Source organism: Blastomonas sp. (genome assembly GCF_030373265.1).
GTDB lineage: Bacteria > Pseudomonadota > Alphaproteobacteria > Sphingomonadales > Sphingomonadaceae > Blastomonas.
Map to the genome: position 1 here is coordinate 1 of NZ_JAUCZC010000019.1, position 54447 is coordinate 54447.

At 64.0% G+C, this 54447-nt stretch carries 57 protein-coding genes, 1 tRNA gene, 1 other RNA gene, 1 pseudogene and 1 other annotated feature (1 of these 61 only partly in view); of the genes and pseudogenes, 36 read left to right on the top strand and 24 right to left on the bottom strand.

The genetic code is table 11. The features are described 5' to 3' along the window. Nucleotides 1-1465 (bottom strand): Rne/Rng family ribonuclease (locus QUV11_RS11940; RefSeq protein WP_300882985.1); only part of this gene is annotated, 1465 nt, incomplete at its 3' end. Between the two features lie 592 nt (nt 1466-2057). On the opposite strand from QUV11_RS11940, the gene QUV11_RS11945 reads away from it, so the two are divergent. The 3 genes from QUV11_RS11945 (at nt 2058) to QUV11_RS11955 (ending at nt 6604) form a co-directional block, all read left to right on the top strand. Beyond that, a complete protein-coding gene (locus tag QUV11_RS11945) occupies nt 2058-3269 on the top strand; it encodes an N-acetylmuramoyl-L-alanine amidase (protein ID WP_300882987.1) in 1212 nt (403 codons plus the stop codon). 316 nt (nt 3270-3585) lie between these two features. Continuing rightward, nucleotides 3586-6042 carry a penicillin-binding protein 1A gene (locus tag QUV11_RS11950; RefSeq protein WP_300883118.1) on the top strand — a complete coding sequence of 819 codons (2457 nt, stop codon included), beginning with the start codon at nt 3586-3588 and terminating at the stop codon, nt 6040-6042. A gap of 118 nt (nt 6043-6160) precedes the next feature. Continuing rightward, nucleotides 6161-6604: an Rrf2 family transcriptional regulator gene (locus QUV11_RS11955; protein ID WP_300882989.1), complete on the top strand. Its 444-nt coding sequence runs from the start codon at nt 6161-6163 to the stop codon at nt 6602-6604. A gap of 3 nt (nt 6605-6607) precedes the next feature. Here QUV11_RS11955 and QUV11_RS11960 read toward each other — a convergent pair whose 3' ends face one another. Beyond that, nucleotides 6608-7609, bottom strand: a complete 1002-nt coding sequence (locus QUV11_RS11960; protein WP_300882990.1) for a histidine kinase dimerization/phosphoacceptor domain -containing protein — start codon at nt 7607-7609, stop codon at nt 6608-6610. Between the two features lie 273 nt (nt 7610-7882). Here QUV11_RS11960 and QUV11_RS11965 point away from each other — a divergent pair, with 273 nt between their 5' ends. Continuing rightward, entirely contained in the window at nt 7883-9070 is a 1188-nt protein-coding gene (locus QUV11_RS11965) for a diguanylate cyclase (protein WP_300882991.1), read from the top strand. A gap of 46 nt (nt 9071-9116) precedes the next feature. Here the strand turns inward: QUV11_RS11965 and QUV11_RS11970 are convergent, their stop codons facing one another. From QUV11_RS11970 to QUV11_RS11980, 3 genes are all read right to left on the bottom strand, one after another. Continuing rightward, nucleotides 9117-9917, bottom strand: coding sequence for a methyltransferase domain-containing protein (locus QUV11_RS11970; RefSeq protein WP_300882992.1), 801 nt, complete (start codon nt 9915-9917; stop codon nt 9117-9119). A 77-nt stretch (nt 9918-9994) separates the two neighbouring features. Beyond that, a complete protein-coding gene (locus QUV11_RS11975; protein ID WP_300882993.1) occupies nt 9995-10720 on the bottom strand; it encodes a superoxide dismutase in 726 nt (241 codons plus the stop codon). Nucleotides 10721-11105: 385 nt separating this feature from the next. Further along, entirely contained in the window at nt 11106-11480 is a 375-nt protein-coding gene (locus QUV11_RS11980; RefSeq protein ID WP_300882994.1) for a winged helix-turn-helix domain-containing protein, read from the bottom strand. 113 nt (nt 11481-11593) lie between these two features. On the opposite strand from QUV11_RS11980, the gene modA reads away from it, so the two are divergent. Genes modA through QUV11_RS11995 form a run of 3 tightly spaced genes read left to right on the top strand, consistent with a single transcriptional unit; the run spans nt 11594 to nt 13753 of the window. Next, nucleotides 11594-12379, top strand: coding sequence for a molybdate ABC transporter substrate-binding protein (modA, locus tag QUV11_RS11985; protein ID WP_300882996.1), 786 nt, complete (start codon nt 11594-11596; stop codon nt 12377-12379). Between the two features lie 5 nt (nt 12380-12384). After that, nucleotides 12385-13050 (top strand): molybdate ABC transporter permease subunit, encoded by a 666-nt coding sequence (gene modB, locus QUV11_RS11990; RefSeq protein WP_300882998.1) that lies wholly within the window; start codon nt 12385-12387, stop codon nt 13048-13050. Then, nucleotides 13043-13753, top strand: a complete 711-nt coding sequence (locus QUV11_RS11995; protein WP_300883000.1) for an ABC transporter ATP-binding protein — start codon at nt 13043-13045, stop codon at nt 13751-13753. Before modB ends, QUV11_RS11995 begins: the two co-directional genes overlap by 8 nt. Nucleotides 13754-13838: 85 nt before the next feature. Here the strand turns inward: QUV11_RS11995 and QUV11_RS12000 are convergent, their stop codons facing one another. Then, nucleotides 13839-15323: a SulP family inorganic anion transporter gene (locus QUV11_RS12000; RefSeq protein ID WP_300883002.1), complete on the bottom strand. Its 1485-nt coding sequence runs from the start codon at nt 15321-15323 to the stop codon at nt 13839-13841. Nucleotides 15324-15418: 95 nt separating this feature from the next. Continuing rightward, nucleotides 15419-15473, bottom strand: a sequence feature (sul1 is cis-regulatory element that is thought to sense ions involved in sulfur or methionine metabolism; They are found in Alphaproteobacteria). Between the two features lie 230 nt (nt 15474-15703). On the opposite strand from QUV11_RS12000, the gene QUV11_RS12005 reads away from it, so the two are divergent. Genes QUV11_RS12005 through QUV11_RS12030 form a run of 6 tightly spaced genes read left to right on the top strand, consistent with a single transcriptional unit; the run spans nt 15704 to nt 21613 of the window. Further along, nucleotides 15704-18544 carry a monovalent cation/H+ antiporter subunit A gene (locus tag QUV11_RS12005; RefSeq protein WP_300883004.1) on the top strand — a complete coding sequence of 947 codons (2841 nt, stop codon included), beginning with the start codon at nt 15704-15706 and terminating at the stop codon, nt 18542-18544. Beyond that, entirely contained in the window at nt 18541-18927 is a 387-nt protein-coding gene (locus QUV11_RS12010) for a Na+/H+ antiporter subunit C (protein ID WP_300883006.1), read from the top strand. Before QUV11_RS12005 ends, QUV11_RS12010 begins: the two co-directional genes overlap by 4 nt. Next, entirely contained in the window at nt 18924-20441 is a 1518-nt protein-coding gene (locus QUV11_RS12015) for a monovalent cation/H+ antiporter subunit D (protein ID WP_300883008.1), read from the top strand. The genes QUV11_RS12010 and QUV11_RS12015 overlap by 4 nt, the downstream gene beginning before the upstream one ends. 1 nt (nt 20442) lies before the next feature. After that, nucleotides 20443-20928 (top strand): Na+/H+ antiporter subunit E, encoded by a 486-nt coding sequence (locus QUV11_RS12020; RefSeq protein WP_300883010.1) that lies wholly within the window; start codon nt 20443-20445, stop codon nt 20926-20928. Then, nucleotides 20925-21194, top strand: a complete 270-nt coding sequence (locus tag QUV11_RS12025; RefSeq protein ID WP_300883012.1) for a K+/H+ antiporter subunit F — start codon at nt 20925-20927, stop codon at nt 21192-21194. Before QUV11_RS12020 ends, QUV11_RS12025 begins: the two co-directional genes overlap by 4 nt. Continuing rightward, nucleotides 21191-21613, top strand: coding sequence for a Na+/H+ antiporter subunit G (locus tag QUV11_RS12030; RefSeq protein WP_300883014.1), 423 nt, complete (start codon nt 21191-21193; stop codon nt 21611-21613). The genes QUV11_RS12025 and QUV11_RS12030 overlap by 4 nt, the downstream gene beginning before the upstream one ends. 180 nt (nt 21614-21793) lie before the next feature. On the opposite strand, the gene QUV11_RS12035 is transcribed toward QUV11_RS12030, so the two are convergent. Beyond that, nucleotides 21794-21868, bottom strand: a tRNA-Gln gene (locus QUV11_RS12035). Between the two features lie 127 nt (nt 21869-21995). Beyond that, nucleotides 21996-23081, bottom strand: a complete 1086-nt coding sequence (locus QUV11_RS12040) for a branched-chain amino acid aminotransferase (RefSeq protein ID WP_300883016.1) — start codon at nt 23079-23081, stop codon at nt 21996-21998. A gap of 109 nt (nt 23082-23190) precedes the next feature. Here QUV11_RS12040 and QUV11_RS12045 point away from each other — a divergent pair, with 109 nt between their 5' ends. From QUV11_RS12045 to QUV11_RS12065, 5 genes are all read left to right on the top strand, one after another. Beyond that, on the top strand, nt 23191-23697 hold the full coding sequence (locus QUV11_RS12045) for a MarR family transcriptional regulator (protein WP_300883120.1): 507 nt from the start codon (nt 23191-23193) through the stop codon (nt 23695-23697). A 144-nt stretch (nt 23698-23841) separates the two neighbouring features. Continuing rightward, nucleotides 23842-24864, top strand: a complete 1023-nt coding sequence (locus QUV11_RS12050; RefSeq protein ID WP_300883017.1) for an NADP-dependent oxidoreductase — start codon at nt 23842-23844, stop codon at nt 24862-24864. Beyond that, nucleotides 24864-25676: an enoyl-CoA hydratase/isomerase family protein gene (locus tag QUV11_RS12055; protein ID WP_300883020.1), complete on the top strand. Its 813-nt coding sequence runs from the start codon at nt 24864-24866 to the stop codon at nt 25674-25676. The genes QUV11_RS12050 and QUV11_RS12055 overlap by 1 nt, the downstream gene beginning before the upstream one ends. A gap of 123 nt (nt 25677-25799) precedes the next feature. Continuing rightward, entirely contained in the window at nt 25800-26966 is a 1167-nt protein-coding gene (locus QUV11_RS12060) for an acyl-CoA dehydrogenase family protein (protein ID WP_300883022.1), read from the top strand. 120 nt (nt 26967-27086) lie between these two features. Further along, nucleotides 27087-28256 carry an acyl-CoA dehydrogenase family protein gene (locus tag QUV11_RS12065; RefSeq protein WP_300883024.1) on the top strand — a complete coding sequence of 390 codons (1170 nt, stop codon included), beginning with the start codon at nt 27087-27089 and terminating at the stop codon, nt 28254-28256. 167 nt (nt 28257-28423) lie between these two features. Here QUV11_RS12065 and QUV11_RS12070 read toward each other — a convergent pair whose 3' ends face one another. Next, a complete protein-coding gene (locus QUV11_RS12070; RefSeq protein ID WP_300883026.1) occupies nt 28424-28927 on the bottom strand; it encodes a sterol desaturase family protein in 504 nt (167 codons plus the stop codon). A 143-nt stretch (nt 28928-29070) separates the two neighbouring features. Between QUV11_RS12070 and leuC the strand changes: the two genes are divergently transcribed. From leuC to grxD, 8 genes are all read left to right on the top strand, one after another. Further along, nucleotides 29071-30498 carry a 3-isopropylmalate dehydratase large subunit gene (leuC, locus tag QUV11_RS12075; RefSeq protein WP_300883028.1) on the top strand — a complete coding sequence of 476 codons (1428 nt, stop codon included), beginning with the start codon at nt 29071-29073 and terminating at the stop codon, nt 30496-30498. Nucleotides 30499-30578: 80 nt separating this feature from the next. Continuing rightward, nucleotides 30579-31418 (top strand): N-acyl homoserine lactonase family protein, encoded by an 840-nt coding sequence (locus tag QUV11_RS12080; protein WP_300883030.1) that lies wholly within the window; start codon nt 30579-30581, stop codon nt 31416-31418. A 5-nt stretch (nt 31419-31423) separates the two neighbouring features. Continuing rightward, nucleotides 31424-31609, top strand: a complete 186-nt coding sequence (locus QUV11_RS12085) for a hypothetical protein (protein WP_300883032.1) — start codon at nt 31424-31426, stop codon at nt 31607-31609. After that, on the top strand, nt 31596-32189 hold the full coding sequence (gene leuD / locus QUV11_RS12090) for a 3-isopropylmalate dehydratase small subunit (protein ID WP_300883034.1): 594 nt from the start codon (nt 31596-31598) through the stop codon (nt 32187-32189). The genes QUV11_RS12085 and leuD overlap by 14 nt, the downstream gene beginning before the upstream one ends. Before the next feature lie 114 nt (nt 32190-32303). Further along, nucleotides 32304-33299, top strand: a complete 996-nt coding sequence (locus QUV11_RS12095) for an NADPH:quinone oxidoreductase family protein (protein ID WP_300883036.1) — start codon at nt 32304-32306, stop codon at nt 33297-33299. Nucleotides 33300-33394: 95 nt separating this feature from the next. After that, on the top strand, nt 33395-33721 hold the full coding sequence (locus QUV11_RS12100; protein ID WP_300883038.1) for a DUF1476 domain-containing protein: 327 nt from the start codon (nt 33395-33397) through the stop codon (nt 33719-33721). A 3-nt stretch (nt 33722-33724) separates the two neighbouring features. Then, on the top strand, nt 33725-33958 hold the full coding sequence (locus tag QUV11_RS12105) for a BolA/IbaG family iron-sulfur metabolism protein (protein ID WP_300883040.1): 234 nt from the start codon (nt 33725-33727) through the stop codon (nt 33956-33958). A gap of 47 nt (nt 33959-34005) precedes the next feature. After that, the gene (grxD, locus tag QUV11_RS12110) at nt 34006-34338 is read left to right on the top strand and encodes a Grx4 family monothiol glutaredoxin (protein WP_300883042.1); all 333 of its coding nucleotides are present in this window, start codon (nt 34006-34008) and stop codon (nt 34336-34338) included. Between the two features lie 162 nt (nt 34339-34500). Here grxD and rarD read toward each other — a convergent pair whose 3' ends face one another. Both rarD and QUV11_RS12120 read right to left on the bottom strand, forming a co-directional pair. Continuing rightward, nucleotides 34501-35403, bottom strand: a complete 903-nt coding sequence (gene rarD / locus QUV11_RS12115) for an EamA family transporter RarD (RefSeq protein ID WP_300883044.1) — start codon at nt 35401-35403, stop codon at nt 34501-34503. 10 nt (nt 35404-35413) lie between these two features. Continuing rightward, on the bottom strand, nt 35414-35635 hold the full coding sequence (locus tag QUV11_RS12120; RefSeq protein ID WP_300883046.1) for a hypothetical protein: 222 nt from the start codon (nt 35633-35635) through the stop codon (nt 35414-35416). Nucleotides 35636-35825: 190 nt separating this feature from the next. Between QUV11_RS12120 and QUV11_RS12125 the strand changes: the two genes are divergently transcribed. After that, a complete protein-coding gene (locus QUV11_RS12125; RefSeq protein ID WP_300883048.1) occupies nt 35826-36212 on the top strand; it encodes a glycine zipper 2TM domain-containing protein in 387 nt (128 codons plus the stop codon). A 70-nt stretch (nt 36213-36282) separates the two neighbouring features. On the opposite strand, the gene QUV11_RS12130 is transcribed toward QUV11_RS12125, so the two are convergent. Further along, on the bottom strand, nt 36283-36582 hold the full coding sequence (locus tag QUV11_RS12130) for a (2Fe-2S) ferredoxin domain-containing protein (RefSeq protein ID WP_300883049.1): 300 nt from the start codon (nt 36580-36582) through the stop codon (nt 36283-36285). Between the two features lie 29 nt (nt 36583-36611). After that, a complete protein-coding gene (locus QUV11_RS12135) occupies nt 36612-37145 on the bottom strand; it encodes a J domain-containing protein (protein ID WP_300883051.1) in 534 nt (177 codons plus the stop codon). Nucleotides 37146-37369: 224 nt separating this feature from the next. Here QUV11_RS12135 and QUV11_RS12140 point away from each other — a divergent pair, with 224 nt between their 5' ends. Together QUV11_RS12140 and QUV11_RS12145 are read left to right on the top strand one after the other, a co-directional pair. Next, complete coding sequence (locus tag QUV11_RS12140) at nt 37370-38296, top strand: acyl-CoA thioester hydrolase/BAAT C-terminal domain-containing protein (protein WP_300883053.1); 927 nt, start codon at nt 37370-37372, stop codon at nt 38294-38296. Nucleotides 38297-38464: 168 nt separating this feature from the next. After that, nucleotides 38465-38638 carry a hypothetical protein gene (locus QUV11_RS12145; RefSeq protein ID WP_300883055.1) on the top strand — a complete coding sequence of 58 codons (174 nt, stop codon included), beginning with the start codon at nt 38465-38467 and terminating at the stop codon, nt 38636-38638. A 36-nt stretch (nt 38639-38674) separates the two neighbouring features. Here the strand turns inward: QUV11_RS12145 and rnpB are convergent. The 10 genes from rnpB to QUV11_RS12195 all read right to left on the bottom strand — a co-directional run bounded on the left by rnpB (nt 38675) and on the right by QUV11_RS12195 (nt 47424). Continuing rightward, nucleotides 38675-39077, bottom strand: an RNA gene (gene rnpB / locus QUV11_RS12150) — RNase P RNA component class A. Nucleotides 39078-39114: 37 nt separating this feature from the next. Continuing rightward, a complete protein-coding gene (locus QUV11_RS12155; protein ID WP_300883122.1) occupies nt 39115-39750 on the bottom strand; it encodes an N-acetylmuramoyl-L-alanine amidase in 636 nt (211 codons plus the stop codon). Between the two features lie 47 nt (nt 39751-39797). Then, a complete protein-coding gene (locus QUV11_RS12160; RefSeq protein ID WP_300883057.1) occupies nt 39798-40742 on the bottom strand; it encodes a DMT family transporter in 945 nt (314 codons plus the stop codon). Between the two features lie 73 nt (nt 40743-40815). Then, a complete protein-coding gene (locus QUV11_RS12165; RefSeq protein ID WP_300883058.1) occupies nt 40816-41685 on the bottom strand; it encodes a protein-glutamate O-methyltransferase CheR in 870 nt (289 codons plus the stop codon). Beyond that, nucleotides 41682-42776, bottom strand: coding sequence for a chemotaxis protein CheB (locus QUV11_RS12170; RefSeq protein ID WP_300883060.1), 1095 nt, complete (start codon nt 42774-42776; stop codon nt 41682-41684). The genes QUV11_RS12165 and QUV11_RS12170 overlap by 4 nt, the downstream gene beginning before the upstream one ends. Nucleotides 42777-42801: 25 nt before the next feature. Then, nucleotides 42802-43167, bottom strand: coding sequence for a response regulator (locus QUV11_RS12175; RefSeq protein WP_300883062.1), 366 nt, complete (start codon nt 43165-43167; stop codon nt 42802-42804). A gap of 123 nt (nt 43168-43290) precedes the next feature. Then, nucleotides 43291-43725, bottom strand: a complete 435-nt coding sequence (locus QUV11_RS12180; protein WP_300883064.1) for a chemotaxis protein CheW — start codon at nt 43723-43725, stop codon at nt 43291-43293. Continuing rightward, the gene (locus tag QUV11_RS12185; RefSeq protein WP_300883065.1) at nt 43722-46103 is read right to left on the bottom strand and encodes a chemotaxis protein CheA; all 2382 of its coding nucleotides are present in this window, start codon (nt 46101-46103) and stop codon (nt 43722-43724) included. The genes QUV11_RS12180 and QUV11_RS12185 overlap by 4 nt, the downstream gene beginning before the upstream one ends. A gap of 84 nt (nt 46104-46187) precedes the next feature. Further along, nucleotides 46188-46838, bottom strand: coding sequence for a histidine phosphotransferase family protein (locus tag QUV11_RS12190; RefSeq protein WP_300883066.1), 651 nt, complete (start codon nt 46836-46838; stop codon nt 46188-46190). 160 nt (nt 46839-46998) lie between these two features. Next, nucleotides 46999-47424, bottom strand: coding sequence for a M67 family metallopeptidase (locus QUV11_RS12195; protein WP_300883068.1), 426 nt, complete (start codon nt 47422-47424; stop codon nt 46999-47001). Between QUV11_RS12195 and QUV11_RS12200 the strand changes: the two genes are divergently transcribed. From QUV11_RS12200 to QUV11_RS12215, 4 genes and pseudogenes are all read left to right on the top strand, one after another. Beyond that, nucleotides 47423-48391: an RluA family pseudouridine synthase gene (locus QUV11_RS12200; RefSeq protein WP_300883070.1), complete on the top strand. Its 969-nt coding sequence runs from the start codon at nt 47423-47425 to the stop codon at nt 48389-48391. The two genes, QUV11_RS12195 and QUV11_RS12200, sit on opposite strands and share 2 nt — an antisense overlap. Nucleotides 48392-48467: 76 nt before the next feature. Continuing rightward, nucleotides 48468-49373: an RNA polymerase sigma factor RpoH gene (gene rpoH, locus QUV11_RS12205; RefSeq protein ID WP_289619494.1), complete on the top strand. Its 906-nt coding sequence runs from the start codon at nt 48468-48470 to the stop codon at nt 49371-49373. Between the two features lie 203 nt (nt 49374-49576). After that, nucleotides 49577-49972 (top strand): NADH:ubiquinone oxidoreductase subunit NDUFA12, encoded by a 396-nt coding sequence (locus QUV11_RS12210; RefSeq protein ID WP_300883071.1) that lies wholly within the window; start codon nt 49577-49579, stop codon nt 49970-49972. A gap of 248 nt (nt 49973-50220) precedes the next feature. Beyond that, nucleotides 50221-50403, top strand: a pseudogene (locus tag QUV11_RS12215) (DUF2155 domain-containing protein); the annotation flags it as partial. Between the two features lie 35 nt (nt 50404-50438). On the opposite strand, the gene aat reads toward QUV11_RS12215, so the two are convergent. Beyond that, nucleotides 50439-51263, bottom strand: a complete 825-nt coding sequence (gene aat, locus QUV11_RS12220; RefSeq protein ID WP_300883073.1) for a leucyl/phenylalanyl-tRNA--protein transferase — start codon at nt 51261-51263, stop codon at nt 50439-50441. A 112-nt stretch (nt 51264-51375) separates the two neighbouring features. Between aat and prfB the strand changes: the two genes are divergently transcribed. The 3 genes from prfB to QUV11_RS12235 all read left to right on the top strand — a co-directional run. Next, nucleotides 51376-52503 carry a peptide chain release factor 2 gene (gene prfB, locus QUV11_RS12225; RefSeq protein ID WP_300883075.1) on the top strand — a complete coding sequence of 376 codons (1128 nt, stop codon included), beginning with the start codon at nt 51376-51378 and terminating at the stop codon, nt 52501-52503. Beyond that, nucleotides 52493-53224, top strand: coding sequence for a class I SAM-dependent methyltransferase (locus tag QUV11_RS12230; protein ID WP_300883077.1), 732 nt, complete (start codon nt 52493-52495; stop codon nt 53222-53224). Before prfB ends, QUV11_RS12230 begins: the two co-directional genes overlap by 11 nt. A 94-nt stretch (nt 53225-53318) precedes the next feature. Further along, nucleotides 53319-54447, top strand: the 5' portion of a protein-coding gene (locus QUV11_RS12235; protein ID WP_300883079.1) for a nitronate monooxygenase. It continues 275 nt past the right edge of the window; only the first 1129 of its 1404 coding nucleotides appear in the window; its start codon is at nt 53319-53321; its stop codon lies beyond the right edge, outside the window.

A 54447-nucleotide genomic window follows, 5' to 3' on the forward strand; every position in this document is an offset into this window, starting at 1 on the left:
CGCGCATGGCCTTCTCGACCTTGCGGACGTTGTTGCCATATTCCATGTCGATGAAGTCGATCACGACCAGGCCAGCCATGTCGCGCAGGCGCAACTGGCGGGCGATTTCGCGCGCGGCTTCAAGGTTGGTGCTGAGCGCGGTCTGCTCGATGCCGTGTTCCTTGGTGGAACGGCCCGAGTTGATGTCGATCGAGACCAGCGCCTCGGTTGGGTTGATCACCAGATACCCGCCCGACTTGAGCTGGACGACCGGCTCGTACATCGCCGAAAGCTGGTCTTCGGTGCCGTAACGCTGGAACAGCGGCACGGGGTCCGAATAGCTCTTCACCCGGCGCGCATGGCTGGGCATCAGCAGCTTCATGAAGTCCTTGGCGGCGCGATAACCCGCTTCGCCCTCGACCAGCACTTCCTCGATATCGCGGTTGTAGATGTCGCGGATCGCGCGCTTGATCAGATCGCTGTCCGAATGGATGATTTCGGGCGCGGAAGCCTTGAGCGTCTTTTCGCGGATCTCGTCCCATAGACGGGCGAGATAATCGAAGTCGCGCTTGATCTCTGGCTTGGTGCGCGAAAGGCCTGCGGTGCGCACGATGCAGCCCATGGTGGCGGGCAGCTTCATCTCGGCGATGATCGTCTTCAGACGCTTGCGGTCCGACGCGTTGCTGATCTTGCGGCTGATGCCACCACCGTGCGCGCTGTTGGGCATGAGCACGCAATAGCGGCCTGCGAGCGACAGATAGGTGGTGAGCGCGGCGCCCTTGTTGCCGCGTTCTTCCTTGACGACCTGCACCAGCATCACCTGGCGGCGCTGGATGACGTCCTGGATCTTGTAGCGGCGACGCAGCGCCATGCGGTTGGTGCGCGCTTCATCGCTGGCCTTGGCCTTGCCGCCGCGGCCATCGCGGCGCTTGCGGCGACCCGAATTGCGGCCGTTGCCGTTGTTGTCGCCATCGGCGTCGCGTGCTTCGTCGGCGTTGTCGTTGGCGGATTCGCCTTCACCGTCGGAATCGCTGTCGCCATCGCCGTCACCCGACAGGGTCTCGGCGACGATCGGCTCGTCATCCGCCTCGATCAGTCCGTCGTCGGACAGACCATCGTTATAATCGGTGTCATCGCCATGGCCGGCGGCATCGTCAGCCTCTTCCTCGGCGGCCAGTGCGTCGGCCTCTTCCTTGGCATGACGCGCCTCTTCAGCGAGCAGCGCAATCTTGTCCTCACGCGGGATCTGGTAGTAATCGGGATGGATTTCCGAAAAGGCCAGGAACCCGTGACGGTTGCCGCCATAGTCGACAAACGCTGCCTGCAGCGAAGGTTCGACGCGTGTTACTTTGGCGAGGTAGATATTGCCCTTGATCTGCTTGTGTTCAGCAGACTCGAAATCGAATTCTTCAATCCGGTTTCCTTTGAGCACCGCCACCCGGGTTTCTTCCTGGTGGCGCGCATCGATCAACATGCGCGTTGTCATTCAATATTCTCCGTGCGCGCGCACCGGGCGGAACCGGCCGGGTCGCTGCGCTTCTGTGTGTTGTGGCGCTGCCGCTCCGAAATGCCGGAGCGACGCGCAAACTGTGGTTTACGATAAGGATTGTGTCTGCTGTACAGGTTCGCAGGGCGTCAAGCGCACTGGCCGCGTCGCTTTTCCGCAGCCAACCGCCCGAAAGCGGGGTCGCGGAAAAGGCGGTATTCGAACCCATAAAGCGTCAACCTGATGATACGGCACCGGGGGCGAAATGCGTCCGCAATGCTGTCATTGAATGCGAAGAATGGCGTGTTCAGCCAATGGTCCGCAGAGCTTTGCTAGCATTGCTTTGGGAATACAGCAACAAAAAGCTATTCGCAGCGTGCGGACCGATAATATTGCAACGCACAATAGACCGGCGCATCGCTTAGTTGCGAGGCCGACCGGGCGATCATACTGAAAGTCCCGTTAACCAGATCGTTTCACATGGTTTTTCCGCCTTAACCCTAATCCTGCCTTTATCAAGGACACAGGCAGGATTCCGGGGATTATGAAATTGCACTGGACCGGGCAAACGCCCCGGGGGCATAAGGGGCCCATGCTATGGCTCACCTCCATCTGCGCGTCGATGGCATGTGCCTTTCCTGCGCAGGCGGGTGAGGTGGCCGATGTCGAGGTGCGCGCCAATCAGGTCGTGCTGCATTTCAACGATGTCATCGAAAGCGCGAGCAGCTTCGTGCTGAGCGGCCCCGATCGCATTGCGATCGATGTGAGGGGTGCCACGTCCGGATCACGGGCGCAGAACCACACCGGCCTGTTCCGCAATGTGCGCATGGCGCAATATGACAGCGATACCGCACGCATCGTGCTCGACCTCGATCGTCCGGCGATGGTCAGCTCGGGCAGTTTTTCGGAGGACGGACGCAGCCTGACGCTATCGGTGACCGAGCTTGGGTCATCCGAATTGCGCGGTGCGCTGTCGGCCCCGCGCCAGTCGTTCGTGCCGCCCGTGCAGTTTCGCGCCGAACCGCCGCCGCGCCGCTACAGTGTGCGCATCCCGCTGCCCAAGCCCGCCAAGGCCCCACCGCTGCCCAGGGTCGAGGGGCCAAGTGACAGATCGCGCCCATTGGTGGTGATCGACGCCGGTCATGGTGGGCATGATCCCGGCGCGGTAAGCCCGCATGACGGCACACACGAGAGCAAGGTAACGCTGCAGATTGCACGCGCGATCCGCGACGAACTGCTCAAGACCGGTCGGGTGCGGGTTGCGCTGACCCGCGACAGCGACACGTTCCTGGTTCTGCAGGAGCGTTACGGCATCGCCCGCCGGCTGGGGGCGGACCTGTTCATCTCGGTGCACGCCGACGCTGCGGCCTCGCAGACCGCCCGCGGCGCGACGATCTATACCTTGTCCGAAGTTGCCTCCGATCGTGAGGCCGCCCGGCTGGCAGCGCGCGAGAACAAGGCGGATATATTGAACGGGGTAAACCTGTCCGATGCGCCCTCGGATGTATCCTCGATCCTGATCGACCTCACCCAGCGCGAGACCATGAACCTTTCGGCGGATTTCGCTCGGCTGCTGCGGCGCGAGGGTGATGCCAAGATGAACTTCCGCACCGACTCGCACCGCTTCGCCTCGCTGATGGTGCTCAAGGCACCCGATGTGCCCTCGGTGCTGCTCGAGACGGGTTATGTCAGCAACGCCGACGATGTCGCGCTGCTCAATTCTTCCGCCTATCGCCGCCGCATCGCGGAATCGGTCAGCCAGGCGGTCACGGTGTTCTTCGCCCGCAAGCTGGCGTCGCGGTGAATGCCGACTAAATCCTCCCCGAGCTTGCTGGGGGAGGGGGACCGCCCGCGCAGCGGGTGGTCGAGGGGCAGCGGGTGTGTGCCGCCTCCAATCGATGCACTATCCCGCTTCCCCTCCACCACCGACCTGCGGTCGGCGGTCCCCCTCCCCGAGGCAAGCTCGGGGAGGATTTAGTTTGCCAATCCGCTCTGGCCCAATCCGCTCTGGCCCAATCCGCTCTGGCAATGTTCAGGATTGATGTGCTAACCGCGCACCCATGAGCGAGGGTGACAACGGCGATATCGCCTATAGCGTGCGGCGCGGCGGAGATGGGGCGATGGCCGCGCTACGCGAGGCATGGAGCAACCGCTGGGTCCGCTGGGCGGCCTATCTGCTGGGCGTGGCGCTGTTGGGCGTAGTGCTGATCTGGCTCATTTTCGCACGCGACCTGCCGTCCGCCGAGACCCTTGTCGATTACGAGCCCGACCTGCCCACCATGGTGCGCGGTGTCGATGGCGAGATCATCAACAGCTATGCGCGCGAGCGCCGGGTGCAGTTGCAGTACAAGGACTATCCGGTCCCGCTGATCCGCGCCTTCCTGTCGGCCGAGGACAAGAACTTCTTTTCGCACAACGGGCTGGATTATCCCGGGCTCGCATCGGCGGTGTTCGACTACGTCACCAAGATCGGTTCGGGCCAGCGCGCGCGCGGCGGTTCGACGATCACCCAGCAGGTCGCCAAGAACCTGCTGCTGGGCGACGAATATTCGATCACCCGCAAGATCCGCGAGGCGATCCTCGCCTACCGGATCGAGGATGTGCTGACCAAGCAGGAAATCCTGGAGCTCTACCTCAACGAAATTTACCTGGGTCGCAATGCCTATGGCGTGCAGGCGGCAGCCCGCGCCTATTTCGGCAAGGATGTCGGCGAACTGGCACTGCACGAAGCAGCGTATCTCGCGATCCTGCCCAAGGCGCCCTCCAATTATCGTCCAGAAGTGCACATGGAACGTGCGCTCGAGCGGCGCAACTGGGTGCTGCGCGCGATGCAGTCCAACGGCTGGATCAGCCCGGCGCAACTTGCTTCAGCCCAGGCCGAACCGCTTGGCGCCATTGCGCGCACCGGTGACGGTTTCGACAAGATCGGCGGCTATTTCGTCGAGGAGGTCCGCCGCCAGTTGGTCGAGAAGTTCGGCGAAAAGGCCGAGGACGGCAAGAACAGCGTCTATGCCGGCGGGCTGTGGGTCCGCACCTCGCTCAATCCCGATATGCAGCGCGCGACGACCGAAGCGCTGCGCGATGCGCTGTTGCGCTATGATCGCGGCAGCGGCTGGGCCGGCCCGATCAACACCATCGAGATCGACGACCAATGGGCCTCGCGCCTGGCATCGACCTATATCGACATCGATTACGAGAACTGGCGGATCGCAGTGGTGATCGACAAGGCCGGCAGCGCTGCCGAAATCGGTTTTGCCAATGGCGACAAGGGCGTGCTGCCGCGCTCGACCGCAACCATGCCGCGCAAACGGGTTGGCGGGACCGCGTTCGATTCGATGAAGCCGGGCGACATCATCGCCGTCTCGCCGATGGACGGCGACACTTATGCGCTGCGCAACGTGCCCGAGATATCCGGCGGCATGGTGGTGCAGAACCCGCGCTCGGGCCGCGTTTATGCGATGCAGGGCGGGTTCGATTCGCAGATCAGCCCGTTCAACCGCGCAACGCAAGCCGATCGCCAGCCGGGCTCGACGATCAAGCCGTTCGTCTATGCGACCGCGCTCGACAACGGCATGACGCCGGCGACGCAGATCGTCGACGGCACCTTTTGCGTCTATCAGTCGGCGAGCCTTGGCAACAAATGCTTCCGCAACTTCGGCGGGTCGCGCGGTGCAGGTCCGCAGACGATGCGGTGGGGGCTCGAACAGTCGCGCAACCTGATGACGGTGCGTGCCGCCAACGATGCGGGCATGACCAATGTCGTCAAGACGATCAAGCAGGTCGGCATCGGCGACTACAAGCCGTATCTCTCCATCGCGCTGGGCGCAGGCGACACCACGGTGATGAAGATCACCAACGCCTATTCGATGCTGGTCAACCATGGTCGCGAACTCAAGCCGACGGTGATCGATTATGTCCAGGACCGGCGCGGCAAGGTGATCTTCCGCTCCGATCCGCGCACCTGCGAAGGCTGCAACATGGCCAAATGGGATGGCAAGCCGATGCCGCGCTTCACGCCGCGCGGCCGCCAGATCGTCGATCCGATCACATCGTATCAGGTGGTGCACATGCTTGAAGGCGTGATCACGCGCGGCACCGCGACCAATCTTGCCGATCTCGATCGGCCGATGTTCGGCAAGACCGGTACGTCCAGCGGCCCGACCAATGTGTGGTTCGTGGGCGGTACGCCGGACATGGTTGCCGGCATTTATCTGGGCTTCGACCAGCCGCGCAGCATGGGCGGATATGCCCAGGGCGGGCGCTTGGCGGCACCGGTGTTCAAGCAGTTCGCGAAGCAGATCCTGCCGTCGATGCCGATTACCGAATTCCGTGCTCCTGCCGGGACCCGCATGGTGCGGATTGATCGCCGCTCGGGGCGCCGGGTCTATGGCGCATGGCCGGGTGACGAGGCCAAGGCCGGAATCATCTGGGAAGCGTTCAAGCCCGAGACCGAGCCTCGCCGGTCGATCCGCGAGGAAGAGATCGCTGCAGCCAGGGCGGTACAAAAGCGCACGGGTCCTGCTGCGCGTCCGCGCAGCGACAGCGAATTCCTGCAGCAGCAGGGCGGAATTTACTGACGTGCGCGGGTTTTCGGGGGCGGACTGGTATGGCAGTCAGTCGGCCCGCCAGGGAATATGACGGCACTCTACCAAAAGCATTGATAAAGCCTCAAGCTCCGCCTAACCCCAAAGGGTCATGCTGAGCCAGAAAGTCCGATACACCATCCGTGCTCTGCAGCACCTCGCCGACCATTATGGCGAGGGGCTGGTGCATCTCGACGATATTGCCCAGGCGCAGAACATACCCCCCAAATTTCTCACGGTCATTCTGTCGGAAATGGCCCGCGCGGGGCTGGTGCACTCGCAACGCGGAAAGGACGGCGGCTATACGCTCGGCCTTGCCCCGGTCGATATCCGCTATGGCGACATCGTCCGGATCACCAGCGGGTCGCTGGCGCTGGTGCCGTGCGCCAGCCGCTATGCCTATGAAAAATGCAAGAATTGCCTGTCAGAGGACGAATGCCGACTGCGCGCGCTGATGCTGAAGGTGCGCGATGAAACCGCGGTAATTCTCGATCAGATTACTCTGGCGGATCCGATCCCGCCGGTGGCTGCGCTGGATCCGGCGCTGGGCGCCTGATGCTCAGGCGGCAAACACCACCCGCCACGCCACGCCGGCCGCTGTGCCCGGCACCGACTTGATCTCCCCCCCGAGCTGGGTCGCAAGCGACTGCACGATCCGTGTTCCGAGCCCCTTATTGGTGGCCAGCGACTCGCCCTTCGGCAACCCGCGCCCGTTATCGCTCACCGTCAAAGCGAGATGACCCGGGTCCAGCCGTTCAAGCTTGAGCGTGATCGTCCCCCCGTTGTCGGCAAAGGCGTGCTTGAGGCTGTTGGTGACCAGCTCTGTCACCAGCAGCGACAGCGTCGTCAGCCGCGCAATATCCAGCCGGATCGTGGGCATATCGACCATGCACACGATGTTCTTCGCGCCGGTGGCCTGCAGCAGATCGGTGCAGATCTCCTGGAAGTACTGCGCGACGGGCAGATCCACCGAAGCCGGGTCATACAGACGTCTGTGGATGCGCGACATCGTTTCGATCCGGCTTTGCGCTTCGTCCAGCGCGCTGCTGGCGCTGGCCGGGTCGGCGGCAACCTTCTTCTTCTGGAGGTGCAGCAATGCCGACACGAAGGCCATGTTGTTGGCCACGCGGTGCTGGAGTTCCTGAAACATCGTGCGTTGCTGGTCGTACAGCGATTCGGTTACCCGTTTTTCGCCGCGCAGATCATCGGCGGCGCGGTGCATCAGGTGAATGAGCGTGATATCGACCGTGACGATGAAGATGTAGAAGCCAAGGGCAAGCGCGCTCGCGCCATCCAGCCCGAAGCTGTCGGTGGGCGGGATGAAGAAATACCATGACGCCAGCCCGGACAGCAGCGCGCAGACAAGCCCTGGCCGCAGCCCTGCCAGAAAGGCGGTGACGATGACGGCAGGAAAAAAGGTGAGAAACGGAAAGCCGGGCGGGAGGGTGTCCCGAAAATAAAAGCGCAGCAGCAGCGCCGCGGCAAAGCTGACGATAGCCAGGCCATAGCCCAAAATGGGATCGCGCCTGAAAACAGCTCCTGCGCTGACAAATCTGTTCATGCTCGTATCGATCCGCAGGCACCGGGCCGGGTATCGCGCCGGCAAGATTGACCCGCGTTCTACGGGGTGTTGTCATCGTCGGCAAGCGCCGTGTTGCACCGCCCCCGCGGCGTCCCCAGCCCAGCCGAGCAAGGTGGTGCGCAGGCCCTAAGCACCAATACTGCAAGGAAAATTTGCAACCATTAACCCGGATTTTACCTTGGCCTACGATTGTCGCCAGGCAGCGGCAATTGCAGCGTCCTAAGGGGGTAGACCATCGTTGATCGGCTGACCATGCTCTTCCGCGCCATCTGGCAGCGGGCCAAGGTTGCCACCAATGGCGGCGACCTGCCGCTGTCTATTCGAGACGAACTTGCCCATCTTCAGTTTCACCGGATCGGCTCGATCGTTCCTATCCTGTATTTTTCGATCGCTCTGGTGGCTGTCATCGCGGGCACCGCATCGAACGGTGGGTTCGATGTCATGTATCACACCGTTTTGCCCGGCGGCTTTATCCTGCTCGGCAGCTATCGATGCTATGTCTGGTATCGGCGTCGCGGGCTGAAAGTCTCCACCGCGAAGGTCCGCCGGTATCTGCGATCCACCACGATGATCGCACTGGCCATGGGAGTGGTCGGTGGGCTCTGGACAGTCGATGCCTATAACGAGACCGTCGAGACCCGCCGCGTGCTCGCGCCAGTGTTCATCTTCATGATCACCTTTGCTGGAGCCATCTGCCTGACCATCATGCCGCGCGTCGCTGCGGGCGTGATGTGCGTGAGCTTGACGCCGACGCTGACGATCATGGTGCAGTCGGACGATATCGGGATCCAGGCGATGGGAATATGCTTCACGATCGTGTCGCTGCTGACCCTGTTGCTGATCGTCAACAGCTTCAACGAGATTGTCAGTGGGCTGGTGCTGCGGCACGAGTTGAAGGCCTTGTCCGAAACCGATCCGTTGACCGGGCTGGCCAATCGCAGGGCCTTCAGGGCGCGGTTTTCGTCTGCATCGGGCAGTGCTGAGGCGCCTTTGGGCGTTACGCTGGTGATGATCGATCTCGACGGCTTCAAGGAAGCCAACGACCGATATGGGCATGCTGCCGGCGATGCCATTCTGATCCAGGCTGGCGAGCGGCTCACCTCGCTGTGCCAGGATGCAAACTGCGTGGCCCGGCTGGGAGGCGACGAATTTGCGGTGCTTATCTTCGATGACGGCGATTGCGAGGCCTTGAAGCGCGCGGTGCAAACGGTGCTGTCTTTGCCATACCACTATCGCGATCAGCAGATCTTGATCTCCGCAAGTGTGGGTATGGCGCACGGCCCGCACGGTGCCATCAGCCTGGAAACGCTGATGCGCGAAGCTGACAGCGAGTTGTACCGCGCCAAGCAGTGGGTATCTGCCCGCCGGCAGGCCAGCAGAAGCGCCAGCCGTGACGCCCGGTCCGATGCCGCGCTGCGCGGCGTGCACGGCTATCGCTAGAATGCGCCGAGACCGGCCCCGCCGAAGTCCGCTGTCGACCTGAACCTCACCTCTTGGATGCCACCGCCAGATGGGCCACGCCCGGAAGGGAGATAATATCGCCCTGACGCAGGCTGCTGGCCATCTCCAGCGCCCGAGCGATGACTTGGTCGCGATCGCGCGGGGGCAAAGCGCTCACCAACGGGTTCTGCAGGATCATCGGATGATCAGTGGCCATCAGGTCGAAGGGCATGATGAAGTCGTGCTGCCGCTGGTGAACCGTCACGTCACAGAACCCTGCGTCCTCCATTTCAGCCTGCAGCCGCCCGGCATCGCACAGGATCTCCATGGCAGCGATGTCAATCTCGGCGCGATGATCGGGCAGGACTTCGCTGCGGGCCCGGGCCAGCAGGACATTGGGGCCGAACCCGAACGGGTTTGCAGCCACGCCGAGCACGGCCCGGCCTGCCGGTTTGAGCACCCGTGCCATCTCGGCCAAACCTGCGCGCCAATCCGGAAACAGCGGGACGCCGAACACCGAACAGACGCGGTCGTAGCTGTCTGGCGGCAGGTCGAGCGCCTCGCCGTTCATGCGCAGGGCGGTGATCGGGCTATCGGCCGCGCGCTCGCGCAAGCGGTCGATCATTGCCTGGCTGAAATCGATCGCGGTGACCGTTGCGCCAGCGCGCGCAGCTGCCAGCGCCAGCGCACCGGGGCCCGTTGCGATATCGAGCAGCGTCATGCCCGGAGCGATGTCGGCGAGTCCGACAGCATCCTTGCAGAACAATCCGGTAAACGGTTCGGCAGAGGCGATATAGCCATCGACCGATTGATCCCAGAAGGCGTCGGTCTGGATTGCCAGGTTCATTGCAATATCCTGTATGCGCAGCGCCGCGACGGAATGGCAAAGGCTGCCGATTCTGTCGTGGGCCGGGTGGTGTAGCCTCAGCCCTTGGCGGCTGCCGCATGGCGCCGGGAGACTTCATCCCAGTTGACGACCTGCCACCAGCCATCGAGATAATCGGCGCGGCGGTTCTGGTATTTCAGATAGTAAGCGTGCTCCCACACATCGTTGCCCAGGATCGGCGTTCCCTTGTCGTCGGCCACATCCATCAACGGATTGTCCTGATTGGGGGTCGACGTGATCGCAAGGCCGCCGTCGGGCTTGACGATCAGCCACACCCAGCCTGACCCGAACCGCGCCGTGCCGGCCGCCTTGAACGCCGCCTTGAACGCGTCCATCGATCCGAACTGCTGGGTTATCGCGCTGGCAAGCTCGGGCGAGGGCGATCCGGTCTTCGCTGCCGGAGCCATCGTCTGCCAGAAGAAGGTGTGGTTCCAATGGCCGCCGGCGTTGTTGCGGATCGCTGCGGGCAGGGTGCCTGCCTTGGCCACCAGCTGCTCGAGGGGCATATCTTTCAGCGCTGCGTCTGCGGCCACCGCCTTGTTGAGATTGTCGACATAGGCCTGGTGGTGCTTGCCATGGTGGATGGTCATGGTCTGGGCATCGATGGCGGGATCGAGCGCATCGGGGGCGTAGGGCAAGGCGGGGAGCGTGAAGGCGGCGGCTGTCGGCGCAGCAGCAGGCGCAGCCGGACCGGCCACCTGCGCCGCAAGTGGTGCAGCAAGACTGAGCGCCAGAACCGAAAGCAAGGGTTTGAAGACAGACATAAGGCGACTCCTGGGGGTTAGGCTGCGGCGCTGAGGCCCAGACGAATATCCCGCCCTGCCAGCGGTGCAAAGTTTTTCAGGATGCTCGGCGTCCTGCGGGCGCGCGCCTGCGGGCAACACCAGCGCGTTGCTCGAGCCGGCGCCAGATGCGCGCCCGCCGCGCGCCAGCGGCTCGCCGTTCAGATCGCTGTTCGGGGACCTGCCGTCGCATGGCCCACGGTTGAATGAACCGATGATGTGATAGTATATCATTGACGGGCCGTAGCAGGATGATATCCACTCTGTCCAGCCAGGCCGAGGAGAAAAGTTCGCGCGCCCGCTTTCAGCCGTCAGGGTATCGACCGGATGCCTTGCCCGTCGCCCGGGAAGCTTGCGGCTGGTGCGGTCAGTCGTGCTGCTCGGCCGGGCCCAGCAAATCCAGCAGGGCAGGGGCGTGCCGATCCGCGGTCTGCTGCAGTGCCTGCTCCAGCGCGCGATAGGCGTCGAGCACCTCGTGACCCCGGTCGGTCAGGCGCGATCCGCCGCCGCTCTTGCCGCCTTTTTCGGTGATGACCACGGCCGCGCCCCAACACTGATTGAGCGTGTCGATCATGTCGCGGGTGCGGCGATAGCTGATGCCAAGGCTGCGTCCGGCCGCGGCGATCGAGCCTTCGCGCTCGACTGCGGCGAGCAGGTCCGCCTTGCCAGGGCCGATCGCGATCCGATCCTCCAGACACACCTGAGCCTTGATCTTGAGCCGGGATGGGGGTGCGCTGGTCATCGGCAGGCACGCTAGCAGCGCACGGCGTGCAATTCCAACGCCAACGCGCCGATCCCCGCTTGTCAGGAAGCGATGTATGCCGCAAAGCATATCGCACGGAGTGACGTGCAACGATGCCAGCAGCTGTCTATCGAATCGGGTTGCTCGTGCTCGCCTCTCTGGCGTTGTGGGCGTGTATCAAATCCACGGATGTGCCCCGGATCGCCGCTGCGGCCGATCTGCGTCTGGCGCTGACCGATGTGGCCAGGGCGTTCAAGCGCGACACCGGGCAGGATGTCGAATTGGTCTTCGGATCGTCGGGCAACTTTCACCAGCAGCTTCGCCAGGGCGCCCCTTTCGATGTGTTCCTGTCCGCTGACGAGGCCTACGCGCTCGATCTCGCCAAGACAGGGATCACCGTAGATACGGGGCGCCTCTACGCGGTGGGACGGCTTGCGCTCGTCGCTCCAACAGGGTCGCCGCTGAAGGTCGACGAGGGGCTAGCCGGGCTGCGACGGGCGCTGGCGAGCGGTCAGGTCCGGCGCTTTGCGATCGCCAATCCCGATCACGCGCCCTATGGCCAGCGCGCGCGCGAGGCGCTTGAACAGGCCGGTCTCTGGGCGTCGTTGCAGCCACGCTTGATCATGGGCGAGAATGTGGCGCAAGCGCTGCAGTTCGCGATCGAAGGCGGGGCCGAGGGGGGAATCGTGGCGTGGTCGCTGATGCTCGACCCGGCGCTCGCAGGCCGCGCCGATTACGTCCTGATCCCGGCCGAGGCACACCAGCCGCTGCGCCAGCGCATGGTGCTGATGCGAACCGCCCGCGAGCCTGCACGCGCGTTCTATGACTATCTTGCGCAGCCTGCGGCGCGGGCGATCCTGCTGCGCCATGGCTTTGCCTTGCCGCCTGGGCAGGGCTGACTGGCATGGACTGGCAGGCGCTCCATCTCTCGCTGCTTTTGGGCGGGCTTACCGTCATCATCCTGCTGCCGATCGCGCTGATTCTGGGGCGCTGGCTGGCGTTCGCTCGGTTTCGCGGGCGGGCGGTGGTCGAAGCGCTGGTGACCTTGCCGCTCATCCTTCCACCCACCGTGATCGGCTTCTACTTGCTCTCGGGCATGGGGCCCGATTCAGTGGTGGGCAGCGCGTGGGCGGCCGTGTTCGGCGAAGGCCTGGTGTTCACCTTCGAGGCGGTGCTGATCGCCTCTGTCTTCGTCAACCTGCCGTTTGCGGTCCAGCCGGCGCAGCGGGCGTTCGAGGCGATCGGGCAGGATCTGCGCGATGCGGCGGCCACCTGCGGGCATTCGCGCTGGCAGAGCCTGTGGCGGATCGAGCTGCCGCTGGCCTGGCCGGGCCTGGTCACCGGCGCGGTGCTGGCGTTTGCCCACACATTGGGAGAGTTCGGCGTGGTACTGATGGTGGGGGGATCGATCCCTGGCGAAACGCGCACCTTGGCGCTGTCGATCTACGACCGGGTGCAGGGCTTCGACATGCAGGGGGCCAACACGATGGCGCTGGTGCTGATGGCGATCGCGCTGGCGACGGTGACGCTGACCTTCCTGCTGGCGCGGCGGATGCGCGCGCATGGCTGAGGGGCTGGCGATCGCCCTGCGGCAGGATTCACCGATCCCGCTCGATTTCGATCTGACCCTTGGCCGAGGCGAGACCGTGGCGCTGGTCGGGCCGTCTGGGGCGGGCAAGACGACCGTGTTGCGCTGCATCGCGGGGCTGCACCGCCCCGCAGAGGCCAGCGTCATATGCGACGGGGAAGTCTGGGCTGACAGCGCCAGCGCCATCGATCTTCCCGCGCACGCGCGCCGCGTTGGCTTCGTCTTTCAGTCCTATGCGCTGTTTCCGCACATGAGCGCGCGTGCCAATGTGTTGGAGGCGATGCGCGATCTGCCGCGCGCCGACCGGGAGCGCGAGGCGAACCGGCTGCTTGAGCAGATGCAGCTTGAGGGACTGGACGGCAGGCGCCCCGCGCAGCTGTCCGGGGGGCAGCAGCAGCGCGTGGCGCTGGCCCGCGCATTGGCCCGCAAGCCGCATGTGCTGCTGCTGGACGAGCCGTTTTCGGCGGTGGATCACCCCACACGGCGCCAACTGCACCGCTCGCTGCAATCCGTGCGCGCGGCGTCCGACATCCCGATCGTGCTGGTCACGCATGACATTGCCGATGCGGCCCGCATCGCCGACCGACTGTGCCTGGTCATCGCCGGGCGCGCTGTCGAGACGATCGCTGCGCAGGCGCTACAGACGAGTCCGCATTCTCACCTGGCGCAGTGGATGGCGCAATAGGGCGGGCCAGTGCCTGTGTTCAGCGCACCGTCAATAGCTCGATGCATCAATGCCGGCGAGGACGCGTTCCATGGCGATGATCCTCTCAATGGCCGCCAAGGTACGATTCAGTACCCGGTTTGTCGTGGATAGCGTAGCGGTCGACCATCGATGCGCTGGCGGCGTTCAGGCCCAAAATCTCGACCGCTGCACCGCTGCGCCGGAACTTGAGGATCGCCTTGTCGAGCGTGCCGACCGCCGAGATATCCCAGAAATGGGCTTGCGATACGTCGATCACCACCCGGTCGAGCACCTCCTTGAAGTCGAACGCGTCGACGAAGCTCTCGGACGAGGCGAAGAACACTTGGCCCGACACGCTGTAGCGGCGGCTCAGCCCATCCGCCGACAGCTCCGAGGTCACCGTGAACATCCGCTTGACCTTGCTGGCGAAGAACAGTCCCGACAGGATCACGCCCGCGAGCACGCCCTGCGCCAGATCGTGCGTCCACACGACGATCACCACGGTGACCAGCATCACCACCGAAGACTGCCAGGGATTATGACGGATGTCGCGGATCGACGCCCAGGAGAAGGTGCCGATCGACACCATGATCATCACCGCGACCAAGGCCGCCATCGGGATGATCGCGACCAGCGAGCCGAGCACCAGGATAAGGAACAGCAGGAATGTGCCCGCCACAAAGGTCGACAGCCGCGTCAGGCCGCCCGATTTCACGTTGATCACCGACTGGCCGATCATCGCGCAGCCGCCCATGCCGCCGAGGAACCCGGTGAAGAAGTTGGCGATGCCCTGGCCCTTCATCTCGCGCTGCTTGTCCGACGGCGTGTCGGTGAGGTCATCGACGATCTGCGCGGTCATCATCGATTCGAGCAGGCCGACCGCCGCCATGGTCAGCGAATAGGGCAGGATGATCTGCAGCGTTTCCAGCGTGAACGGCACATTGGGGATCAGCCAGGCTGGCAAGGATGACGGCAGTTCGCCCATATCGCCCACCGTGCGCACATCGAAGCCGGTGTAGACCACCAAAGCCGTGATCACGGCGATCGCGATCAGCGGCGATGGCACCGCCCTGGTGAGATAGGGGAACAGGTAGATGATCGCGAGGCCCCCTGCGACCAGCGCGTAGGTCAGCACCGGCACGCCGATCAGTTCGGGCAACTGCGCCATGAAGATCAGGATCGCCAGCGCGTTGACGAAGCCCGTGATCACCGAGCGCGAGACATATTGCATCAACAGATTGAGCCGCAGGAAGCCGGCACCCAACTGGATCACACCCATCAGAATGGTCGCAGCGAACAGATAATCGACGCCATAGTCGCGCACCAGCGGGACGACCACGACCGCAACCGCCGCGGTCGCCGCCGAGATCATACCCGGACGCCCGCCGACCAGCGATATGATCACCGCGATCGAGAACGATGCGTAGAGCCCGACACGCGGATCGACCCCGGCGATGATCGAAAAGCCGATCGCTTCGGGGATGAGCGCGAGCGCCACGACGATCCCGGCCAGGATGTCGCCGCGCGGGTTGGACAGCCACTCGCGCTTGAGGGTTTCGATTTGGAACATGATGGACCTTGTGCTGTACCAACGCGTCGCCTTCACCGTGACGCCGGGCCTGGATCAGGCGCGTGCCGGGAGGTTCGCATAGGAAGGGAGGAGAAGGTTATCCCGGGGATAGGCGCCGGGCCGAGCCACCCGGTCTAAACCGAGTCCGGCGGATAGCCGCGTGGCGGTAAAGCAAATCGGGAATTGCTGCAAGTGCGAACGGCATGCCGCCGGGTTTCGAATGTCTATCTCTGCAGATTTGCCAGAAGCTTGCTCGGGCGGGGCCACTTTTCCTTGTCTGGGGGAACTCCCTGCGGCAAGGACAGTTGGAACATGATCGTCCCGGTTTTGCTGGTGACATCCCCCCTAAGGAGCATTCCGGCCAGCCAATGGCAGTCCCGTTGACGTTATACACTCTGGTTGTCCTCCCGTTTCTTGCTGCGCTGCTGATCGCTTTTGGCAGCGATCGCGGACGGGCGCTGCACAGCGGCTTGGCGGCGGCAGGAAGCGCGCTGGGACTGGCGATCGTGCTGGCGGTCGCCGGGCGCGTAATCGGCGGCGAGGTGCTGGCGGTGTCGGCGCCCTGGGTACCCGGAATTGGGCTCGATTTTTCGCTGATGATCGATCCTCTCGGGCTGATGTTCGCCGGGCTGATCCTCGGCATTGGCCTGTTGGTGGTGATCTTCGGCCATTTCTATCTGGCCAGCGGCGAGGCGACCGGGCGGTTCTTTGCCAGCCTGATGCTGTTCCAGGGGGCGATGCTGGGCATCGTGCTGTCGGGCAATGTGCTTCTGCTGCTGGTGTTCTGGGAACTCACCAGCCTGTCCTCGTTCCTGCTGATCGGCTTCTGGCGCGACAAGGCCGAAGCGCGGCAGGGTGCGCGCATGGCGCTGGCGGTGACCGGCGGCGGCGGGCTGGTGCTGATCGCAGGCATGGTCCTGCTGGGCAGCATCGCGGGCTCCTTCGACCTGATGACGATCCTGCAGCGCGGCGACATCGTCCAGGCCTCGCCGCTCTATCCGGTGATGCTGGTACTGATCCTGATCGGCTGCTTTACCAAATCGGCGCAATTCCCGTTCCACTTCTGGCTGCCGCACGCCATGGCGGCGCCCACCCCGGTGAGCGCCTATCTGCATTCGGCAACGATGGTGAAGGCGGGCGTGTTCCTGCTCGCGCGCCTGTGGCCGGTGCTCGCGGGCACCGATCTGTACACGGTCATCGTCACCAGTGTCGGGCTGATCACGATGCTGCTGGGCGCGTGGGTCGCGCTGTTCAAGCACGATCTCAAAGGCATTCTGGCCTATTCGACGATCAGCCAGCTCGGCCTGCTGGTGATGCTGCTCGGCTTCTCGCTCGAGATGGCGGCGGTGGCTGCGGTGCTCCACATCCTCAACCATGCCGCGTTCAAGGCGGCGTTGTTCATGTCGGCGGGGATCGTCGATCATGAAACCGGCACCCGCGACATTCGCCGGCTGGGCGGGCTCGCTAAGGTCATGCCGATCACCGCGGTGGTCGCGACGATCGCTGCTGCGGCGATGGCCGGGCTGCCGCCGCTGGGCGGGTTCATCTCCAAGGAGATGATGCTCGACGAAACCCTGCAGATCAGCCTGTTCGGCCTGCCTTGGCTGGTGCCGGTGGTGGCGACCGTCGCCGCGACGCTGTCGGTGGCCTATTCGCTGCGCCTCGCCATTCATCTGTTTTTCGGCAAGCCGCGCGATCCCGTGCCCCACGCCAAGGCGCACGATCCGGGCATCGGCATGTGGGCATCGCCCGCCTTCCTGGTGATCCTTGCAGTGCTTCTCGGGCTGGTGCCGATGGCGCTGGCCGGGCCTTTGGTCGGGTCGGTGGCAGGCGCGGTGACCGGCGCGCCGGTGGGCTATCTTGGGCTGTCATTGTGGCATGGCGTGAACCTGGCGCTGGGCATGAGCATGGCCGCGGTCGCCATCGGGGTGCTGCTGCTGTGGCGGCATGCCGGGATATTGCGCCGCTACGAGGCGGTGCGGCATCTCGACGCCAAGGAAATGTTCGACCGGGCGATGGGCCTTGCCGACCGGCAGGTGCGCAAGCTGATCGTCGCCACGCATACCCCTTCGCTGCAGATGATGCTGTTTGCGACCTTCGCGGTGATCGTGGTGCTGATCACCGAAGGTGCGCTGACCGGCGGCGGCAACCTGACCGGCACGCGCGCTGGACAGCCAGCATCGGCGGTGGCGATCATCGCCTGGGCGCTGCTCATCGCCGCAACCATCGCCGTGGTGCTGGCGCAGCGCCAGCGGTTCCTGGTGCTGATCTATATCAGCGTCATCGGGCTCATCATTACGCTCGCCTTCGTGCATTTCTCCGCGCCGGACCTTGCGCTCACCCAGATATCGGTCGAGGTGGTCACCATCCTGCTGCTGCTGTTGGCGCTCAACCTGCTGCCCAAAACGCCGCCGCTGCTTTCCAGCAATCCTCGGCGTATCCGCGATGTCCTGCTCGCGATCGGCGGCGGACTGGGCGTGGGCGGAGCAGCCTGGGCGATGCTGACCCGCAACCCCAACGACCCGATCTCCAGCTTCCATCTGGCCAACAGCTATTCGGGCGGCGGCGGCACCAATGTCGTCAACGTCACCCTGGTCGATTTTCGCGCTTTCGATACCTTGGGCGAGATCATCGTGCTCGGGATCGCGGGGCTGGCGATCTTTGCGCTGCTCGACACGACGGCGCGGGGCGCCGCCGGGGCGCGGCTGCGCTCCTGGCAGGAAGACATGCCGCATTCGCCTGAGCGTCACCCGCTGATGTTCGTGATGGCGACACGCATCCTGCTGCCGCTTGTGCTGGCAGCGGGCATCTACATCTTCCTGCGCGGCCACAACCAGCCGGGTGGCGGTTTCATCGCCGCGTTGGTGGTGGCGATCGCGTTCCTGCTGCAATATCTCGCCTCGGGCTTCGACTGGACCGATGCGCGCCGCCGGGTCGGCGAGCATATGCTGATCGCCTCGGGCGTCCTGATCGCGATGGCGACGGGGCTGGGCTCGCTGCTATTCGGCGCCAACTTCCTCACCAGCGCTTTCGGGTATTTCCAGGTTCCGCTGGTCGGCGAGGTCGAACTGGCAACCGCTTTGCTGTTCGACATCGGCGTTTTTGCGGTGGTGTTCGGCGCGGTGATGCTGGCGCTCGCGCAACTCAGCCAGATATCGCAGCGCGCGGCGAGGGCGCATGCCGCGCAGGTCGAAGCCCAGCAGCAGGAGGATCAGCGATGACGCTCGAATTCCTCGTCGCAAGTTCGATCGGCGTGCTGGTGGCCGGCGGCATTTATCTGGCGCTGCGCGGCCGGACGTTTCAGGTGGTGCTTGGTCTGACGCTTTTTTCCTACGCGGTGAACCTGTTCCTGTTCGCTTCGGGCAGGTTGACGCTGAATGCACCGCCGATCTGGTCGAAGACGGTATCGGACTACGCCGATCCCTTGCCTCAGGCCCTGGTGCTGACCGCGATCGTGATCACCTTCGGGATGACCGCGTTTGCGGTGGTGCTGGCGCTGCGCAGCTTCCTAGAAACCGGCAGCGACCAGGTCGATGGCGATGACGCCCCTTGCGCGCCCGGAGACGGACCTTCTGCGGACGCCAGGCGGGAGCCGCGCGCATGAGCCTGACCGCCCATCTGGCGATTGCCCCCATCGTCATCCCCGCATTGGCAGCGCCTTTAGCGCTGCTGCTGATGCGGCGCACGCGGCACCTGGCCGTATCGATCTCGTTCGCCTCGTGCGCGGCGATGCTGCTGGCGGCTCTGGTGCTGCTCAATGCATCAGCCGACGGCACCATCCGCACCTATGCACTGGGCGACTGGCCCGCGCCGTTCGGCATCGTGCTGGTCATCGACCGGCTGTCTTCGATCATGCTGACGCTGGCCGCGACAATGTCGATGATCGCCTTGATTCATGCGGTGGTGACCCGTGCGGACCGCAAAGGCTGGCATTTCCATCCGCTGTTCCAGTTTCAGATGCTCGGCCTGAACGGTGCATTCCTCACCGGCGATCTGTTCAACCTGTTCGTGTTCTTCGAGGTGCTGCTGATCGCATCCTACAGCCTGATGCTGCACGGGCAGGGGCCTGCCCGGCTGAAGGCAGGGGTGCAGTATGTCATCGTCAACATCGTCGGATCCTCGTTGTTCCTGATCGCGCTGGGACTGCTTTATGCGCTCACGGGCACGCTCAACATGGCCGATATGGGCCTGCGCGTCGCCGCGCTCGGTCCCGATGATCAAGGGCTTTTGCGGGTGGCGGCGCTGTTGCTGGTGAGCGTGTTCGCGCTCAAGGCGGCGCTGGTCCCGCTGCATCTTTGGCTGCCGCGGACCTATGCGGTCACCACGCCCGCGATCGCGTCCTTGTTCGCGATCATGACCAAGGTCGGCGTCTACTCGATCATCCGCGTGGTACCGCAGATCTTCGGCGATGGTGCAGGCGCGGCCGCCTGGGCGCCGGCCCCCTATCTGCTGCCCGCTGCCGCGCTGACCGCGGTCGTCGGCTTTGCCGGTGTGTTCGTCGCCCGCAACCTGTCCGAACAGGCCGCCTATGCGGTGATCGGCTCGACCGGAACGCTGCTGATCGCGGTGGCCGGCTGGCAGCCCGATACGCTGGCGGCTGCGATCTATTATCTGGTGCATTCGACTCTCGCCGGCGCGGCGCTGTTTCTTGTGGCCGATGTCGTCGCGCGCCGCCGCGCCAGCTTCGGCGATACCGCAACCCCGGGGCCGGTGTTCAGCCAGCGCCAGTTGGCCGGGCTGCTGTTCATGGCCGCTGCGATTGCCGCCACCGGTCTGCCGCCTTTGTCCGGCTTCATCGGCAAGCTGCTGATCCTGGAATCGGTGTTCGATACGCCCGGCTGGGGCTGGGCATGGGGCGTGATCCTCGCCACCACGCTGATCGGCGTGATCGGCTTTGCCCGCACCGGCAGCGCGATCTTCTGGAAGGAAACCCCGCCGACCGATGGCGCCCGGCCCGTCGTCGTGTCGAAGGCTGATATGGCGGCGCCTGCGATCGCCATCGCGCTGCTGGCGGCATGGTCGATTGGCGCGGGCCCGGCGACGGCTTATGGTGCCGCCGCAGCGAACCAGATTCTCGACGCTGCCGCCACCGCCCGCGCCGTTCTGGGAGAGCCGTGATATGCGCCGCCTGATCCCGCATCCCGGGCTTTCGGTCCTGCTGGTCATCATCTGGCTGCTGATGGCCAACGAGCCGACAGTGGGCGGACTGCTGGTCGGCATCGTCATCGGCATTCTGCTGCCGATCTTTACCGCGCCGTTCTGGCCGGGCCGCCCGGATGTCAACTACCGTGCAGGCGTGGCGTATCTGCTGCTGGTGTTGTGGGACATCGTGGTTGCCAATTTCGAGATTGCCTGGATCATCCTGTTCCGCCGCAACCGCGATCTGCGCCCCGCCTGGCTGTCGATCCCGATGGAGCTCGATACACCCGAGGCGATCACCGTGCTGGCCGGTACGATCAGCCTGACGCCCGGCACCGTATCATCCGATGTGTCGGCCTGCGGCAACTATCTGCTGGTGCATGCGCTTGACGCGCCCGATCCCGAAGCTGAAATCGCCCGGATCAAGGCGCGCTACGAGGCGCGTCTGAAAAGGGTCTTCAAATGATCTCCTATGCCATCACCTTCGCATTTGTCTGCCTGTCGCTGGCACTGGCGCTCAACCTGTGGCGCCTGCTCAAGGGCCCGACGGCGGGCGACCGTATCGTGGCGCTGGATACCATGGTGATCAACGCCATCGCCGTCATCATCGTGATCGGCATGCTGACCGTGAACGATACGTATTACGAGGCGGCGCTGCTGCTCGCGATGGTCGGTTTCGTGGGGACGGTGGCCTATTGCAAGTTCCTGCTGCGCGGGGACATCGTCGAATGAGCGGGCTCGGCATCCTGTTCGATGTGATCATCAGCGTGCTGATCGTCATCGGCGCAAGCTTCGCGTTGATCGGCAGCTGGGGCATGGTGCGTCTGCCGACGCTGATGGAGCGGCTGCACGGGCCCACCAAGGCGACGACATTGGGGCTCGGCGGCATGCTGGTGGGCTCGATGCTCTACTTCATGCTCGGCGAGGGCCAATGGGCGCTGCACGAGCTGCTGATCTCGCTGTTCCTGTTCATCACGGCGCCGATCTCCGCCAACATGATCGCCAAGGTCCATCTGCACGAACTGCGCACCCAGGGCGACGACGCGGTTGCTGGCCCGGCGGGTCGTCCGGCTGCTCCTTCCGACAAGGCCAATTGGGCGACCTATGAGGCTCCACATGCGGATTCTGTTGCAGCCACGTCCGAAAGCTGACCGGCGCGGGTGACGCGCCAGCGGCGGCAGCGTCAGCGCCTTCTTCGTTCTCGACGAGAACCGGATCGCTCGGTTGAAGATTGCGCCCTGATCCTGCGCACAGAACGATGAGCAGCGGTATGCGGGCTGGAGGCGGATAGGAGGACCGCCCCTGTCCGTACTATCACTTGCAGCTGAACGTGGCTGGGGTGGCAGGATTCGAACCTGCGAATGCCGGTACCAAAAACCGGTGCCTTACCACTTGGCGACACCCCAATGCCGTGCTCGCAGCGCTATTCACGGCCAAGGCCGGTGCAGCGCGGGAGCGGCCTATATACGGAAAAGCGTTGGCCCGCCAAGCGCCTTTTTGAGGCGCTGACGACGGGCTCGTGTGCGACGCAGATCAGCCGATGCGGTGTACCCAACCGTTCGGGTCTGCCGCATCGCCGCGCTGGATCGATACCAGGGCCGAGCGCAGTGCGGAGGTTACCGGCCCCGACTGGTTGCCGCCGATGGTGAAGCTGCCGTCCGGGGACTTGACCGTGCCGACCGGGGTGACAACCGCTGCAGTACCGCAGGCAAAGGTCTCGCGGAGCGTGCCACTTTCGGCATCGGCGCGCCACTGGTCGATCGAATACGGCTCCTCGCGCACGGTCATCCCCAGGCCGCGCGCCAGATCGATGATCGAGGCACGGGTGATTCCCGGCAGGATCGTTCCGGTCAGCGGCGGGGTGACAATGGTGCCGTCGTCAAACACGAAGAACAGGTTCATGCCGCCCAGTTCCTCGACCCATTTATGCTCGGCCGCATCCAGGAACACGACCTGGTCGCAGCCTTGCGCGGTGGCTTCGGCCTGCGCGACGAGGCTGGCGGCATAGTTGCCACCGCATTTGGCGGCGCCCGTGCCGCCGGGCGCAGCGCGGGTATAATGCTGCGACACCCAGATCGTCACCGGCGCGATGCCGCCCTTGAAGTACGCGCCCACCGGCGAGGCGATGGTGATGAACAGATATTGCTTCGCCGGGCGCACGCCCAGGAACACTTCGCTCGCGAACATGAACGGACGCAGATACAGCGCGCCGCCATCGACCTTGGGAAACCAGTCGCGGTCGATCCGCACCAGTTGCTCGACCGATTCGATGAACACATCCTTCGGCACCGCAGGCATCGCCATCCGCGCGGCCGATTCGTTGAAGCGCCGGGCATTGGCATCGGGGCGGAACAGGGCGGTGCTGCCATCGGCGAGCTTGTAGGCCTTCATGCCTTCGAAGATTTCCTGCGCATAATGCAGCACCGACGATGCCGGATCCATCGGGATCGGCGCGCGCGCGGTGACCTGCGCGTCGTACCAGCCGCCCTTGTCCTCGTCATAGCGCACAACCACCATGTGATCGGTGAACAGCTTGCCGAAGCCGGGATCGGCCAGCGCCGCATCGCGCGCGCTTGCGGGGGTGGGGTTGGAGGTCGGCTCAACGGCAAAGGGCAGCATGGTATCCCCTAAAACTGCAAGGATTATGGGTTATCGTATCGTCCCGATTGCTGGCCTTGCTGCAACGCGGGCTTGCCAAGACCTAATCGTGCTGGCAATCAAGGTCAACATGCCTGTCCCATCTTCCCCACCAGCATCCGCGCTGTTCCTGCGCGAGGATGAAATCCGGCACGGCGTCGAACTGCTGTTCTTCGGCTACACGCGGCTGACCAAATCGATCGATGATCAGCTGGCCAAACAGGGATTGGGCCGTGCCCACCACCGCGCGCTGTATTTCATCGCGCGCAATCCCGATCTGACCGTGAGTCAGCTGCTGCGCGCGCTGGCGATCACCAAGCAGTCGCTGGGCCGGGTGCTGACCGAGTTGCAGCGCCGCGATTTGATCGAGACGCGCAGCGGCGAGACCGACCGGCGGCAGAAGCTGCTGCGGCTGACCTCTGCGGGGGCTGCGCTCGAGGCGGAGCTTTTCGATGCCTTGCGCACGCGGTTGTCGCAAGCATACCGGCGCGCCGGGCAGGAATCGGTGACCGGCTTCTGGCGGGTGCTCGAAGGTCTGGTGCCCGAAGCTGATCGCGTGCTGCTCGCCGAGCTGGGCAGCGAGCGACGTCCCGGCTAACGCGCCGGCCAAACGCCGGGGCATGACGCTAGGGCATAGGCGATTGCCATGCTCGCCTCGGAAATCGGCGACATTTCCGCTTTGCGCTGGCGCCTGCTTCTGCAATTCTGGCGGAAATCAGACAAAAATCAGGAGCGGACCTCAATGGCCACCATGCGCAGCGTTGTGCTGAAAGCCCCGATTGCAGGCTTGCCGCAACCGGGCGATTTCACCTTTGCCCAAAGCGACATCCCTGCGCTCGACGACCATCAGTTCCTGATCGAACACCGTATCGCTTCGGTCGACCCGGGTGTGCGCTCGCGGCTTTCGGCAACGGGCGCGAGCTATGCGCCGCCGATTCCGCCGGGCGAGCGGATCGACGGGTTCGTCGTGGGCCAGGTGACCGAGAGCCGCAACACGCGCTACCCGGTTGGCAGCTGGGTGACCGCGAGCGGCGGCTGGGGCAGCCATAGCATCAGCGACGGGCGCGGTTATATCCTGCCTTTGTCCGATAATGGTCTGCCGCGCTCGTTGTGGCTGGGGATCCTGGGCATTCCGGGGATGACGAGCTGGTTTGGCCTCAAGCGCGTCGGCCAAATGCGCGAGGGCGCGCATGTGCTGGTGACATCGGCTGCCGGCGTCGTCGGTGCCACGGCTGGGCAGCTGGCCAGAGCCTGGGGCGCCGCCAGCGTGGTCGGCATCGCCGGCGGCCAGGACAAATGCGACTGGCTGGTCAGCGAATGCGGCTTCGACGCGGCGATCGACTACAAGGCGGTCGATGATCTCGATGCCGCGATTGCCGCGGCCTGCCCCAAAGGCGTGGACATATTGTTCGACAATGTCGGCAACGCGATGGTCGACCGCGTGCTGCCGATGATGCGGTTGAATGGCCATATCATCGTCTCCGGCCAGGTCGCGGACTATAACGTTCCGCTGAGCGAGCGTGCCGGCATCACCAACACCGGCGAATTCATCGCCAAGCGCCTGACGATGCGCGGCATCCTGGTGTTCGACGACATTCCGCAGTTCGCCGCGGCGCAGGCCGAGATGGGCGCGATGATCGCTGACGGGACGCTCGTCTACCGCGAGGAAATGTTCGAGGGGCTCGAAGCAATGCCCGAGGCGTTCTGCGGCCTGTTCACCGGCGCCAGTTTCGGCCGCCGGCTGGTGCGACTGGGAGACTATTGATGAGCCAGGCTTTCCGGATCGAGGATCAGAGCTACACCCGCTTCACATTCGAGCGCGATGGCCGCGTGCTGCGCGCGATCATCACCTCGGATCATCCCGTCAACGGCGTCGACGGCCCGATGCATGACGAGCTTGCGCGGGTGTTCACCGATTTGCAGCGCGATCACGACAGCGACATCATCGTGCTCACCGCCAAGGGGCGCGCATTCTGCGCAGGCGGTGACTTCGCCTGGTTCCAGCAGCAGATCGACGATCCGGCGAGCTTCCGCGCGATCGCCTGGGACGCCAAGCGCATCGTCACCAGCCTGCTCGAGATGGAAAAGCCGATATTGTGCCGGTTGAACGGCGCGGCGGCAGGGCTGGGCGCGACGATCGCCTTGCTGTGCGACATCATCGTGGCGGACGAGAAGGCGCTGATCGGCGACCCGCACGTCAAGGTCGGGCTGGTCGCGGGCGATGGCGGCGCGCTGATCTGGCCGCAATTGATCGGCTATGCCCGCGCCAAGGAGCTGCTGATGACCGGCGACATGCTGACCGCTGTCGAAGCCAAGGCGATGGGGCTGATCAACCATTCGGTGCCGGGCGACCAGCTGGACGCCAAGCTGGCTGAGATCATCGCCAAATTGCAGGGCAACCCCAAATGGGCGGTGCGCTGGACCAAGACGGTCACCAACATCCCGCTGCGCGCGCTGGCGGCGCAGATGATGGACGCGGCGATCGGTTGGGAGAGCGTCTCCAACTATCTCGGCGATCGGCGCGAGGCGGTGGCCGCGATGGCCGAGAAGCGCGCGCCCAAGCTGACGGGGGAGTGAGAATGGCCATTATTTCGCCCACCGCCGTCATTCCCGCGAACGCGGGAATCCCGTTTTCTGCTCGATCTACGCGACCAGGCGGGACCCCCGCCTTCGCGGGGGTGACGGGGAGGGGATAGGCGTATGACCTTGCAAACCTTCACCGACGAGCCCGATCACGTCTCCGCGCTGCGCGCAACGCTGCAGCGCTTCGTTGCCGAACATGCCCCACGCGAGGCGCGGCAGGCGTGGGACAAGGCGGCGCGCTGGCCACGCGATGTCTATAGCAAACTCAATGAATTGGGTCTGACGGCTCTGACCGTGCCTGAAGAATATGGCGGGGCAGGGCAGGATCTGGTTGCCGCGATCGCGGTCATCGAGGAGCTTGCCGCCGCCGGTCCGTGCCTGGCCGGCCCGTTCATCCACACCAGCTTCTATGGCGGCATGAACTTGAGTGAAAACGGATCGCCCGAGCAGAAGGCCGAATTCCTGCCGCGCCTGGCCAAGGGCGAGATGTTCTTCGCTTATGGCCTGTCCGAACCCAATGTCGGCGGCGACCTCGCCAGCGTCGAGACCCGCGCGGTGCGTGAGGGCGACGAGATCGTGATCAACGGGTCGAAACGCTGGTGCACCGGCGCGGACTGGGCCGACTACATCTATTGCCTGGTGCGCTCGGGCCCGCCGGAGGATCGCTACAAGAACCTGTCGTTCGTGCTGGTGCCGACCAAGGCGCCCGGCGTGACGATGCAGGACATCGAACACGTCAACCTGCGCTACACCCACAGCCAGGACGTCTATTTCGACAATGTCCGGTTGCCTGCATCCGCCATCGTCGGCGGCGAGGCGATGTGGAACAAGGGCTGGAAGCTGCTTGCCGGCCGCGCGCTCGATGTCGAGAAGCTCGAGATTTCCGCGGTGGCGTTGGGCATCGCGCGCGCGGCGATCGACGAAGCCTGGGGCTATGCGCAGGAACGCGTGCAATTCGGCAAGCCGATCAGCCAGCACCAGGCGATCCGCCACAAATTGGTCGCCGCGCGCACCAAATGGCAGGCGGCGCGGCACATGCTCTATCATGCCGCGTGGCTGGCCCATGAGGGGCGGCCCTGCTCGATCGAGACCAGCATGGCGAAGCTGTTTGTCGCGGATACGGGCGTGGAGATTGCGCTGATCTGCCAGCAGGTGATGGGCTCGTATGCGCTCAGCGACGCCTATGAGATGGAACGCCACGTCCGCGATCTGCTCGGCATGCCGATCGTCGGCGGATCGAGCGACATGCAGCGCAACAATCTGGCAAGCCTGATGAGGCTTTGACGAATATGCCCTTTCTCCTTCAGGGGAGAGGGAAGAGCCGCGCAGCGGCGAAGGGAGAGGGGCTGGTGAGCGGGAATTCCCCTCTCCTAACCTCTCCCCTGAACGGGAGAGGGACTTTTTATGCAACCACTCGAAAGCATCGAGCCTCTGGGCCATGCCATCGCCATGCTGTTGCCGGGAATCGCCGCGCGGGCGGACGAGATCGAGGCGGCGCGACAGCTCCCGTCGGATATCGCGCAATCCCTGGCGAAGGCAGGCGCCTTCAACATCCTGCGACCGCGCAGCCTTGCGGGGCTTGAGCTTTCGCCGATGGACATGATGGGCGTGCTGCACGCGATCGCACGGTCAGAGGCGAGCGCGGGCTGGTGCGCCATGATCGGTTCGACGACAGCGCTGAACGCCGCGTATCTTGGGCACGATGTCGCGAAGGAAATCTACTCCGACCCACATTCGATTACCGGCGGCGTGTTTGCGCCGATGGGCCGCGCCGACGATAGGGGTGACCACTACGTCGTCTCTGGCCGCTGGCAGTGGGGATCGGGCAGCGCCAATTGCGATTGGCTGTCGGGCGGGGCGATGATCTTCAAGGATGGCGAATTGCAGCGGTTCGAGAACGGCGCGCCCTATCACCGCATGATGATGTTTCCTGCGGACCAAGCCGAGCTGCTCGACACGTGGCATGTGATGGGGATGAAGGGCACGGGTTCGGGTGATTTTACGGTCAGGGATATCATCGTGCCCAAGGAACGCAGCGTTTCGCTGATCGCCGATACGCCGGTGGAGCAGGGGCCGTTGTACCGGTTTCCGATCTTCGGGCTGCTCGCCTTGGGGGTTGCATCGGTGGCTTTGGGCAATGCGGCGGGCGCGATGGACGAGATCAAGGCGCTGGCGCGCACCAAGAAGCCGCAAGGCGGGCAACGTGCCCTGGCCGAGCGCGGTGTGGTGCAAACCGATCTGATGCGGGCGCAGGCGAAGCTGGGCGCGGCAGAGGCCTATCTGCGCGAGAGCGTCGAAACGTGCTGGGAAGGGGCGATGACACGCGGCGAACTGTCCGCCGACGAGCGCGCGCTGCTGCGTCTTGCAGCAACCTTTGCGACCGAAGCCGCGGCCGATGTCGCCAAGACCGCGTTCACCATCGGCGGCGGCAGCGCGGTCTACATGACCAGCACGCTCCAACGCCGCTTCCGTGACGCGCATGTCGCCACGCAGCATATCGCGACCGCGAGCAGCGTCTACGAACTGGTCGGCCGGGTGGCGCTGGGCCTGCCAACGGATACGGGGATGCTGTGAGGTCACCTGCAATAACCTGGTCCCCTGCGCAGGCAGGGGCCCATCTCCAGGCTGCTCGGTAAGCGCACCGGTGGCTTGGTCGGGACCGTTTGAAGATGGGCCCCTGCCTGCGCAGGGGACCGGTTAAGCCACGCTACAAGTTTGACTCATTTACTCGCTGACCGCGCTCAAACTGCCCCGACAGAATCCCGCACCACGGCAATCCCCGCCTCGCGCTGGCGCTTGAGCTCCTGCTTCAGCTTGATCGGATCCTCGGCGATGACGAAGCCGAAGCTCACTCCGCCCTCCTTGCCGATGGTCGCGTGGTGCAGTTTGTGCGCCTGGACGATACGCTTGGCATAGCCACTCTTGGGCACCCATCGGAAATAGCGCTGGTGGACCAGCCCGTCGTGGATCAATGTGTAGATCGCGCCGTAGATCATCACGCCGATGCCCATCCATGTCGCCGGTTCCCACAGCCACGCGCCGATGATGAACAGGCTGATCGAGATCGCCGAGCCGACGATCGCGTAGAGGTCGTTCTTCTCGAGCACATTGTCGTGCGGTTCATGGTGGTCGCGGTGCCAGCCCCAGCCCCAGCCGTGCATCACGTATTTGTGGCTCCACCAGGCGACGAATTCCATGAATGCGGTGGTGGCAACCACGATGCCGAGATTGATGAGCGCTTGCATGGCTTTAGAATAGGCGCATTCTTGGCGCGATTGAAGAGGGCATATTGTCCTGGTTGCAACGGCAACCAAATCCGCGCTGGATTTGATCCCGCGCTTCTGCCAATCGGCCAGCAAAGATCGGTCAAACAGGGGTAATTTGCGCAATGGCTCAGGCAAAAACGCTCTACGAAAAAATCTGGGATGCGCATGTCGTCGATCAGCGCGACGATGGCACCGCGATCATCTTCATCGACCGGCACCTTGTCCACGAAGTCACCAGCCCGCAGGCATTCGAAGGTCTGCGAATGGCGGGGCGCAAGGTGCGTCGGCCCGATCTGACGCTGGCCGTCCCCGATCACAACGTGCCGACCACGCCGCGCTTCGATACCGCCGGCAAACGCGTGCCCATCGCCGACCCCGAAAGCCGCGCCCAGCTCGAGGCGCTGGAACGCAACGCGCCCGCGTTCGGCGTGCCCTATATCGACGCCACCGATGCGCGCCAGGGAATCGTCCACGTCATCGGCCCCGAGCAGGGCTTTACGCTGCCTGGTTGCACGATGGTGTGCGGCGACAGCCACACTGCCGCGCACGGTGCACTGGGTGCGCTGGCATTCGGTATCGGCACCTCGGAAGTCGAGCACGTGCTCGCGACCCAGACGCTGCAGCTCAAGCGCTCGAAGTCGATGGAAATTCGCGTCGAGGGTGATCTGCCGCCAAGCGTCAGCCCCAAGGATCTGATCCTGCATATCATCGGCCAGATCGGCGCGGCGGGCGGCACCGGGCATGTCATCGAATACCGTGGCAAAGTTTTCGAGCAGATGTCGATCGAAGGCCGGCTGACGGTCGCGAACATGTCGATCGAAGCTGGCGCGCGCGCCGGGCTGATCGCACCCGACGATGCGACCTTCGCGTATCTCAAGGGCCGCCCGATGGCGCCCAAGGGCGCGGATTGGGACGCGGCGGTGGCCTATTGGCGCACGCTCAAGACCGACGACGGGGCGGCATTCGACAAGAGTGTGGTGATCAACGCCGCCGATATTGCGCCCTCGGTCACCTGGGGGACAAGTCCGGAGGACGTCGTTCCAATCACTGGCAGCGTTCCCGATCCGGAGAGCTTCGCCGATGCCTCGAAGCGCGCCGCTGCGCAGAAATCGCTCGATTACATGGGCCTCACCGCTGGAACCCCGCTCAGCGAAGTGCCGGTCGAGCACATCTTCATCGGCAGCTGCACCAACAGCCGGATCGAGGATCTGCGCGCAGCTGCAGCAGTCCTGAAAGGGCGGCACACTGCGTCGGGAATCAAGTCCGCACTGGTCGTACCCGGCTCAGGTCTGGTCAAGCGCCAGGCAGAGGAAGAGGGTCTTGACCGCATCTTCATCGAGGCGGGCTTCGAATGGCGCGAGCCGGGTTGCTCGGCGTGCCTGGGGATGAACCCCGACAAGGTGCCCGCAGGCGAGCGCTGCGCCTCGACCTCCAACCGCAACTTCGTCGGCCGTCAGGGCCCCGGCGCGCGCACCCATCTGGTGTCGCCAGCCATGGCCGCCGCCGCTGCGGTGACCGGCCGACTGAGCGACGTCAGAACGTTGACCTGACACGATCAGAGCTTGCCAACGACGCCCGAGTGCATGATCGTTCGCAAAAATCGCAGCCATAGCAACAGGGGTGGATCGGAATGCGGAAGTTACTGGTGGGGCTCGTTGCATCGGCAGCCATCTGGGGCGGCACCCCGGCCATCGCGCAAAAGGCAGAGGTCCAGCTGTGGCGACTCGATTGCGGGACCGTGGCGGCCAACGATCTCAACGCCTTTTCCGATACCCAGGCGTATCCAGAGCAGTCCAAGCGCCTGACGAGCAGCTGCTATCTGATCCGGCATGGCAGTGATTATCTGTTGTGGGACACCGGGCTGCCCTCGGCGATGAAGGGCAAACCCCTCGACGACAGCCAAGCGATGGATGCGACCGTTACGCTGACGATCAAGGAGCAACTCGTGCAGCTCAAGATCGATCCTGCGCGGATCACGCATGTCGGCCTCAGCCATTATCACTTCGACCACAGCGGGCAGCTAGCCGAGTTTCCCGGTGCGACGCTGATCGTCGGCAAGGGCGACTGGACAGTGCTGACCACCGATCCTGCATCCTACGGCGCCAACCCTGCGCCGTTCGCGCACTGGATATCGGGTGGCGGCAAGGTCGAGCAGGCGACGACCGACAAGGACGTGTTCGGCGATGGATCGGTGACGATGCTGCGGCTGCCCGGCCACACCCCGGGGCATAGCGGGTTGCTGGTGCGGCTGAAGGAAAAAGGCCCGGTGCTGCTGAGCGGAGATCTGGCGCATTTCAGCGAAAATTATGCGTCAAACGGCGTGCCGACCTTCAACGTCAACCGGGCCGAGAGCCTGGCATCGCTTGACCGATTCAAGAAACTGGCCGACAATCTCAAGGCGACAGTGATCATTCAACATGAGCCGGCAGACGTGGGCAAGCTGCCCGCGTTTCCCCAGGCGGCGGAGTAAATGCAGTGAGCAAGGACAAGAAGGACGGTTGGTCGAACAGCGCCATGGCAGGCGCAGCGGTGGGTTCTGCAGCGCTTGCAGCAGCGCTGTTGTATGTCGGCAAGCAGTTCAACAAGCCGAAGACCGATGCCCCGGCCAAGCCGGAAGAGCCGGGCGCCGAAGCGACCGAGGGCCCCCATGCAACCGATTGATCGCGTCGAGGGCAAGGCCTTCCCCTTTGGCCGCAAGAACGTCGATACCGATATCATCATCCCCTCGCGCTGGCTCAAGACAATCAGCCGCGAAGGGCTGGGCGCAGGGGCGTTCGAATCGATCCGCGCCGAGCCGGGCAACGTGTTCGACGATCCCGATTACGCCGGATCGCCGATCCTGATTGCGGGTGACAATTTCGGTTGCGGGTCGAGCCGCGAGCACGCCGCCTGGGCGCTGATCGACCTTGGCATCACCGCGGTGATCGCGCCCAGTTTTTCGGACATCTTCTCGAGCAACGCGTTCAAGAACGGCATCCTGACGGTCGTGCTGCCGCAGGAGGCGGTCGACCGGTTGATGGAGGTGGCCAAGACCGACACCATCCATATCGACCTGGAAAGCCAGACCGTGACCACGCCGTTCCAGGACCGATTCACCTTCGAGATCGATCCGTTCCGCAAGACCTGCCTGATGCAGGGGCTCGACGAGATCGGGCTGACAATGGGCAAGGCGGATGCGATCAGCGCGTACGAAGCCAAGCTCAGCGCCGACCGTCCGTGGATGGTGCCTGTAGCAGCCTGACGCCGTCATTCCCGCGAACGCGGAAATCCCGCTTCGGCACCACGATCGTATGAATAGCGTCACCCCCGCCTTCGCGGGGCGACGAAAACGAAAAACAAACGGAGAGAGCCTCACATGAAAGCCCTTTTGTCGACTGCCGCTGGCGGCCCCGAGACGCTGCAGATGACCGAGATCGATGCGCCGGTCGCAGGTCCCGGCGAACTGCTCGTGGATGTCAAGGCATGCTCGATCAACTTCCCCGACGCGCTGATCATCAAGGACATGTATCAGCTCAAGCCGCAGCGTCCGTTCGCGCCGGGCAGCGAGATCGCAGGCGTGGTCGAGGCAGTGGGCGAGGGGGTCACCGGCTGGTCGGTCGGCGACCGCGTTATCGCTGGCACCGGCTTTGGCGGGCTGGTCGAAAAGAAGGTCGTCGCGGCCGCGGGCGCGTACAAATTGCCCGACCAGTTCAGCTTCGAACAGGGCGCATCGCTGCTGATGACCTATGGCACCTCGATCCACGCGCTCAAGGATCGCGGCCATATCAAGCCGGGTGATACGCTGCTCGTGCTGGGTGCGGCAGGCGGCGTCGGCCTGGCGGCGGTCGAACTGGGCAAGGCCTATGGCGCGCGCGTGGTCGCAGCCGTTTCGAGCGAAGCCAAGGCCGAGGCCGCGCGCGCATCGGGGGCGGACGAGGTCGTGGTCTATGCCCGCCAGCCGTTCGACAAGGACCAGTCCAAGGCGCTGGCGAATGCCTTCAAGGACGCGGTCGGCCCCAATGGCGCGGATATCGTCTATGACGCCGTGGGTGGCGATTACAGCGAGCCGGCAGTGCGCGCGATGGCATGGGAAGGACGCTTCCTGGTGGTCGGCTTCCCCGCCGGGATCGCCAAGCTGCCGCTCAATCTGACGCTGCTGAAAAGCTGCGATGTCTGCGGCGTTTTCTGGGGCGCGTTCGCTGCGCGCGAGCCTGAGCGCAATGCTGCCAACATCGCCGAGCTGTTCGACCTGTGGGCGGCGGGCAAGATAAGCCCGCGTATTTCGGAAACCTTCAGCTTCGAAACCGCGCATGAGGCGATCGCAAGGCTTGAAAACCGGGAGGCGATCGGCAAGCTGGTTGTAACGATGTAACGCAAAGCTGCCTTGGCCGTGCGGTTTGATGCTTGCCGCTGACGCGCGCGGTGCGTATGCGCATAGGCTATTCTGCATGACCACAAGGGGCCGACATGACCACTTTCAATGACCGCGAACGCGCGTTCGAAGCGAAGTTTGCAGCCGACGCAGACCTCCAGTTCCGCATCACCGCACGGCGCAACCGCCTGCTCGGCCACTGGGCCGCGCAGCAGATGGGGCTGACGCCCGAAGAAACCGAAGCCTATGCCAAGTCGGTCGTTCAGGCCGATTTCGAGGAAGCCGGCGATGAGGACGTTATCCGCAAGCTGCTGGGCGATCTGGTATCTGCCGGCATCGACATCGACGAGCTGGGCGTGCGCACCGCGCTCGAGTCCAAGATGGTCGAGGCGCGCCGCCAGTATATCGAAGAGGCGAACTGAGCCGTGCCGATGCATGCGGCAGACATCGAAGCGTTGATCAAGGCCGGTATTCCCGATGCCGAGGTTACGATCACCGATCTGGCGGGCGATGGCGATCATTATGCCGCGCATGTGGTGGCTGAAAGCTTCCGGCCGCTCGGCCGCGTTGCGCGCCAGCGCGCGGTCTATGCGGCGCTGGGCGGACGCATGGGCGGCGAACTGCATGCCTTGCAACTGACCACCGCGGTCCCCAGCTAAATGCCAGGCCAACTTGGCACCATCTGCATACCCACGGAGCTGACACCATGACCGACACCGCACAGGCCCGCATCGCCGAAATCGTCCAGGGCAATGACGTCCTGCTGTTCATGAAGGGCACGCCCTTGTTTCCGCAGTGCGGATTTTCGAGCAAGGCGATCGCCATCCTCGACCATCTCGGCGTGGATTACGAAAGCATCGATGTGCTGCAGGACATGGAAGTCCGCCAGGGCATCAAGGAATTCTCCGACTGGCCGACCATCCCCCAGCTTTACGTCAAGGGCGAATTCATCGGCGGATCGGACATCATGATGGAGATGTTCGAGGCCGGCGAACTGCAGACGCTGATGCAGGAAAAGGGCCTCGTCGGCGCCGGTTGATTCCCGTTTTCACTCCTCCCCGGCACGGGGAGGGGGACCGCGAAGCGGTGGAGGGGAAGCGGCTGGGCGCACCGAAGGATCGCTGCCCAATCCTGCCTTCCCTCCGTCAGCCCTGACGGGCTGCCACCTCCCCGTTCCGGGTGAGGATTTGAATGCCGCAATCTAAGCCACCGCCGCCCGCGCCGCGCGTGAACGCTTGATTCCGTCGACACAGAACACGCCGACCGCAAGCCAGATCAGGCCGAAACAGATCGCGTGCGCACGGGTGAACGGCTCGTCATAGACGAACACGCCAAGCACGAACTGGATCGTCGGGCCGATGAACTGGATAAAGCCCAGGGTCGACAGCGGCATCTTGCGCGCGGCGCTGGCAAACAGCAGCAGCGGGATCGTTGTCACCGCGCCTCCTGCGATCAGCATGATATCGGTATAGGGGGAATAGCCGAACCCGGGCGTTGGGTCATACAGCGCCGCCCACACGGCATAGCCAGCCGCGACCGGCAGCAGCAGCGTCGTTTCGCAGGCAAGGCCCGGCAGCGAGCCCACCGGCGCCATCTTGCGCACCATGCCATACAATCCGAACGACCCCGCCAGCGTCAGGCTGATCCAGATCGATGCCAGCGATTCACTCGCCAGCACCAGCACCCCGGCACTGGCCAGCACCAGGGCGAACATCTGAGTCCGGTTCATGCGCTCGCCGAAAAAGACGACGCCCAGCGCAACGTTGAGCAGCGGGTTGATGTAATAGCCAAGGCTGCCGGCAAGAATATGCCCGTTGGTAATCGCCCAGATATAGATCAGCCAGTTGCCTGCGATCAGCGTGGTGCTGGCCAGCATGAACCGGCGGGTGCGCGGATCGGCCAGAGCGGTGGTGAATTCGCTCAGGCGGCGCGAAACCGCCAGGATGATGACGATCAGCACGACCGACCACATCACGCGGTGCGCGACGATCTCCACCGGGGAGATTGCCTGCAGCTGTTTGAAGAACAGCGGCATGAAACCCCAGATGGTATAGGCGCCAACCGCTTCAGGCAGGCCTTTCAGTTGCTTGGCATCACCGCTCATGCGGCGCGGGTTAGAAGATGCCGCCGCCCAGCGATAGCCGGATAATGCAGATCACCAACACCACCAGGCACAGATTACGGCCGGTGTTGCTGCTCGACAGGAAGCCAAGCAGAACCCCGAGCAACGCAATTGGCACGATCAGCCAATTGAGCGCGCCGAGCAGCGGCAGGAATGCGGGTATGGCCAGCAGCAGGGCGAAGATCCCGATGAGGATCGAAAGTATGTTCAGCATGTGTCCTATATGGATAAGACAGTGCTTGGTTGCAAGCGGATTATCGGTTCGTCGTGCGCAAGGCTCGGCTGAACCGCAGAACAGTCGAATTCACCTATGTTGTATTCTGTTCATGAAACCGGCGGCGGGGATGAATGTTGTTAGTTCGAGCCGGGACGAACCGCCCGGAGCATTCAGTGGAGATAACATCATGTTGACCCTTGCCCTTGCCAGCGCAGCCGCGTTCCTCAACCCCGCACCTGCGACCTCGGTCGCGCTGCCCGTTCCCACCAGTTTTCATTCGCAGGATGCTGCGCAGTTCCAGCGTCGCGACGAGCGCCGTGCCTATCGCGAAGGCCGCCGTGATGCCCGCCGCGAGGCGCGCTATGAGGGCCGTTACTGGCGCGGTAACGACGGTCGCTATCGCTGCCAGCGCAGCAACGGCACCACCGGCCTGCTGGTCGGCGCGGGCGTCGGCGCACTGATCGGTGATCAGGTCGCAGGTCGCGGCGACAAGACCCTGGGCGCTGTCGTCGGTGGTCTGGGCGGTGCAGCCGCTGGCCGCGCCATCGACCGCAGCCGGGTGAACTGCCGCTAAGCTACTACCCAAGCACGACGCAAAAGGGCCTCTCCCGGAAACGGGAGGGGCCTTTTTCGTATCCAGTCGATCAGGCGGAGGTCAGCTCTTCTGCCAGGCGGTCGATATCGGCACCCTCGCGCACGATCCGCCAGCTATCGGGATGGCGGGTGTCGATCAGCACCACCGCCTTTTTGGGGCAGATGTCGAGGCAAGGGACCTCGATCACGCCCAATTTCGCCTTGCGGCCCTTGCCTCCGGGAAGGCGGCGCTTGAGCGCCTTGGCGAGCGAAGGGTCACCCTCGGAGCCGAAGCTGGCCTTGGCGCGCTTCTGGCATTTCTTGCAGACCAGGATCGCATGGGACCAGTTGGCGCGGATTTCAGTTTTCATTGTGGTCAGATAGGAGCGGGTCGGGGCGATTACACGCCTTTCCAGGTCTTTCTTTCTTCGGCGCTGCGCAGCACCGCATAGGCCGCCTGGATCGCCTGAAAGCGCTGGGCAGCGTCCTTGTCGTTCTGGTTGGTGTCGGGATGGTTGGCCTTGGCGAGGCGGCGATAGGCCTTCTTGATCTCGTCGAACTCGCTGTGCGCGTTGCATTCGAGCACGTCGAGTGCGCGCATCTCGTCGCGCGTGCGGCTGCCATCGCCCGAGCCCGCCCATTCGTTGAACACCGATTCGCGATAGCCCGAGGTATCGCGCTTCTCTTCGGCGGCGCGCGCGGCGGCCTCTTCCTTGTCGAGCCCCTCGAAATAGTCCCAGCCCTGGTTGTACTCTGCCGCGTGCTTTTCGCAGAAATACCAGCGGTCCGGGCTGTTGGGCGATTTGGGCGCTGGGCACTTGCCAGCCTCGTCGCACCCATGCCGGTCACAGATCCGCACCGTCTGCGCCTCGCGCGACGATCCATAGCCACGCCAGCGCGGAAAACCCCAGTCGGAAGATCGTTTGCCTGCCATCGGCAGTCATCTAGCTAGGATGCGGGGGCAGGGCTAGTCCCTGCTGGGCGCTTCCTGCGTTGGCATCCCGACTCAGCATGCAGCACTCACCGCGTGGAGCTCCTGTTTGCCGGAAGCCGGCTGGAAGCGGGCGTCGTTCGTCGATTACATCTGTAGTTTTGACGAACGCCGGTTTGGCATAGCGCACATTTGATGAAGGTCGTGCCATTCAGAGGAGGCGGTCGATGCGCATATGGCTATTGGCGATCACGGTTGTTGCGGCGTGGTGCCACGGTTTCGCAGCGAACGCGCAGGATCGGCCTCGCTTTGAGGAGATCAGCATCCGTGAGGCTGGGATTGCCGCTCGTCTGTATCTCGCGCCCGCAGCCAGCAGCAAGGCCGCGGCTGTTCTCATGCTCGGGGGCTCGGACGGGGGCTATCCATCGGCCAAGGCGGCTATGGATTTGGCGAACGCGGGGCACCCCGTACTTGCGCTCGCTTACTTCAGCGGATTTTCTGAAAAGATCGACGGTCTTCCGGAACGACTGGAGAGCGTTCCGCTAGAATATACCTATCGTGCGTTGGACTGGATGAAGCGCCGCTGGGGTGCGACACGCGCATTGACAGTGATCGGCGAGTCCCGAGGTGCCGAACTCGCATTGTTGGTGGCCAGCCGACGGCCCGAGGTTGATGCGATCGTCGCATTTTCCCCGTCGTCGGTTGCATGGCCCGCCGTGGGCGACATGACGGGAAAGATCCCGGCCTGGACCGAAGGCGGCTTGCCGGTTCCGTTCGTGGACCTTCCGGTTGCAGATCCTTCGCGCCAGTTCAGCGACGGGCTGGGTGACGAGCAGCGAGCGAACGCCGCATCGATACCGGTCGAGCAATCAAAGGCTGCGGTGTTGCTCGTCTCAAGTCGCAGTGATGGAATTTGGCCAGCGTCGCAGATGGCTGATCGTATCGTCGCGCGCCTGCGCTCGGCAGGTTTCCGCCCCCCGGTGCTGAACCTTCAATATGACGACGCAAGTCACTTGCTCATGGGCCCTGGGCCCGGTCTGGTTCATTTCACGCAGGGTACGTTTTCGGTCCATTTCGGCGGAAGCGAGGAGGGAACGCTCAGGGCAAGAGAGTCTGCGTGGGAACAGATGAAGCTTTTCCTGGCACAGCTTTAATCGCAGGGCGCTGATCGCGTGGTGACAAGTCAATCGCGCTGCGCCTGCCCCTTCATCGCCCTCAAATGTCGTTTGTCGAACGCTAAGGGTCTTGAAAGGTCTGCGCTGCTATCTATCTCGCATCTGCAACATAGATTGCAAATTGAGACGATTCAGGGATTTGCCGCAATGAGCCGCCAGTTGCTATTCTCCGCCATGCTGTCGATCGTCATGATGGCGACATTCGCGCTCGGTTCGCAAGCTTATGCCGGCAAAGGCGTGCAGGATTTTGCCGAGTGCCAGTCGAAAGTGCTGAACGGTGAAAACGGCGTCCCCGCACGCCTGGTGCTTGCAGCGCTCTGATCGCGCCTATCTTCCAACGAATATCTTCCAACGAAAATTGCCAGAGGGTCTGTAAGCCGGGTTCTGTCCTGACCGTTGCCGGTCATGGGCAGCCATTCCTCTAGGCGACGCATTGCTGCGCCGCTCAAGCAACCAACCCGGGCGGCTCGGGGCCGAAACACCCCTGGACGTATCCTCGAAAAATCGAAGGCCGTATCCGCGTCCGCCCCTATTCGGTCTTGCTCCGGATGGGGTTTACCGTGCCGCGAACCATTGCTGGCCGCGCGGTGCGCTCTTACCGCACCCTTTCACTGTTACCGGGCCGAAGCCTTAGGCAACCTGCTTTCTGTTGCACTGTCCCTGGGGTCGCCCCCGCCGGGCGTTACCCGGCATCCTTGTTTCGTGGAGCCCGGACTTTCCTCGCGCCATTTGCATGACCCGCGGCTGCCCGACCCTCTGGCAGAAGCGGCCCTAGCGGCGAAAAGCAGCCAGCGCAATCAGCGGTAGCGGCCTGCATCGCGATCAAGCAGCAGCGAGAACAGGATTGCCCGGCATTCGCCGTCGATCTCGCCGGTGATCGTGCCCGGGCGCCAGCGGCGCTGGAACGCGGTGGTCGCCGCGCGCCCGTCGGAGATGTCGTAGCCGAAGCGCTCGAGCGCGAGCAGGAACGCGCCATCGCTCCAGTAAGGATCGACCAGCCTTCCATCGGGAATCGGCAAGGCAAGGCGGACCCGCGCCAGCCTTTGCCAGTCGAACAGCTCGCCCGGATCCTGCTTGCGTGCGGGCGCGACATCGCTGTGCCCCACGATGTTGGCGCGCGGGATCCCGTGCCGGTCGACGATCTCCGCGACCAGCGGGATCAGCGCCGACATCTGCTCTTCGGGGAAGGGGCGGTAGCCGAATTCGTGGCCGGGATTGACGATCTCGATGCCGATGCTGGCGCTGTTGACGTCCTTGATGCCGCGCCAGTGCGCGCGGCCCGCGTGCCAGGCGCGGTTGGCCTCGTCGACCATGCGGATGATCTGGCCATCCTCGGTGACGACATAATGCGCGGACACCTTGGAGGCGGGGTTGGCGAGCCAGTCGATCGCGGCCGGCGCATCCTGCATCCCGGTGTAGTGCAGCACCAGCATCGTGATCGGCAGGGAGCGCTCGTCGAAGTTCGGCGACGGGGTGTCGATCACGGTCTGGTGCCCTCCTTCATCAGCCGCGCTTCGGCCAGCATCCGCGAACGCTGGGCGTTGCGGATCGCCACGATAGAGACGCCGAGCAATGCGATCAATCCACCTGCAATCATCAGCCAGGTCAGCGGTGTACCGAACCACCAGGTGGCAAACGCCACCGAGATGACCGGGGTCGGGATAGTGAGCGGGCTGACCGTAGACACGCTGTGCCGCTGCAGCAGCCAGACCATCGCGCCATGCCCGCCGATGCTCGATCCGATCGCGGCATACGCCGTCCAGGCATAGGTCTCCATGCTCAGGTGCGGCAGCATTGCCAGGCCGTCGGGTTCGAGCAGCACCGCAAAGGGCAGGATCACCAGCGACCCGATCAGGCCCATCCAGCCGCTGATGTTGAGAACGCCGATGCCGCCCAGATTGCGCTGGATCAGCGTCGCGATCGCCCAGACCAGCGACCCGCAGGCCGATATTGCGATGGCGGGAAGTTCTCCGGCGATGGCCGGGTCGAACACCAGCAGCACGACGCCGAACAGGGCAAGGACAATGCCGATCAGGCGCGGAATGCCGATCTTCTCCTTGAGGAAGATGACCGCCAGGATCAGCGAGAACGGGACACCCAATTGCCCGGCGATCGCGAGCGCGCTGACATTGGTGCTGACCTTGAGCGACAGCCCGATCGCGACATAGAACAGCCCGCCGCTGAGCACGCCCAGCACCGCGATAAGCCGCATCCGGCCCGGCACGATACGGAGGAACGGCAAGCAGACCACCGCGACGATGGATTGGCGCAAAAAGGCGGCAGGCAACGCGCCGGCGCTGTCGACCGCCGATTTCATCGCGATGATGTTGAAGCCCCACAGCAGCATCATGGCGATGGCGACCGCCCAGTCGAGGCGTCCAAAGCTCCGTTCGGGCTGGTCAGGCGCGGGCGAATCGTGCGTCATGCGGCGAGGCATAGGGCAAATGCCGGGCCAGAACAGCCTTTATGCTGCGCTTGCGAAGGGGGCGGCGGAAAAATCAGCTCAACGGCGGGGGGATAATCGACTGGCCGGACCGGCTCGCACTGGCCTTGCAATACAGGCCGCGCATTTCGCGGGTTGCGGAAAACAGCTCGGTATGGCCGAGCACCGTTTCAGCTGCGCCCAGCATCAGCAAGCCGTCATCCTCGAGCGATCGTTCAAGCTTGGAATAGGCGATATGGCGGGTCTCGGTTGCGAAATACATCAGCACGTTGCGGCAAAGGATAAAGTCGAACCGGCCCAGATCGCCGCGCGGCTTGAGCAGATTGTCCTCCCTGAACGTCACCATCGCCTGCAACTGCGGATCGATCACCCAGTCTTCGCCGTCCTGCGTGAAATAGCGCAGCATATAGTCGACCGACAGCCCGCGCTGGATCTCGAACTGGCTGTAGCGGCCCGATTTTGCGCGCGCGATCACCGAAGGCGAGATGTCGGTGCCGACGATCTCGATTTTCCAGTCTTTCCATGTGTCGCGCTCGGTGTCGAACAGCATTGCCACCGAATAGGCTTCCTGGCCGGTCGAACTGCCAGCGCACCAGACGCGCAGCGTGCGGCGCTGGGCACGGCGTTCGCGCAATACGGGAAAGGCGTCGGAGCGCAGGGCGGCAAACATCGCGGTGTCGCGGAAAAAGAAGCTCTCGTTGTTGAGCATCGCGTCGAGCGATTCCTGCAGCAGTTTCTCGTTGTCCGGATCGGACAGCACCGCGACCAGCGCGTCGAGATCGGGAATGCCCTGCGCCTTGAGCATGGGGGCCAAAGCGGTCTGGATGCGCCAGTAGCGGCTCGGCGCGATCTGCTGGCCGGTGCGGGCTTCCAGCAGGCCGGCAAGAATGCGGGTGGCGTTGGCGGCGGGTTGGGAATGGATCATTTCGGCTCCAGCCAGCAATCGGCAATGAACCGGGCAATACCGGCAGGGGGAAGCATCACGCTGGCAAGTCCGGCCCGGGCAATGGCGCCGGGCATGCCCCATACGGTGCTCGACTGGGCATCCTGAACGTAGACTGGAGCGCCTTCATCGGCGAGAAGATGCGCACCCGCCAGACCGTCCGCGCCCATGCCGCTCAGCATGACCCCGGCGCCACTCGCGCCGAAGCAGCGCGCGACCGCCGTGAACATGGGATCGACCGACGGCTTGTAGGCGGTGCGGGGCCATTCCGGGATCAGCGCGACCCGGATGGTCTCTCCGCTCGCCCGAAGCCCGAGATGCGCGTTGCCTGGCGCGCAATAGATATGCCCGCGCTGCAGGACCGCGCCGTCCTCAGCCAGATGCACCGGCCGCAGGCCGAGATCGGCGATGTGGCGAACGAGGAAGGGCATGAAGTCGGCCGGAAGGTGCTGGGTGACGAGGATGGGTGCGTCGATGCCGGGATCGAGCGCGCCCAGAAACTCATGGATGGCACTGATCCCGCCGGTCGACGATCCGATCGCGATGCAATCCAGCGTGCTGTGCGTGATGACGGGGCGGGCGGGCACGGGCGGCATGGCCTCGCGCGAAAATCTGGCCGCATCGCCCAGCACATGCAGCTTGTCGTGCAACGCGGTGATGAAACTTTGCGGATAAAGCTGCTGGTCGGGCTTGGACAGGGTGTCGCTTGCACCCAATGCGAGCGCCTTGAGCGTCGCCGGCGCGCCCTCGCGGCAGTGCGAGGAGAGCACCAGGATGCGGGCCCGGTGGCTCGCAGCGATCAGATCGGGTAGCGCATCCAGCCCGGATCGCCGCGGCATCTCGATGTCCAGAAGGATGATGTCGGCGGAGTCGCGGGCAAGGAAGTCGAGCGCGGCCTGTGCCGAAGGGAGGCTGGCACAGACGGAAAATCCCGGAGCGGCCTCGACGATCCGCTGCACGATCGAGCGCATCACCAGGCTGTCGTCGACGATCAGCACGCGGCTGACGGGCAGCGCATCGCGAACCGGCAGGGGTATACGCCGCGGGGCCGTCATGGGTTCAAGGATGGTCATGGATGGATTGCCCCTGCACCACCGATCAGGCGCAGCCGACGATCTGCAATTTGCTGTGCAGCGTTTCGCGGTCGAAGGGTTTCATCACATATTCGTCGGCGCCGGCGTCGATTGCCGCCTGGATGTGGCCACGGCCGTTTTCGGTGGTGCAGAAAACCACCTTGGGCTTGGCGCCGCCATCCACCAGCCGAAGCGCGCACAGAAACTCCATGCCGCTCATGACCGGCATGTTCCAGTCGAGCAGAACCACGTCGGGCATCCCCTGGCGACACTGGTCCAGCGCTTCGCTGCCATCGGCTGCCTCGGACACTGTGAAGTCCAGCGTCTCCAGAATATGCCGTGCGACCTTCCGGATTACCTTGCTATCGTCAACAACCAGACAGGTTTTCATGGGCGCGGCCTCCTCGCAGCAGTATTGCCGTGTTCGACATTAGGGCTGATTGGTAATCAGCGTGTTAACACGTGCGCTCCGGCAGATGCGGCTCATCGCAAAACACCCGGTCGGCACGCCCAATCAGGCGGCGCGGCGCAAGGCGGGGTTCACCATGTAATCGGGGTCGATCAGCAGATAGGTGGCCGCATCGATATCCAGCAACGCGCGCCCGATATCGCACCAGCCTGCCGGCAACTGGCTGGGCAGGGGGACAGGCGCGATGTTGGACTGAACCACGTCGATGACCGCGTCGACGAGCAGCCCGTAATGGCAGCCTCCGATGTTAACCACGATCGCGGGTTGGCCGGGGACGAGGTCCACCGGTTCGCCGCTGACGAAGAACTGGCAGTCGATCAGGGTCAGCACCCGACTGCGCAGCGCAAACAGTCCGGCGATGAACGGCGCAGCCGAGGGGACGGGAACCGATTCACGCACGTTGACGACGCTGTCGACCTGTTCGGCGGGGATGACGACCTTTTCCCCGGCGATGACCGCAATCAGGTAAAGCTCTTTCATGTGCCTTGCGCTCCCTTGCGCCCGTTGATCAGGCGCCCCAGCAGGGCGGCCCGGTCATAGCGATAGATCGTGTCGGCGTCCTGCGGACCACCCGACAGGTTGTCGCGCAGCCGGATCACCTCGCCGCGCAGGAGCATGGGCGTCTCGGCGCCGTCTCCCACGATGATGCTGACAGCCGCTTCATCCTGCTGGCCGTCCCGCGGCGCACCGAAGATCGGCCTGTAGCCCGCTGCCAGCACGAGGGGTGCCAGGATATTGCGGGTCCACGGATCATCGGTACCGATCAGGCAGCACGCCGGGCGTTCGGATGAGGGCGCAGGCCCGACCAGATAGCTGAACACCCAATGGGGATCGATCACCTCGATCTGCTGATCGCCCAGCAGCGCGATTCCGCCGACAAGGCCTGGTTCGCTGGCAGGCTCGACCCTTGCGGGCAACCGCACGATGTCGATCACGTCATCGACGGCATACAGCACATGGCGTTTACCATCGCTCAGGTGCAGCAGTTTGGCATGGCCCGTTTGGGGCGGTTGGTCGAGCCCGAACACCGGGCGGCTTTCGCCATCGATGCTCAACCGGACCTGGCCTCCGGCCATCGCCAGCCGCGCAGCATCAACATCCTCGACTCGCTCGACCGCCGCCAGCGTCATCAGCCTCAGCATTCCGGCGGCCTCACGGAACAGCAGCGCCGATCCGCCATCGGCTTCGCCTGCGTCGGGATGTTCACTCGACGGATCGTCCACCGCGCGGGTGAATTCGTTGAGTTGTGCCCGGTTGGCGAGGCCCAGCGGATCGAGCAGCAGCATCGGGCGACCGTTGTCGGGCAGTGTCGTTCCCGCATACAATCCGTCGGCCATGATCACCGGCGCTCCGGGGCGCACAACCAGCTCCTCGTGATCGATCACCGCCTCGACGGCGAGTGCATAGCGCAGCTCGGACGAGGCGTTTACGGTGATGACGGTGCGATGGCGCGCCACCGGGTTTGCCGTGCGTTCCAGACCCAGCAACGTCTCCAGCGCGACATATGGCAGGCATTCGCCGCGGATATAGGCAAGGTCGCGTCCGCCGACCTGCTGGATGCGCACCTGATCATTGTTGTCGAACAGGATCTCGCGGATGGCCGAGCGCGGCATGGCGAAGTCCTGGCCGCCTGCGCGTACGGTCAGGCACGGAATGATGGTGAGCGTCAGCGGCACGCGCAGAACGACGCGCAGCCCCCGGCCGGGGTTGTTCTCGAGATCGATCGACCCGCCGATGCGCTCGATGTTGGAGCGGACGACATCCATGCCAACGCCGCGGCCTGAGATCGCGGTCACATGATCGGCGGTGGAAAGCCCGGGGGCAAAAATCAGTTCGAGCCGTGCGCGTTCGCTGAGCGCCACGATCTCGGTCGCCGTGCGCACCTTGGCCGCCTGCGCGCGCGCGACCAATTTGTCGGTGTCAATGCCGCGCCCGTCATCGGCAATCTCGATCAGGATCTGGTTGCCCGATTGGCGCGCCGAAATGCTCAGGCGTCCGGTGGCAGGCTTGCCGGCTAGGCTTCGCGCGGCGGGGGTTTCGATGCCATGGTCGATCGAGTTGCGGATGATATGGGTCAGCGGATCACGGATCATTTCGATCATTTCGCGGTCCAGCTCGACGCTGCTGCCGGATGTTCTAAGGTCGACCTGCTTGCCCAAGTCTGCACACAGGTCACGCACGAGACGAGGCAGCGGCGAAAAGATCCGGTCGATCCGCTGCATCCTGGTCTGGCCGATCGCATCGCGCATGTCGGCGATGCAGGAGGACAGCCGGTCGAAGGCATTTTCGAGAACCGGGCCGTTCTGGTCATCGCGCAGGCAGCGGGCGACTTCGTTGCGCGCCAGCACCATGTCCGACACGCCGTTCATCAGGTGATCGATCAGGACAAGAGGCACGCGGATCGAGCGGATCGCTGCCTGCCGGCGCGCTGCAGGGCCGGTATCGTTGGCAGGGGGCGCGGCCTGAGCGGTGGCAGCTTGCTCAGGTGTTGGACTGCGATGCAGCGCCGCAATCAGGTCGGCGTCCGATCCGTCCGCCAAAGCTTCGCCCGATTCCATCACCACGATCAGCTCGCCGATCCGGTCGATGATTCCGAGCACTGCATCCACCAGATGGGCGGATGCTTCGCGCTTGCCGTCGCGGACCTGCGCCAGAACATCTTCAGCGGCGTGGCTCAAGCGTTCGAACCGGGGGAGGTTGAGGAAACCGCAGCTTCCCTTGACCGTGTGGACGAACCGGAAAATGCTGTCGAGACGCGCGCTGTCGTGTGGGTCTTGCTCCCACAGCACCAGTTCGCTGGCGAGTGCGTCCAGCGTCTCGCGCGTTTCAGCGATAAATTCCTGTATCAGGTCATCCATATCCATCGTCCGCCAGCGCTTGGCGGACGGTTTGCGCGCGATATGGTTAACATCAGGTTGCCTCGGAGTCGGCGCGTGCCGATTTCAGACCCGCAGCATGGCCCCGATCACCAAGGATTCGGGCGTCGCCGCCAACTGGATGTCGCCGCCGTTGCGGCGGACGATCTGCTTGATCATGTAGGCCGGCGCCGTGCGCGGGCTCATCGTGACATGGTTGATGTCGTCCGACAGGGCCGCAGCCACCGCCTGATCGATCACAACCTTGGGGCCGGTCGCATTGACCGCGATCTCGCATGTGCCGGCATTCTCTTCGGCCGCGATGATCAACTGGCCACCCCGTACCAGGCCATCCAGCCCGATCAGCGCCAAATTGAGCAGCACCTTCACCGCGGGCTTGGCGAGCAGGTCGGAGGGCACGTGCCATTGCAGTTCGACCCGGGGCTTGTCCGCGACGAGTCCCTCGATCAGTTGGCGCGGTTCGTTGACATCGACCTTGTCACCAAACCCGCCTGCGGCGCCAAATGCGAGGCGAAAGAACTTGAGCTTGCTGGCAGACGCCCGGGCGCTGTCGGTGAGCAACTCGATGCAGCGTGCGCGCATTTCCGGATCGGTTTCGTCGGCAAGCAATTCGAGCCCATTGTTCATCGCGCCGATGGGGCTCAGCAAATCGTGGCAAAGCCGCGAACACAACAGGCTGGCGAGTTCGGTTTCTGACAGGTCGGCGGAGCTGGGCATAGACTGGGGCGTGCCTTTGTGGCGGATGGGCTGGAATGAACGCGCACAGGCTGATCGGCCGCGCTTGATGGGATGTGGCGAAAAGGCTGCACAGGTTCAAGCTTTAATCCGGACCGGGCAGGACGTAGCGGCAACCGGTGCGCGAGATCGGATGGAAATCTCAATCCGCCAGGCGGAGGGATACCGGATCGAACACGTCCAGCAACGCCCCGCCGCGGATGGTTCGCCAGGCGGTGATCTGGCTGTGCGCGATCACCAGCCACAGCCGCCCATCGCAGGCGGCGGCGGCCGCATCATGCGGCGATGGCTCGGCGCGCCCATTGGGGTGGGAATGATAATAGCCGATGATGTTGTCTCCACCGCGCCGCATCGCGCGCTCGGCTGCGATAAGAGTGGCAGGATCGATCTCGAAGGCGCGCTCCGGGGTGTCCGACACATTCGGGGCGGGCGTGATGCGATCGATGGTGCTGCCGGACCCAAGCAGCAGGCCGCAGCACTCCTTCGGCAAGGCTGCCTGGGCCTGAGCGAGCAACTGGGCGTGGAGCGCGCTTGAAAGCATAACCTGCATCGGCCACAGCATAGCCATGAATGCTGCGCAATCCAACAGTCCCGCCGATATCCGGACGGGCACCGTGCCTGATGGCGCGGCGGGCCAGCGTCTCGATGCCGGGCTGGCGATCCTTGAGCCGACCCTGTCGCGCGAACGGATCAAGGCGCTAATCCTGCAGGGGGCCGTGAAGCTCGATGGCAAGCCGGTTGCACGGCCATCGGTCAAGCTGGCCGCCGGGGCGCGGTATAGCGTGGTGGTGCCGGATGCGCTGCCGCTCGACACCCTGGCGCAGGATATCGCGCTGGCAGTGGTGTTTGAAGACTCGCACCTGCTGGTCATCGACAAGCCCGCAGGGCTCGTGGTGCATCCGGCGGCGGGGCATGCCGATGGCACGTTGGTGAATGCGCTGCTGCACCATTGCGCAGGGCAATTGTCGGGGATCGGCGGTGTGGCGCGGCCGGGTATCGTCCATCGCATCGACAAGGACACGTCCGGGTTGCTGGTCGTGGCCAAGACCGATGCTGCGCATCTCGGGCTTGCGGCGCAATTTGCCGAGCATTCGATCAACCGGCGTTATGTCGCGATCGTGCAGGGACGGCCCCTCCCGGCCGATGGCACAGTGCGCGGCAATATCGGCCGCAGCGACCATGACCGCAAGAAAATGGCGATGGTGGGGGAGGGGCGCGGCAAGCATGCCGTCACCCATTTCACCACCGAGGAGCGGCTGCGAGGCGCGACCCGGGTGGAGTGCCGGCTGGAAACGGGACGGACGCACCAGGTTCGGGTTCACATGGCCAGCATCGGCCATGCGCTGCTCGGCGATCCGCTCTATTCCAAGCCGCCAAAAGCGCTGCGAGACCTGTTGAAAGCCGCGGATTTCCGTCGTCAGGCATTGCACGCGCAACGCCTCGGGTTTATACATCCGGTGACTGGATCTGAATGCGACTTTTTTAGTCCGATTCCGGCCGATATGGCGGAACTTTTGGATGGACTGCGTGTTTAGGTTGCAAGTCGAAATGCGATCCCCATAACGGGCGCTCCTTCGAGGCCCGTAGAACGGATTGGCAGAAAGGGAAAACATGAGCGCGACCAGAAGTGTCCCGGCCACCATCCCCGCCCTTGGCGGAGAGGCTAGCCTGAACCGTTATCTCACCGAAATTCGCAAATACCCCCTGCTCAAGCCCGAGCAGGAATACATGCTTGCCAAACGCTATCAGGAACATCAGGATTCCGAGGCGGCTGCGCAGCTTGTGACTTCGCACCTGCGTCTCGTCGCCAAGATCGCGATGGGATATCGGGGCTATGGCCTTCCGGTGAGCGAACTGATCTCCGAAGGCAATATCGGCCTGATGCAGGGCGTGAAGAAATTCGAACCCGATCGCGGTTTCCGCCTCGCGACCTATGCGATGTGGTGGATCAAGGCGTCGATCCAAGAATACATCCTGCGCAGTTGGAGCCTCGTCAAGATGGGCACCACGGCCGCGCAAAAGAAGCTGTTCTTCAACCTTCGCCGGATGAAGAACAACCTTCGCGCGTTCGAGGACGGCGATCTTCACCCCGATGACGTCAAGACCATCGCCACCAAGCTGGGCGTTTCGGAAACCGAAGTCGTCAACATGAACCGCCGCATGGCGATGGGGGGCGATGCGTCGCTCAACGTCTCCATGCGCGAAGATGGTGACGGCCAGTGGATGGACTGGCTGACCGACGATGCTCCGCTGCAGGACGTTGCCGTCGCCGACGCGCAGGAAGCGTCGATGCGGCACGAAATGCTGGGTGAGGCGCTGCAGGCGCTGAACGAGCGCGAACGCCACATCCTCAACGAGCGGCGTCTGGTCGATGACCCCAAGACGCTCGAAGAGCTGAGCCAGGTGTACAACGTCAGCCGCGAACGCGTTCGCCAGATCGAGGTGCGCGCATTCGAAAAGCTTCAAAAGGCCATGCACCGGCTGGTCAGCGACAAGCAGATGGCGCTCGCTGGCTGACTTCATCATGGGAGCCTATGGTCCCCACGACCTCATCCCCGGGTCGCAACTGTGGATTGAAGCGGGATGGCTTTGCTGTCCCGCTTCATCTCCATCTGGCGCCCGGGAATTCTGGGGATACCCGGTCTGCCGCGCGACAAAGGCAGATTGCTGGCCACGAAACCATCTTCCCCTTTGCGCTCTCACGCATTAAGCGGGCTGCCATGGGACTTCTGGGAAAAATCTTCACCTGGTGGGACGGTGCAACCGTCGGCACGCTTCTGTTCAGCGCCCTCAATGGCGAAAAGGTCGGCGAGGACCATCAGGGCAACACCTATTTCCGCTCCAAGCCCAAAAAGGGCCGCAAGGAACGCCGCTGGGTGCTCTACAAGGGCGCCAACGATGCCAGCCGGGTGCCTTCCGAATGGCATGGATGGCTGCACAACAGCTATGATGCCGTGCCGGAGAGCCATCTTCCACCGCCGCGCATCTGGGAAAAGGACTATGTCCCCAACCTGACCGGCACCACCGGCGCCTATCGCCCCGCAGGCTCGCTCGACCGCGGCGGCGTCCGCGCCGCTGCCACCGGCGACTATGAAGCGTGGACGCCTGAGGCGTGACGCGCGGGCGAATCATCGCCATCGTCATTCTGGTCGCCGCGCTCATCGGAGCCGGCATATTCGGCTGGACGCAATTCGGTGATCGCCTGACGCAAGGCAGCCAGCCGCAGGTCCGGCCCAGCGCCACAGGCCGCGCGCCGGTTCGTCCGCCAGTGCAGATCGCGAGCAGCGATTCAACGCCGATGGCGGAGCGCGTGGCCACCATCGCGTTCCTCAACAAGCGCAATGGCGAGACCCGCGATCTCGAAATGAAGCCGGGCGAATCGCGGCGTATCGGCGACGCGATCATCCGCCTGTCGGCCTGCGAGCGCACCGCGCCTTGGGAACCGGTGCCCGAAACGGGCGCGTTCGTTGAGTTGCTGGTGCAGGATCGCGAGACCCGCTCGTCCGATCCGGTCTGGAAGCGCGTGTTCTCCGGCTGGGTGTTCAAGGAATCGCCCTCGCTCAACGTTGTCGAGCACCCGATCTACGACGTCTGGGTCAAAAACTGCGCAATGGCGTTTCCGGGGGAGGAAGCTCCGGTCGAAAGCGATGATGCTCCGGCGTCACGCGCCCCGGCATCACCGCCAGCCAATGCCGAAAATCCGGTAACCAGCCCCGAATCGGCACCGGCCCCTGCTACCCCCTCCACCGACGCCGAATAAGTTCCCGGCATGACAGGGTGCGGTCGCTGCGCCCGCGGCGGGGCGAACGGCGAATCGCTGATCGCGTGCGACAGCAACTGCAGATAGTCCGCCTGGGGGATTTCCACCGCGCCCAGCGATTTGAGATGCGGTGTGATGAACTGGCAATCGAGCAGCGTCAGCCCGCCCTTGCGCATGCTGGCGACCAGCCACGCCAGGGCCACCTTGCTGGCGTCAGTGGCCCGGCTGAACATGCTTTCGCCGCAGAAGGCGTGCCCTATCTCGACGCCATACAGGCCGCCGACCAGATTATCGCCCTGCCAGCATTCGATCGAGTGCGCGCGGCCTTGCTGGTTGAGGGCGATGAAGCTAGCTTCGATCGTTCGGTTGATCCAGGTTTGCTCGCGTCCTTGGGCGGACTCCGCGCACAAGGCGATGACCTGCTCAAAGGCACGGTTGATGGTCACCGAGAACCTGTCGGAACGGATGACCTTTTTGAGCGACTTGGAAAGATAGAAATTGTCGAGCGGAAGGATGGCTCGCAATTCCGGCTCTACCCAGAAGACGTCGACATCATCGCGCGCATCGGCCATCGGGAAGATGCCGATGGCATAAGCACGCATCAGCATCGTCAGATCGATCGTTACCGGGCCGGGGGTGCCGTGCATGCAAGCCAATCTAGGCGCTTGTGGCCCAAGATCAATCTCGCATGCGGCGCAGGGCTTTGCGATTGCCCGGCAATCGGCTAGAGCGCGGCTCCAACGTATCAGGAGTAACCCCATGCGTGCCGAAGGGCAGGCCCATATAGACACCATCAACGCCGCCTTGGCGTTGGTCCGCAAGTTTCTGGATTGGGAGCGTGCCTTGCGCCGCCTCGACGAACTGAACGCGCGCGTCGAGGATCCGACCCTGTGGAACGATCCCAAGGGCGCCGAAGAGGTGATGCGCGAACGGCGCAGGCTCGAACAGGCGATCGGCACGGTCAACGAGATCGGCGCGGAGATGGCAGATGCGATCGAGTTCGTCGAGCTTGGCGAGGCCGAGGGCGACGACGAGACGATCGCCGAAGGGCTCGCCAGCCTGAAGGCGCTGGCCGAACGCGCCGAGCGCGACAAGGTCCAGGCGCTGCTTGCGGGCGAGGCCGACAGCTACGACACCTATCTAGAAGTGCATGCCGGAGCGGGCGGCACCGAAAGCCAGGACTGGGCCGAGATGCTCCAGCGCATGTATTCGCGCTGGGCCGAGCGGCGCGGCTACAAGGTCGAGCTGGTCGATTATCACGCAGGCGAGCAGGCCGGGATCAAGTCGGCGACTTTGCTGATCAAGGGCGAGAACGCCTATGGCTTTGCCAAGACCGAAAGCGGCGTGCACCGGCTGGTGCGGATATCGCCCTATGACAGCTCGGCACGGCGGCACACCAGCTTCTCCAGCGTCTGGGTCTATCCGGTGATCGACGACAATATCGAGATCGAGATCAAGGAAAGCGATCTCAAGATCGATACCTACCGCGCATCGGGCGCGGGCGGGCAGCACGTCAACACCACCGACTCGGCGGTGCGCATCACGCATATGCCCACCGGGATCATCGCTGCCAGCCAGAATGACCGGTCGCAGCACAAGAACCGTGCGACCGCGATGAACATGCTCAAGGCGCGGCTCTACGAAGCCGAACTGCAGAAGCGCGAAGCCGAAGCTTCGGGCGAATATGCGGCCAAGACCGAAATCGGCTGGGGGCATCAGATTCGCTCGTACGTTCTTCAGCCCTATCAGCTGGTCAAGGACCTGCGCACCGGTGTCACCTCGACGGCTCCTGGAGACGTGCTCGACGGCGCGCTGGATCCGTTCATGGCGGCGGCATTGTCGCAGAAGGTGACGGGCGAGAAGGCGGACGTCGAAGATGTCGACTGACCGCGTTGGTCGTCTGACAGGACTTGTGCTGGCGGTGGGCTTGCTCGCAGGTTGCCAGCCAACCGGCTCCAACGACAGCGATCGGCCCGAGACAGCGCGCGCATTCCCCCGCGCCGACCGACCCGTGGCGGGGGTGGTCAGCAACGAGTTTTCCAACGAGGAAGTTCGCGACGACCGCAACGAGGCCACTACGGTCATGGATCTGGCAGGCATAGCGCCCGGCATGACCGTAGCCGATATCGGCGCGGGCAACGGATATTATACCGTGCGGTTGGCCGAACGTGTTGGCGCGAATGGCCGCGTGCTGGCACAGGATATCGACGATGCCGCGCTCAAGCGGCTGGGCACCCGGGTAGAGCGCGAGCGGCTCGACAATGTCTCGATCAAACCCGGCGATAGTGATGATCCGCGGCTTCCCGAAGCCAGCTTCGACCGCATCTTCATGGTGCATATGTACCACGAGGTGACCGAGCCCTATGCCTTCATCTGGCGGTTGCGGCCCGCGCTGAAACCTGGCGGGCAGGTGATCGTGGTCGATGTCGACCGTTCGACCAACCGCCACGGCATTCCGCCCAAGCTGCTGTTCTGCGAGTTCGAAGCGGTGGGGTATAAGCTGGTCGAGTTTATCGAGAAGCCCGATATCGCAGGCTATTTCGCGCGATTCGAAGCCGTCGGGGCGGCGCTGGAGCCGGGCAGGATCAAGGGTTGCGACCAGCGCTGATCCGCAGCGGCAACGTGTCAGGCTGCGGCGCGTTTTTGTTGGGCATTTGTTGCGCAGCATGCTTATACGGCTGCGCTAACGTGGGAGCTATTACGTGTTCAAGGGTTTGAAGCCGATTGTCTATGGCGGACGCGAAGTGTGGCCGCTGATCGAGGGCGGCAAGGGCGTATCCGCCACCAACCATGCCAGTTCCGGCGCATGGGCGGCAGCGGGCGGCATCGGCACCGTCTCGGCAGTCAACGCGGACAGCTATGACGAAGACGGCAACGTCATCCCGCAGATCTATCACGGTCGCACCCGCGGCGATCGCCACGAGGAACTGATCCGCTATGCCATCGCAGGCGGCGTCGAGCAGGTCCGTCGCGCCTATGAAATTGCCGGCGGCAACGGCGCGATCAACATCAACGTGTTGTGGGAAATGGGCGGTGCGCAGCCGATCCTTCACGGCATCCTCGACCAGACCCGCGGCATGGTCGCCGGCGTCACGTGCGGCGCGGGCATGCCCTACAAGCTTTCCGAGATCGCGGCGCAATACAACGTCAACTATTTGCCGATCATCAGTTCGGCGCGCGCTTTCCGCGCGCTGTGGAAGCGGGCCTATCACAAATATGCCGATCTGATGGCGGCGGTGGTTTATGAGGACCCGTGGCTGGCGGGCGGGCACAACGGCCTGTCCAACGCCGAGGATCCGCGCGTGCCGCAGGACCCGTATCCGCGCGTCGCCGCACTGCGCGAGACGATGCGCGCCGAAGGCGTGTCGGAAGACGTCCAGATCGTGATGGCAGGCGGCGTCTGGTATCTGCGCGACTGGGAAAACTGGATCGACAATCCGGAGCTGGGCGCGATCTCGTTTCAGTTCGGCACACGTCCCTTGCTGACCCAGGAAAGCCCGATTCCGCAGGGCTGGAAGGACGAGCTGACCAAGATCAAGCCCGGCGACGTCCTGCTGCACAAGTTCAGCCCGACGGGCTTTTACTCGAGTGCGGTGCGCAATCCATTCTTGCGCAGCCTTGAAGCCCGATCGGAACGGCAGATCCCGTTCTCGACCGAAACTGCGGGGGAACACACCGCGCAACTCGATTGCGGGGTTAAGGGCAAGAATTTCTGGGTGACGCCGGAGGACCTGCAGCGCGCGCGTCGCTGGGACGCGCAAGGCTTCACCACCGCGCTCAAGACGCCCGACAACACGCTGGTGTTCTGCACCCCAGAAGAACGCGCCGAGA

What these genes read in the sequence shown, in the direction of transcription:
- QUV11_RS12135 (WP_300883051.1), bottom strand. Translation starts at nt 37,145, where the DNA reads ATGGCAGGCAAACGATCTTCCGACTGGGGTTTTCCGCGCTGGCGTGGC.
- QUV11_RS12020 (WP_300883010.1), top strand. Translation starts at nt 20,443, where the DNA reads ATGCGCCGCCTGATCCCGCATCCCGGGCTTTCGGTCCTGCTGGTCATC.
- QUV11_RS12025 (WP_300883012.1), top strand. Translation starts at nt 20,925, where the DNA reads ATGATCTCCTATGCCATCACCTTCGCATTTGTCTGCCTGTCGCTGGCA.
- QUV11_RS12130 (WP_300883049.1), bottom strand. Translation starts at nt 36,582, where the DNA reads ATGAAAACTGAAATCCGCGCCAACTGGTCCCATGCGATCCTGGTCTGC.
- modA (WP_300882996.1), top strand. Translation starts at nt 11,594, where the DNA reads ATGCCAGCAGCTGTCTATCGAATCGGGTTGCTCGTGCTCGCCTCTCTG.
- QUV11_RS11960 (WP_300882990.1), bottom strand. Translation starts at nt 7,609, where the DNA reads ATGAACAGATTTGTCAGCGCAGGAGCTGTTTTCAGGCGCGATCCCATT.
- QUV11_RS11970 (WP_300882992.1), bottom strand. Translation starts at nt 9,917, where the DNA reads ATGAACCTGGCAATCCAGACCGACGCCTTCTGGGATCAATCGGTCGAT.
- QUV11_RS11995 (WP_300883000.1), top strand. Translation starts at nt 13,043, where the DNA reads ATGGCTGAGGGGCTGGCGATCGCCCTGCGGCAGGATTCACCGATCCCG.
- rarD (WP_300883044.1), bottom strand. Translation starts at nt 35,403, where the DNA reads ATGAGCGGTGATGCCAAGCAACTGAAAGGCCTGCCTGAAGCGGTTGGC.
- QUV11_RS12030 (WP_300883014.1), top strand. Translation starts at nt 21,191, where the DNA reads ATGAGCGGGCTCGGCATCCTGTTCGATGTGATCATCAGCGTGCTGATC.
- QUV11_RS12080 (WP_300883030.1), top strand. Translation starts at nt 30,579, where the DNA reads ATGCGGAAGTTACTGGTGGGGCTCGTTGCATCGGCAGCCATCTGGGGC.
- QUV11_RS12000 (WP_300883002.1), bottom strand. Translation starts at nt 15,323, where the DNA reads ATGTTCCAAATCGAAACCCTCAAGCGCGAGTGGCTGTCCAACCCGCGC.
- QUV11_RS12070 (WP_300883026.1), bottom strand. Translation starts at nt 28,927, where the DNA reads ATGCAAGCGCTCATCAATCTCGGCATCGTGGTTGCCACCACCGCATTC.
- QUV11_RS12010 (WP_300883006.1), top strand. Translation starts at nt 18,541, where the DNA reads ATGACGCTCGAATTCCTCGTCGCAAGTTCGATCGGCGTGCTGGTGGCC.
- QUV11_RS12175 (WP_300883062.1), bottom strand. Translation starts at nt 43,167, where the DNA reads ATGAAAACCTGTCTGGTTGTTGACGATAGCAAGGTAATCCGGAAGGTC.
- QUV11_RS11965 (WP_300882991.1), top strand. Translation starts at nt 7,883, where the DNA reads ATGCTCTTCCGCGCCATCTGGCAGCGGGCCAAGGTTGCCACCAATGGC.
- QUV11_RS12200 (WP_300883070.1), top strand. Translation starts at nt 47,423, where the DNA reads ATGAATGCTGCGCAATCCAACAGTCCCGCCGATATCCGGACGGGCACC.
- rpoH (WP_289619494.1), top strand. Translation starts at nt 48,468, where the DNA reads ATGAGCGCGACCAGAAGTGTCCCGGCCACCATCCCCGCCCTTGGCGGA.
- QUV11_RS12040 (WP_300883016.1), bottom strand. Translation starts at nt 23,081, where the DNA reads ATGCTGCCCTTTGCCGTTGAGCCGACCTCCAACCCCACCCCCGCAAGC.
- QUV11_RS12160 (WP_300883057.1), bottom strand. Translation starts at nt 40,742, where the DNA reads ATGACGCACGATTCGCCCGCGCCTGACCAGCCCGAACGGAGCTTTGGA.
- QUV11_RS12180 (WP_300883064.1), bottom strand. Translation starts at nt 43,725, where the DNA reads ATGAAAGAGCTTTACCTGATTGCGGTCATCGCCGGGGAAAAGGTCGTC.
- QUV11_RS12055 (WP_300883020.1), top strand. Translation starts at nt 24,864, where the DNA reads ATGAGCCAGGCTTTCCGGATCGAGGATCAGAGCTACACCCGCTTCACA.
- QUV11_RS12120 (WP_300883046.1), bottom strand. Translation starts at nt 35,635, where the DNA reads ATGCTGAACATACTTTCGATCCTCATCGGGATCTTCGCCCTGCTGCTG.
- QUV11_RS12060 (WP_300883022.1), top strand. Translation starts at nt 25,800, where the DNA reads ATGACCTTGCAAACCTTCACCGACGAGCCCGATCACGTCTCCGCGCTG.
- QUV11_RS11955 (WP_300882989.1), top strand. Translation starts at nt 6,161, where the DNA reads ATGCTGAGCCAGAAAGTCCGATACACCATCCGTGCTCTGCAGCACCTC.
- leuD (WP_300883034.1), top strand. Translation starts at nt 31,596, where the DNA reads ATGCAACCGATTGATCGCGTCGAGGGCAAGGCCTTCCCCTTTGGCCGC.
- QUV11_RS12155 (WP_300883122.1), bottom strand. Translation starts at nt 39,750, where the DNA reads ATGCTGGTGCTGCACTACACCGGGATGCAGGATGCGCCGGCCGCGATC.
- QUV11_RS12015 (WP_300883008.1), top strand. Translation starts at nt 18,924, where the DNA reads ATGAGCCTGACCGCCCATCTGGCGATTGCCCCCATCGTCATCCCCGCA.
- QUV11_RS12195 (WP_300883068.1), bottom strand. Translation starts at nt 47,424, where the DNA reads ATGGCTATGCTGTGGCCGATGCAGGTTATGCTTTCAAGCGCGCTCCAC.
- QUV11_RS11945 (WP_300882987.1), top strand. Translation starts at nt 2,058, where the DNA reads ATGCTATGGCTCACCTCCATCTGCGCGTCGATGGCATGTGCCTTTCCT.
- QUV11_RS12185 (WP_300883065.1), bottom strand. Translation starts at nt 46,103, where the DNA reads ATGGATGACCTGATACAGGAATTTATCGCTGAAACGCGCGAGACGCTG.
- QUV11_RS12190 (WP_300883066.1), bottom strand. Translation starts at nt 46,838, where the DNA reads ATGCCCAGCTCCGCCGACCTGTCAGAAACCGAACTCGCCAGCCTGTTG.
- QUV11_RS12145 (WP_300883055.1), top strand. Translation starts at nt 38,465, where the DNA reads ATGAGCCGCCAGTTGCTATTCTCCGCCATGCTGTCGATCGTCATGATG.
- QUV11_RS12140 (WP_300883053.1), top strand. Translation starts at nt 37,370, where the DNA reads ATGCGCATATGGCTATTGGCGATCACGGTTGTTGCGGCGTGGTGCCAC.
- QUV11_RS12065 (WP_300883024.1), top strand. Translation starts at nt 27,087, where the DNA reads ATGCAACCACTCGAAAGCATCGAGCCTCTGGGCCATGCCATCGCCATG.
- QUV11_RS11950 (WP_300883118.1), top strand. Translation starts at nt 3,586, where the DNA reads ATGGCCGCGCTACGCGAGGCATGGAGCAACCGCTGGGTCCGCTGGGCG.
- modB (WP_300882998.1), top strand. Translation starts at nt 12,385, where the DNA reads ATGGACTGGCAGGCGCTCCATCTCTCGCTGCTTTTGGGCGGGCTTACC.
- QUV11_RS12050 (WP_300883017.1), top strand. Translation starts at nt 23,842, where the DNA reads ATGGCCACCATGCGCAGCGTTGTGCTGAAAGCCCCGATTGCAGGCTTG.
- prfB (WP_300883075.1), top strand. Translation starts at nt 51,376, where the DNA reads ATGCGTGCCGAAGGGCAGGCCCATATAGACACCATCAACGCCGCCTTG.
- QUV11_RS12210 (WP_300883071.1), top strand. Translation starts at nt 49,577, where the DNA reads ATGGGACTTCTGGGAAAAATCTTCACCTGGTGGGACGGTGCAACCGTC.
- QUV11_RS12045 (WP_300883120.1), top strand. Translation starts at nt 23,191, where the DNA reads ATGCCTGTCCCATCTTCCCCACCAGCATCCGCGCTGTTCCTGCGCGAG.
- leuC (WP_300883028.1), top strand. Translation starts at nt 29,071, where the DNA reads ATGGCTCAGGCAAAAACGCTCTACGAAAAAATCTGGGATGCGCATGTC.
- QUV11_RS12165 (WP_300883058.1), bottom strand. Translation starts at nt 41,685, where the DNA reads ATGATCCATTCCCAACCCGCCGCCAACGCCACCCGCATTCTTGCCGGC.
- QUV11_RS12230 (WP_300883077.1), top strand. Translation starts at nt 52,493, where the DNA reads ATGTCGACTGACCGCGTTGGTCGTCTGACAGGACTTGTGCTGGCGGTG.
- QUV11_RS12125 (WP_300883048.1), top strand. Translation starts at nt 35,826, where the DNA reads ATGTTGACCCTTGCCCTTGCCAGCGCAGCCGCGTTCCTCAACCCCGCA.
- QUV11_RS11975 (WP_300882993.1), bottom strand. Translation starts at nt 10,720, where the DNA reads ATGTCTGTCTTCAAACCCTTGCTTTCGGTTCTGGCGCTCAGTCTTGCT.
- aat (WP_300883073.1), bottom strand. Translation starts at nt 51,263, where the DNA reads ATGCACGGCACCCCCGGCCCGGTAACGATCGATCTGACGATGCTGATG.
- QUV11_RS12100 (WP_300883038.1), top strand. Translation starts at nt 33,395, where the DNA reads ATGACCACTTTCAATGACCGCGAACGCGCGTTCGAAGCGAAGTTTGCA.
- QUV11_RS11980 (WP_300882994.1), bottom strand. Translation starts at nt 11,480, where the DNA reads ATGACCAGCGCACCCCCATCCCGGCTCAAGATCAAGGCTCAGGTGTGT.
- QUV11_RS12095 (WP_300883036.1), top strand. Translation starts at nt 32,304, where the DNA reads ATGAAAGCCCTTTTGTCGACTGCCGCTGGCGGCCCCGAGACGCTGCAG.
- QUV11_RS12170 (WP_300883060.1), bottom strand. Translation starts at nt 42,776, where the DNA reads ATGACCATCCTTGAACCCATGACGGCCCCGCGGCGTATACCCCTGCCG.
- grxD (WP_300883042.1), top strand. Translation starts at nt 34,006, where the DNA reads ATGACCGACACCGCACAGGCCCGCATCGCCGAAATCGTCCAGGGCAAT.